Source organism: Streptomyces sp. NPDC002853, from assembly GCF_053591915.1.
The window spans coordinates 552,960-610,357 of record NZ_JBSFUS010000004.1 but is presented as its reverse complement, the minus strand read 5'-3'; the positions used below and the strand labels follow the sequence as shown (position 1 = coordinate 610,357).

49 protein-coding genes (1 of these 49 only partly in view) are annotated in these 57,398 nt (G+C 70.3%); 34 read left to right on the top strand and 15 right to left on the bottom strand.

Annotation, left to right across the window (positions count from 1 at the left end):
- Positions 1-24: 24 nt before the first annotated feature.
- Positions 25-1,041, bottom strand: a complete 1,017-nt coding sequence (locus ACWD02_RS14045; RefSeq protein ID WP_451208988.1) for a LacI family DNA-binding transcriptional regulator — start codon at positions 1,039-1,041, stop codon at positions 25-27.
- A gap of 250 nt (positions 1,042-1,291) precedes the next feature.
- On the opposite strand from ACWD02_RS14045, the gene ACWD02_RS14040 reads away from it, so the two are divergent.
- The 6 genes from ACWD02_RS14040 to ACWD02_RS14015 all read left to right on the top strand — a co-directional run bounded on the left by ACWD02_RS14040 (position 1,292) and on the right by ACWD02_RS14015 (position 9,610).
- A complete protein-coding gene (locus ACWD02_RS14040; RefSeq protein WP_451208985.1) occupies positions 1,292-2,608 on the top strand; it encodes an extracellular solute-binding protein in 1,317 nt (438 codons plus the stop codon).
- A 22-nt stretch (positions 2,609-2,630) separates the two neighbouring features.
- Entirely contained in the window at positions 2,631-3,584 is a 954-nt protein-coding gene (locus ACWD02_RS14035; RefSeq protein ID WP_451208982.1) for a carbohydrate ABC transporter permease, read from the top strand.
- A gap of 113 nt (positions 3,585-3,697) precedes the next feature.
- Entirely contained in the window at positions 3,698-4,519 is an 822-nt protein-coding gene (locus tag ACWD02_RS14030) for a carbohydrate ABC transporter permease (RefSeq protein WP_451209240.1), read from the top strand.
- Between the two features lie 43 nt (positions 4,520-4,562).
- The gene (locus ACWD02_RS14025) at positions 4,563-5,840 is read left to right on the top strand and encodes a glycoside hydrolase 5 family protein (protein ID WP_451208979.1); all 1,278 of its coding nucleotides are present in this window, start codon (positions 4,563-4,565) and stop codon (positions 5,838-5,840) included.
- Between the two features lie 255 nt (positions 5,841-6,095).
- Positions 6,096-9,125 carry an alpha-mannosidase gene (locus ACWD02_RS14020; protein ID WP_451208976.1) on the top strand — a complete coding sequence of 1,010 codons (3,030 nt, stop codon included), beginning with the start codon at positions 6,096-6,098 and terminating at the stop codon, positions 9,123-9,125.
- A gap of 113 nt (positions 9,126-9,238) precedes the next feature.
- Positions 9,239-9,610, top strand: a complete 372-nt coding sequence (locus ACWD02_RS14015) for a VOC family protein (RefSeq protein ID WP_451208974.1) — start codon at positions 9,239-9,241, stop codon at positions 9,608-9,610.
- 15 nt (positions 9,611-9,625) lie between these two features.
- On the opposite strand, the gene ACWD02_RS14010 is transcribed toward ACWD02_RS14015, so the two are convergent.
- On the bottom strand, positions 9,626-10,327 hold the full coding sequence (locus ACWD02_RS14010; RefSeq protein WP_451208971.1) for a FadR/GntR family transcriptional regulator: 702 nt from the start codon (positions 10,325-10,327) through the stop codon (positions 9,626-9,628).
- 178 nt (positions 10,328-10,505) lie between these two features.
- Between ACWD02_RS14010 and ACWD02_RS14005 the strand changes: the two genes are divergently transcribed.
- The 8 genes from ACWD02_RS14005 to ACWD02_RS13970 are packed head-to-tail and all read left to right on the top strand — an operon-like array spanning position 10,506 to position 18,570.
- A complete protein-coding gene (locus ACWD02_RS14005; RefSeq protein ID WP_451208968.1) occupies positions 10,506-11,591 on the top strand; it encodes a sugar ABC transporter substrate-binding protein in 1,086 nt (361 codons plus the stop codon).
- An 8-nt stretch (positions 11,592-11,599) separates the two neighbouring features.
- Positions 11,600-13,210, top strand: a complete 1,611-nt coding sequence (locus tag ACWD02_RS14000; protein WP_451208965.1) for a sugar ABC transporter ATP-binding protein — start codon at positions 11,600-11,602, stop codon at positions 13,208-13,210.
- Positions 13,203-14,243 (top strand): ABC transporter permease, encoded by a 1,041-nt coding sequence (locus tag ACWD02_RS13995; RefSeq protein WP_451208962.1) that lies wholly within the window; start codon positions 13,203-13,205, stop codon positions 14,241-14,243. The genes ACWD02_RS14000 and ACWD02_RS13995 overlap by 8 nt, the downstream gene beginning before the upstream one ends.
- Before the next feature lie 50 nt (positions 14,244-14,293).
- On the top strand, positions 14,294-15,634 hold the full coding sequence (locus ACWD02_RS13990) for an L-fuconate dehydratase (RefSeq protein ID WP_451208959.1): 1,341 nt from the start codon (positions 14,294-14,296) through the stop codon (positions 15,632-15,634).
- Entirely contained in the window at positions 15,631-16,395 is a 765-nt protein-coding gene (locus tag ACWD02_RS13985; protein WP_451208956.1) for an SDR family NAD(P)-dependent oxidoreductase, read from the top strand. Before ACWD02_RS13990 ends, ACWD02_RS13985 begins: the two co-directional genes overlap by 4 nt.
- On the top strand, positions 16,392-17,396 hold the full coding sequence (locus tag ACWD02_RS13980) for an aldo/keto reductase (protein ID WP_451208952.1): 1,005 nt from the start codon (positions 16,392-16,394) through the stop codon (positions 17,394-17,396). Before ACWD02_RS13985 ends, ACWD02_RS13980 begins: the two co-directional genes overlap by 4 nt.
- Positions 17,393-17,707, top strand: coding sequence for an L-rhamnose mutarotase (locus ACWD02_RS13975; RefSeq protein ID WP_451208949.1), 315 nt, complete (start codon positions 17,393-17,395; stop codon positions 17,705-17,707). Before ACWD02_RS13980 ends, ACWD02_RS13975 begins: the two co-directional genes overlap by 4 nt.
- A complete protein-coding gene (locus tag ACWD02_RS13970; RefSeq protein ID WP_451208946.1) occupies positions 17,704-18,570 on the top strand; it encodes an amidohydrolase family protein in 867 nt (288 codons plus the stop codon). The genes ACWD02_RS13975 and ACWD02_RS13970 overlap by 4 nt, the downstream gene beginning before the upstream one ends.
- Positions 18,571-18,593: 23 nt before the next feature.
- On the opposite strand, the gene ACWD02_RS13965 is transcribed toward ACWD02_RS13970, so the two are convergent.
- A complete protein-coding gene (locus ACWD02_RS13965) occupies positions 18,594-20,012 on the bottom strand; it encodes a lipase maturation factor family protein (RefSeq protein WP_451208943.1) in 1,419 nt (472 codons plus the stop codon).
- A 115-nt stretch (positions 20,013-20,127) separates the two neighbouring features.
- Between ACWD02_RS13965 and ACWD02_RS13960 the strand changes: the two genes are divergently transcribed.
- The 3 genes from ACWD02_RS13960 to ACWD02_RS13950 are packed head-to-tail and all read left to right on the top strand — an operon-like array spanning position 20,128 to position 24,287.
- On the top strand, positions 20,128-21,270 hold the full coding sequence (locus ACWD02_RS13960; RefSeq protein WP_451208940.1) for a DUF6777 domain-containing protein: 1,143 nt from the start codon (positions 20,128-20,130) through the stop codon (positions 21,268-21,270).
- Between the two features lie 42 nt (positions 21,271-21,312).
- A complete protein-coding gene (locus ACWD02_RS13955) occupies positions 21,313-23,382 on the top strand; it encodes a SpoIIE family protein phosphatase (protein ID WP_451208937.1) in 2,070 nt (689 codons plus the stop codon).
- A 44-nt stretch (positions 23,383-23,426) separates the two neighbouring features.
- Positions 23,427-24,287 carry an Fpg/Nei family DNA glycosylase gene (locus ACWD02_RS13950; RefSeq protein ID WP_451208935.1) on the top strand — a complete coding sequence of 287 codons (861 nt, stop codon included), beginning with the start codon at positions 23,427-23,429 and terminating at the stop codon, positions 24,285-24,287.
- Between the two features lie 18 nt (positions 24,288-24,305).
- Here the strand turns inward: ACWD02_RS13950 and ACWD02_RS13945 are convergent, their stop codons facing one another.
- Both ACWD02_RS13945 and ACWD02_RS13940 read right to left on the bottom strand, forming a co-directional pair.
- Positions 24,306-24,959 carry a zf-HC2 domain-containing protein gene (locus ACWD02_RS13945; protein WP_451208932.1) on the bottom strand — a complete coding sequence of 218 codons (654 nt, stop codon included), beginning with the start codon at positions 24,957-24,959 and terminating at the stop codon, positions 24,306-24,308.
- A 151-nt stretch (positions 24,960-25,110) separates the two neighbouring features.
- Complete coding sequence (locus tag ACWD02_RS13940; protein ID WP_451208930.1) at positions 25,111-25,626, bottom strand: hypothetical protein; 516 nt, start codon at positions 25,624-25,626, stop codon at positions 25,111-25,113.
- A gap of 289 nt (positions 25,627-25,915) precedes the next feature.
- Between ACWD02_RS13940 and ACWD02_RS13935 the strand changes: the two genes are divergently transcribed.
- Entirely contained in the window at positions 25,916-27,160 is a 1,245-nt protein-coding gene (locus tag ACWD02_RS13935; protein ID WP_451208928.1) for a CapA family protein, read from the top strand.
- A gap of 79 nt (positions 27,161-27,239) precedes the next feature.
- On the opposite strand, the gene ACWD02_RS13930 is transcribed toward ACWD02_RS13935, so the two are convergent.
- Positions 27,240-30,161 carry a glycoside hydrolase domain-containing protein gene (locus ACWD02_RS13930; protein WP_451208925.1) on the bottom strand — a complete coding sequence of 974 codons (2,922 nt, stop codon included), beginning with the start codon at positions 30,159-30,161 and terminating at the stop codon, positions 27,240-27,242.
- Between the two features lie 95 nt (positions 30,162-30,256).
- Here ACWD02_RS13930 and ACWD02_RS13925 point away from each other — a divergent pair, with 95 nt between their 5' ends.
- From ACWD02_RS13925 to ACWD02_RS13910, 4 genes are all read left to right on the top strand, one after another.
- The gene (locus ACWD02_RS13925; protein ID WP_451208922.1) at positions 30,257-31,399 is read left to right on the top strand and encodes an ROK family protein; all 1,143 of its coding nucleotides are present in this window, start codon (positions 30,257-30,259) and stop codon (positions 31,397-31,399) included.
- A 152-nt stretch (positions 31,400-31,551) separates the two neighbouring features.
- On the top strand, positions 31,552-32,565 hold the full coding sequence (locus ACWD02_RS13920) for an ABC transporter permease (RefSeq protein WP_451208920.1): 1,014 nt from the start codon (positions 31,552-31,554) through the stop codon (positions 32,563-32,565).
- Positions 32,562-33,485 (top strand): carbohydrate ABC transporter permease, encoded by a 924-nt coding sequence (locus ACWD02_RS13915; RefSeq protein ID WP_451208917.1) that lies wholly within the window; start codon positions 32,562-32,564, stop codon positions 33,483-33,485. The genes ACWD02_RS13920 and ACWD02_RS13915 overlap by 4 nt, the downstream gene beginning before the upstream one ends.
- Before the next feature lie 45 nt (positions 33,486-33,530).
- The gene (locus ACWD02_RS13910) at positions 33,531-35,159 is read left to right on the top strand and encodes an extracellular solute-binding protein (protein ID WP_451208915.1); all 1,629 of its coding nucleotides are present in this window, start codon (positions 33,531-33,533) and stop codon (positions 35,157-35,159) included.
- A 9-nt stretch (positions 35,160-35,168) separates the two neighbouring features.
- Here ACWD02_RS13910 and ACWD02_RS13905 read toward each other — a convergent pair whose 3' ends face one another.
- The gene (locus ACWD02_RS13905) at positions 35,169-36,593 is read right to left on the bottom strand and encodes an amino acid permease (protein ID WP_451208912.1); all 1,425 of its coding nucleotides are present in this window, start codon (positions 36,591-36,593) and stop codon (positions 35,169-35,171) included.
- A gap of 123 nt (positions 36,594-36,716) precedes the next feature.
- Complete coding sequence (locus ACWD02_RS13900; protein ID WP_365815199.1) at positions 36,717-37,178, bottom strand: universal stress protein; 462 nt, start codon at positions 37,176-37,178, stop codon at positions 36,717-36,719.
- A 174-nt stretch (positions 37,179-37,352) separates the two neighbouring features.
- Between ACWD02_RS13900 and ACWD02_RS13895 the strand changes: the two genes are divergently transcribed.
- Positions 37,353-38,198: a polysaccharide deacetylase family protein gene (locus ACWD02_RS13895; protein WP_451208909.1), complete on the top strand. Its 846-nt coding sequence runs from the start codon at positions 37,353-37,355 to the stop codon at positions 38,196-38,198.
- A gap of 67 nt (positions 38,199-38,265) precedes the next feature.
- On the opposite strand, the gene ACWD02_RS13890 is transcribed toward ACWD02_RS13895, so the two are convergent.
- Positions 38,266-38,922 (bottom strand): class F sortase, encoded by a 657-nt coding sequence (locus ACWD02_RS13890; RefSeq protein WP_451208906.1) that lies wholly within the window; start codon positions 38,920-38,922, stop codon positions 38,266-38,268.
- A gap of 351 nt (positions 38,923-39,273) precedes the next feature.
- Between ACWD02_RS13890 and ACWD02_RS13885 the strand changes: the two genes are divergently transcribed.
- Positions 39,274-39,774, top strand: a complete 501-nt coding sequence (locus ACWD02_RS13885; RefSeq protein WP_451208903.1) for a hypothetical protein — start codon at positions 39,274-39,276, stop codon at positions 39,772-39,774.
- A 120-nt stretch (positions 39,775-39,894) separates the two neighbouring features.
- Here the strand turns inward: ACWD02_RS13885 and ACWD02_RS13880 are convergent, their stop codons facing one another.
- Both ACWD02_RS13880 and ACWD02_RS13875 read right to left on the bottom strand, forming a co-directional pair.
- Positions 39,895-40,443, bottom strand: coding sequence for a hypothetical protein (locus ACWD02_RS13880; RefSeq protein WP_451208901.1), 549 nt, complete (start codon positions 40,441-40,443; stop codon positions 39,895-39,897).
- A gap of 736 nt (positions 40,444-41,179) precedes the next feature.
- A complete protein-coding gene (locus ACWD02_RS13875) occupies positions 41,180-41,398 on the bottom strand; it encodes a hypothetical protein (protein WP_451208898.1) in 219 nt (72 codons plus the stop codon).
- Positions 41,399-42,164: 766 nt separating this feature from the next.
- Between ACWD02_RS13875 and ACWD02_RS13870 the strand changes: the two genes are divergently transcribed.
- The gene (locus tag ACWD02_RS13870) at positions 42,165-42,806 is read left to right on the top strand and encodes an HAD family hydrolase (protein WP_451208895.1); all 642 of its coding nucleotides are present in this window, start codon (positions 42,165-42,167) and stop codon (positions 42,804-42,806) included.
- 55 nt (positions 42,807-42,861) lie between these two features.
- On the opposite strand, the gene ACWD02_RS13865 is transcribed toward ACWD02_RS13870, so the two are convergent.
- On the bottom strand, positions 42,862-43,626 hold the full coding sequence (locus tag ACWD02_RS13865) for a bestrophin-like domain (protein ID WP_451208893.1): 765 nt from the start codon (positions 43,624-43,626) through the stop codon (positions 42,862-42,864).
- Positions 43,627-43,641: 15 nt separating this feature from the next.
- The gene (locus ACWD02_RS13860) at positions 43,642-44,208 is read right to left on the bottom strand and encodes a hypothetical protein (RefSeq protein WP_451208890.1); all 567 of its coding nucleotides are present in this window, start codon (positions 44,206-44,208) and stop codon (positions 43,642-43,644) included.
- Positions 44,209-44,479: 271 nt separating this feature from the next.
- On the opposite strand from ACWD02_RS13860, the gene ACWD02_RS13855 reads away from it, so the two are divergent.
- The 4 genes from ACWD02_RS13855 (at position 44,480) to ACWD02_RS13840 (ending at position 49,501) form a co-directional block, all read left to right on the top strand.
- The gene (locus ACWD02_RS13855) at positions 44,480-45,451 is read left to right on the top strand and encodes an SCO0930 family lipoprotein (protein ID WP_451208887.1); all 972 of its coding nucleotides are present in this window, start codon (positions 44,480-44,482) and stop codon (positions 45,449-45,451) included.
- Between the two features lie 335 nt (positions 45,452-45,786).
- Positions 45,787-46,599: an SAM-dependent methyltransferase gene (locus ACWD02_RS13850; protein ID WP_451208884.1), complete on the top strand. Its 813-nt coding sequence runs from the start codon at positions 45,787-45,789 to the stop codon at positions 46,597-46,599.
- Entirely contained in the window at positions 46,596-48,731 is a 2,136-nt protein-coding gene (locus tag ACWD02_RS13845; RefSeq protein ID WP_451208882.1) for a putative bifunctional diguanylate cyclase/phosphodiesterase, read from the top strand. The genes ACWD02_RS13850 and ACWD02_RS13845 overlap by 4 nt, the downstream gene beginning before the upstream one ends.
- Before the next feature lie 11 nt (positions 48,732-48,742).
- A complete protein-coding gene (locus tag ACWD02_RS13840; protein WP_451208879.1) occupies positions 48,743-49,501 on the top strand; it encodes a VOC family protein in 759 nt (252 codons plus the stop codon).
- A 73-nt stretch (positions 49,502-49,574) separates the two neighbouring features.
- Here the strand turns inward: ACWD02_RS13840 and ACWD02_RS13835 are convergent, their stop codons facing one another.
- Entirely contained in the window at positions 49,575-50,453 is an 879-nt protein-coding gene (locus ACWD02_RS13835; RefSeq protein WP_451208877.1) for a LysR family transcriptional regulator, read from the bottom strand.
- 135 nt (positions 50,454-50,588) lie between these two features.
- On the opposite strand from ACWD02_RS13835, the gene ACWD02_RS13830 reads away from it, so the two are divergent.
- The 4 genes from ACWD02_RS13830 (at position 50,589) to ACWD02_RS13815 (ending at position 55,612) form a co-directional block, all read left to right on the top strand.
- Positions 50,589-51,260 (top strand): succinate dehydrogenase, encoded by a 672-nt coding sequence (locus tag ACWD02_RS13830; RefSeq protein WP_451209237.1) that lies wholly within the window; start codon positions 50,589-50,591, stop codon positions 51,258-51,260.
- A gap of 3 nt (positions 51,261-51,263) precedes the next feature.
- Entirely contained in the window at positions 51,264-53,237 is a 1,974-nt protein-coding gene (locus tag ACWD02_RS13825) for a fumarate reductase/succinate dehydrogenase flavoprotein subunit (protein ID WP_451208874.1), read from the top strand.
- Entirely contained in the window at positions 53,234-53,980 is a 747-nt protein-coding gene (locus ACWD02_RS13820; protein ID WP_363207235.1) for a succinate dehydrogenase/fumarate reductase iron-sulfur subunit, read from the top strand. Before ACWD02_RS13825 ends, ACWD02_RS13820 begins: the two co-directional genes overlap by 4 nt.
- 120 nt (positions 53,981-54,100) lie before the next feature.
- Positions 54,101-55,612, top strand: a complete 1,512-nt coding sequence (locus ACWD02_RS13815; protein ID WP_451208872.1) for an acyl-CoA synthetase — start codon at positions 54,101-54,103, stop codon at positions 55,610-55,612.
- A 23-nt stretch (positions 55,613-55,635) separates the two neighbouring features.
- Here the strand turns inward: ACWD02_RS13815 and ACWD02_RS13810 are convergent, their stop codons facing one another.
- Complete coding sequence (locus tag ACWD02_RS13810; RefSeq protein ID WP_451208869.1) at positions 55,636-56,535, bottom strand: LysR substrate-binding domain-containing protein; 900 nt, start codon at positions 56,533-56,535, stop codon at positions 55,636-55,638.
- 153 nt (positions 56,536-56,688) lie between these two features.
- On the opposite strand from ACWD02_RS13810, the gene ACWD02_RS13805 reads away from it, so the two are divergent.
- On the top strand, positions 56,689-57,398 hold the 5' portion of the coding sequence (locus tag ACWD02_RS13805) for an aldo/keto reductase (RefSeq protein ID WP_451208866.1). 301 nt of this gene lie beyond the right edge of the window; the window shows 710 of its 1,011 coding nt (coding positions 1-710); its start codon is at positions 56,689-56,691; its stop codon lies beyond the right edge, outside the window.

The window sequence follows — 57,398 nt, the reverse complement described above, 5'->3', positions numbered from 1 at the left end:
GCGGGCACAGGGGCAGCGGGCGGCTCAGGCCCCGGCCACCCGCCCCGTGCTCTCCCGCTCGATGAGCGTGGGCAGCGGCACCTGGACCGTGGCCGCGGGGCCGTCGTCCAGGAGGGAGAGGAGTTCGCGCGCTGCCGTACGCCCGAAGGAGACCGTGTCGCGTGACAGGGCCGTGAGCCACGGGTGCACCATCCGGCACAGTGCCGAGTCCTCCCACGCGATCACCGACACGTCCCCCGGCACGGAGAAGCCCAGCGAGGCCGCCGCGGCGACCCCCGCGACGGCCATCACGTCGTTGTCGTACACCAGGGCCGTCGGCGGTGACGCGGCGGACAGCACCCGCCGGGTCACGGCGGCACCCTCGGCGTCCGAGTAGTCCGTGGTCACCGAGCGGACCTCCGACAGGTCGCGCCGCTCGGCCTCGGCCCGCAGCGTGCGGATCCGCCGCTCGGTGTGGGCGAGGCCGGGCAGTCCCGCGATGTGCACGATGCGGCGGTGGCCGAGGGCGTGCAGATGGTCCACGACCGAGGCCATCGCGCCCGCGTCGTCGGCCCAGACGGTGGAGAGGCCCGGGTGCTGTGCCTCCGGGTCCGGCACGCCGCCCGTCACCACCGCGGGCAGCCCGAGGCCGTCGAGGAGCGCCGGGCGCGGGTCCCGCGTGCGCGGGTCCACGACGAGGACGCCGTCCACCCGGTGCTCGGCCCACCAGCGCTGGTAGACCGCGCACTCGGCGGCCACGTCCTCCACCACCTGGAAGAGCAGCCCCAGTTGACGCTCCGCCAGGACCTCCTGGATGCCCGAGATCAGCTGCAGGAAGAACGAGTCGACGCCCAGTGTCCCGGCGGGCCTGGCCACCACGAGCCCCACCGTCGCCGACCCCTCGCCGGACAGCGCACGCGCCGCCGTGCTCGGGTGCCAGCCCAACTGCTCGGCGACCCTGCGGACCCGGTCGCGGGTGACCTCGGAGACTCCGGGCCGGTCGTTGAGCGCGAAGGACACGGCGCTCTCGGAGACGCCGGCGCGGCGCGCGATGTCCTTCATGGTCGGCCGGCGTGCCGGGGACCGCTTGCCTTGCACCGGTGTTGCCCCTTTCCTGTGGCGCGCATACTAATGCGCTTGAGCCAGCACACTCTAAAGCGCTTTAGTCGACGCTCGCAAGAAGTTCAACGCACCGCTCTGACCTGCCTTGTTGAAGTGGTTGGCGGGCTTTCTCAACGAATCCATTGACTTTTTGCCGGAGTTCCATGCAAGGTCTGCCTCACGCTGGGCCGAGCAAAGGAGCCGTTTCACCGTGCGCATCTCCCACCACCCCCGCAGCATCCCCGGAAGGGCAGCCGCCGCTGCCGCCGTCCTCGCCGTGCTCCTGCCGTTGAGCGCCTGTGGCGACGGCGACGGCGGCGACGGCGGCGGTTCGACCGACGCGTCCGGCAAGATCGAGGGCGAGATCACCTTCCAGACCTGGAACCTGAAGGCGAACTTCAAGTCGTACTTCGAGGGCGTCGTCGACGGCTTCGAGAAGAAGTACCCCGGCACGAAGGTGAACTGGGTCGACCAGCCCGGCGAGGGCTACGCCGACAAGATCAGCGCCGACGCCGCGGCCGGCACCCTGCCCGACGTCGTCAACGTCTCGCCCGACCTGGTGGCCCCGCTCGCCAAGGCCGGTCTCGCGCTCGACCTCGACAAGGCCGCGGGCAAGTACGAGAAGGAGTACCTGCCGGGTGCGTGGAAGAGCCACCAGATACCGGGCACGCAAGGGACGTACGCCTTCCCGTGGTACCTGAACACCGGGCCGCTCTTCTACAACAAGCGCATCTTCAAGGAGGCGGGGCTCGACGCCGACAAGCCCCCGAAGACCTACGACGAGCTCTTCGCCGACGCGCTGAAGCTGTCGAAGGAGACCAAGGGCAAGACCGCCACGCTCGCCAACGTCCCCACCATCGAGGACTTCGGACGCTACGGCGTACCGCTGATGGACAAGGAAGGGACCAGGTTCACCTTCAACGGCCCCAAGGGCGTGGAACTCCTCAGCAAGTACAAGGAGTTGTACGACGCGAAGGCCCTGGACGGCCAGGCGCTCACCGCGACACCCGAGTCGACGGGCAAGAAGTTCCTCACCGAGGCCGTCGCCATGAACCCCGGAAGCGCCCTGGACCTCGGCAAGTTCAAGAAGGACGCGCCCGGCCTCTACAAGAACATCGGGATCACGCCGCAGATCACCGACACCGGCAAGGACAACATGTACGTGATGGGTGTCATGGTGAACACCCGCACCAAGCAGACGCCCGCCGCCGTGGCCTTCGCGCACTACGTGACGGACGCACAGCGCCAGATGTCCTTCGCCAAGAAGGTGGCGATCTTCCCCAGCACGAAGGGTTCGCTCGACGACCCGTACTTCACCAAGCAGGACGGCACCGACGACACGCGTGTGCGGGTCGCCGCGGCCAAGTCCATCAAGACCGCGGTGAATTACACGCCCGTGCTGTTCAGCGAGCAGATGAAGATCGAGCTGCGCAACGGTGTCGCCCGGGCGCTGCAGGGGAAGCAGAGCCCCAAGGAAGCGCTTGACAACGCTGTCAAGAACTGTGACCGGCTGCTGAAGCAGAGCTGAGAAGACGACACGGACCACCACCATGAAAAGCTCCAGCACCGCGACCGTTCCCCGTGCCGCCGACACCGCCCCCCGTGCCGCGGCCGACCAGGCCCCGCGTCGCCGCATCAGGCGTCAACTGCCGTCCAGCCCCTGGCTGTTCGCTGCCCCGGGCCTGCTGATCGTCGGCATCTTCATCCTCTATCCGTTCGTCAGCACGCTCATCAACTCCTTCACCGACAAACGCACCCTGATCCCGGGGGAGTACGTCGGCCTGGACAACTTCCGCGAGCTGCTGCACGACGACATGTTCTGGATCGGGCTCCGCAACTCGACGCTCTACATCGTGGGGGTCGTCCCCGCGCTCGTCCTGCTGCCGCTGCTGCTCGCGATGCTCGTCCAGAAACACATCCCCGGCATCACCTTCTTCCGGTCCGCCTTCTACACGCCGGTGGTCGCCTCCATCGTCGTGGTGGGCCTGATCTGGGTGTGGATGCTGGATGAACGGGGCCTGGTCAACGCGGTGCTGGAGGCCATCGGCGTCGGCTCGGTCGGCTTCCTCAGCGACCAGTGGCTGCTCCTGCTGAGCGCCATGGCCGTCACGGTCTGGAAGGGCCTCGGCTACTACATGATCATTTACCTGGCGGCGCTCGCCAACGTGCCACGTGAACTCCACGAGGCCGCCTCGGTGGACGGCGCGGGCTCCGTCCGCCGCTTCTTCACCGTCACCGTGCCCGCCGTGCGCTCCACCATGGTGCTGGTGGCCGCGCTGTCCTCGGTCGCCGCCTTCAAGGTGTTCTCCGAGGTCTATCTGATGGCCGGGCCCAACGGCGGCCCGGCGGGCGAGGACACCACGCTGGTCATGCTGGTGCAGCGCGTCGGCACCGGCCTCACCGGCCGTGTCGGGTACGCGTCGGCCATCTCGGTCGTCGTCTTCGTCGTCACCGTCGCGCTGATGCTGCTCGTGCTGCGCGCCGACCGGAAGGAGGACGCGTGAGCATCGCGACGGACACGCGCAAGACCGAGCAGGCGGCGCGCAGGACGCAGGGCAGGGCCGGGAAGGGCGGGGCCCGCAGGCGCGGGCGGATCACCGACGAGAACGGCCGCCGGATGCCCGTGTGGGAGCTCATCCTGCGCTACGGCCTGCTGCTCGCCGTACTGGCCCTGATGATCGGCCCCTTCCTCTGGCAGCTGTCCACCTCCCTGAAGGGCCCGCACGAGAACATCTTCAGCTCCCCGCCCAAGTTCCTGCCGAGCAGCCCGACCTTCCACAACTACGAACGCGTCGCCGACACCATCCCCGTCTGGGACTACGCGCTCAACTCCCTGAAGGTGGCCGCCGCCAACGTGGTGACCAACTGCGTGGGTGCCACACTCGCCGGCTACGCGCTCGCCCGCCTGCGCTACCGGGGCCGCCGCGCGGCCACGGTCGTGTTCGTCCTGGCCATGCTGGTGCCCGTGGAAGGCATCATCATCGCCCAGTTCACGACCATGCGGGAGCTCGGCCTGAACAACACCCTCATCGGTGTGCTGCTGCCCGGCTGCGTCTCCGCGCTCAACGTCCTGCTGATGCGCAACGCCTTTTTGAACCTGCCGTACGAGATCGAGGAAGCCGCGTTCGTCGACGGCGCCAACGTCTGGCAGCGGTTCCTGCGGATCGCCCTGCCCGCGGTCAAGGGCACGCTCGCCGTGGTGGCGATCTTCGCCTTCATGGGCGCCTGGGACGACTTCCTCTGGCCGCTGATCGTGCTGAGCGACCCGGACCGGTTCACGCTCACCATCGGCCTGAACTACTTGCACGGCACCTTCGCCAACGACGAACGGCTCGTCGCCGCGGGCACGGTCATCGCCGTCCTTCCGCTGATCGTGCTCTTCGCCTGCCTCCAGCGGTACTTCTTCCGCGGGGTGGGCGAGGGGGCGGTCAAGGGCTGAGCCGCCCGCATCTCCCCCCGCACCCCCGAGAACCAGGACTCGCATGCCTAGTACGACCCGTGAGCCTTCCGCCGCGCCACCTGCCCGTCGGACACCGCGCTTCGGCGCGAACTACACCCCCAGTCAGGGGTGGTTCCACCACTGGCTCGACTTCGACATCGACGCCGTGCGCGCCGACCTCGACGCGATAGCGGCGCTCGGCCTCGACCACATCCGGGTCTTCCCGATCTGGCCGTACTTCCAGCCCAACCGCACCCTGATCCGGCCGCGTGCCGTGGAACAGCTCGTCGCCCTCGCGGACGCCGCGGCCGAGCGCGGGCTCGACGTCAACGTCGACGGCCTGCAGGGGCACCTGTCCAGCTTCGACTTCCTGCCCGCGTGGACGCAGACGTGGCACCGGCGGAACATCTTCACCGACCCCGATGTGGTGGAGGGTGAGGCCGTCTACCTGCGTACGCTCGCCTCCGCGCTCGCCGACCGTCCGAACTTCATCGGCATGACCATCGGCAACGAGGTCAACCAGTTCTCGGCGGGCCCGCACCCCGACCCGGACCGCATCACGCAGGACCAGGCGGGGGAGTGGCTGCGGCGGGTCCTCGCCGCGTGCGAGGAGGGTGCGCCCGGCAAGCTGCATCTGCACGCCGAGTACGACGCCGCCTGGTACCAGGACGACCAGCCCTTCACCCCGGCCCAGGCCGCGCGCCTCGGTGGCGCGACCGCCGTGCACTCCTGGGTGTTCAACGGCACGGCCCAACGGCACGGACGCGAGGGCGTCGCCACCGGGCAGCACGCCGCGTACATGATCGAACTGTCCAAGGCATGGGCGGACGATCCGCACCGTCCGGTCTGGCTCCAGGAGGTGGGCGCGCCTGCTCCCCTCATCCCCGCGGAGCACGCGGCCGCCTTCACCGAGGTGACGGTGGAGGCGGCGCTCGACTGTGCTGACGTGTGGGGGGTGACGTGGTGGTGCTCGCACGATGTGTCGCGCGGGCTCGCCGATTTCCCCGAACTCGAGTACAGCCTCGGTCTGCTGACCAACGACGGCCAGGTCAAGCCAGGGGGCGAGGTACTGGCTCGGCTGGCGAAGGAGTGGCGGGGGCGGGAGTACGCGCCTGCGGTCCGCTCGACCGCGGTCGTCGTCGACGACTCCACCTCGCGGCGGTCCGCGTGTGCTCCTGGGGGAGCGGTGTTCGAGACGTTCGCCCGTCTCGTCGCGGACGGGGTCCGGCCCACCACCGTTCTGGCCGGCAGGGCCGGTGACCCTGCGCACTTGGCTGCGCGGGGCATCACGGAGGTGGTGCGGCCGGAGGAGGTCGGCTAGCCCCAAGACCTGTCCCCAACCCCGCCCCTTCCCGAAACCCGCTCCGGCGCGGGGGCCTTGGTTGCCGTCATCACCGGCTTCGCCGAGCTCGTCCTCAAACGCCGGACGGGCTGAACCGTCAGGCCCATCTGGTACGGGGTCTGGGGCAGAGCCCCAGGTAGGCCCCCGCGCCGAGCGGGTTTTCGGGAAGGGGCGGGGTCGGGGAGAGAGAATCCCGCCACCCCACCCGCACCGACCACACAAACGGAGAGCACCATGCACGACGACCGCACCCTCATAGAAGCCCGCCTCAAGCGCGTCCTCGACGAACGCATCCGCCCCGCCGTCCACCCCGAGTCCGTACCCCTGGACGTGGCCGTCTGGAACGCTCCGGGAGAGCCCGTGCCCGTCGCGGAGGGACTCGCGGCGCACCCCGAGCCGACGAAGGTCGGAGCCGCCTGGGGCGCCCCCTGGGCCACCAGCTGGTTCCAGGTGACCGGCACCGTTCCCGAGGAATGGGCGGGGAAGACCGTCGAGGCCATCCTCGACCTCGGCTTCGACGAGAACATGCCCGGCTTCCAGTGCGAGGGCCTGGTCTACCGCCCCGACGGCACCCCGGTGAAGGGCCTCAACCCCCGTAACCAGTGGGTGCGGATCGCCGCCCCGGCGGCCGGAGGCGAAGACGTCCACCTGCACATCGAGGCCGCGTCCAACCCCGTCATCCTCGACTACCACCCCTTCCTGCCCACCCAGCTCGGCGACAAGGAGACGGCCGGCAGCGAGCCCCAGTACAAGCTCGCCCGCATGGACCTCGCCGTCTTCGACGAGACCGTGTGGCAGCTCGTCATCGACCTCGAAGTGCTCGGTGAGCTGATGCAGGAGCTTCCCGAGGATTCCGGGCGGCGGTACGCGATCGTGCGCGCCATCGGCCGCGCCCTGGACGCCGTCGACCTCCAGGACGTGAACGGCTCCGCGCCCGCGGCCCGCGCCGAACTCGAAGGCGTCCTCACCACCCCCGCCGAGCCCTCGGCCCACCGCATCAGCGCCGTCGGCCACGCGCACATCGACTCCGCGTGGCTGTGGCCGCTGCGCGAGACGGTGCGCAAGGTCGCGCGTACGACGTCGAACATGACCGCGCTCCTCGAGGACGAGCCGGACTTCGTCTTCGCGATGTCGCAGGCGCAGCAGTGGGCGTGGGTCAAGGAGCACCGGCCCGAGGTGTGGGCGAAGGTCAAGAAGGCGGTCGCCGACGGGCGGTTCGTGCCGGCCGGTGGCATGTGGGTCGAGTCGGACACGAACATGCCGGGGTCGGAGGCGATGGCCCGTCAGTTCGTGCACGGCAAGCGGTTCTTCCTCGACGAGTTCGGCGTCGAGAACGACGAGGCGTGGCTGCCGGACACCTTCGGCTTCGCCGCAGGTCTTCCGCAGATCATCAAGGCGGCGGGCTCCAAGTGGCTGCTGACCCAGAAGATCTCCTGGTCGCAGACCAACCGCTTCCCGCACCACACGTTCAACTGGGAGGGCATCGACGGGACCCGCATCTTCACGCACTTCCCGCCCGTCGACACCTACAACTGCTCGATGAAGGGCAGCGAGATCGCCCACGCGGCGAAGAACTTCAAGGACAAGGGTGTCGCCCGGCACTCCCTCGCCCCGACGGGCTGGGGCGACGGAGGCGGTGGCACCACCCGGGAGATGATCGCGAAGGCGGGCCGCCTCCGCGACCTGGAGGGCTCCGCCACCGTCAAGTGGGAGACCCCGGCTGCCTTCTTCGAGAAGGCCGAGGCGGAGTACCCGAACGCCCCCGTCTGGGTGGGCGAGCTGTACCTGGAGCTCCACCGCGCCACGCTCACCAGCCAGGCGGGCACCAAGCAGGGCAACCGCCGCAGCGAGCACCTGCTGCGGGAGGCGGAACTGTGGGCGGCGACGGCGGCGGTCCGCGCACCCGAATTCGCCTACCCCTACGAGGAGTTGGACCGCATCTGGAAAACGGTGCTGCTCCACCAGTTCCACGACATCCTGCCCGGCTCGTCCATCGCCTGGGTGCACCGGGAGGCGCGCGCGACGTACGCGAAGGTCGCCGATGAGCTGAACGGCATCATCGACGCGGCTCAGCGGGCGCTCGCCGGGGAGGGCGGCGGCACGGACACCACCCTCGTCTTCAACTCCACCCCGCACACCCGCGACGGCGTCCCGGCGGGCGGCGCGCGGCCCGCCGCGATCGACGGCCAGTCGGCGATCGCCTCCCGTGCCGACGGCGGCTACGTCCTCGACAACGGTCTGCTGCGGGTCGAGATCGACGCGCGCGGCCTGATCGTCTCGGCGTACGACATCGTGGCCGACCGGGAGACCGTCGCGCCCGGCCAGGCGGCGAACCTGCCGCAGATACACGCCGACTTCCCGAACATGTGGGACGCGTGGGACGTCGACGAGTTCTACCGGAACACCGTCACGGACCTGACGGATGCGGACACGGTCGAGCCCGTCGAGAACGACGCGTCGGTCCGTGTCGTACGCAGCTTCGGCGCTTCGCGGATCACACAGACGCTGACCCTGTCGCCCGGTTCCATGCGCCTGGACATCGACACGGAGGTCGACTGGCACGAGACGGAGAAGTTCCTGAAGCTGGCGTTCCCGCTGGACATCCACGCGGAGCGGTACGCCTCGGAGACGCAGTTCGGCCACTTCTACCGGGCCACGCACACCAACACGAGCTGGGAGGCCGCCAAGTTCGAGGCGTGCAACCACCGCTTCGTGCACGTGGAGGAGCCGGGCTGGGGCGTGGCGCTGGTCACCGACTCGACGTACGGCCATGACGTGACCCGCACGGTGCGCGCCTCGGACTCCGGCACGACCACGACGGTCCGCGCCTCGCTCCTGCGCGCCCCGCGCTTCCCCGACCCCGAGACGGACCAGGGCGTCCACCGCTTCCGGCACGCGCTGGTCCCGGGCGCCGCGATCGGCGACGCGGTGCGTGAGGGCTACCGGATCAACCTGCCCGAGCGGCAGGTCCAGGGCGGCGCCGAGGTGGCCCCGCTGGTGACCCTCGACAACGACGCCGTCGTCGTCACCGCGGTCAAGCTGGCCGACGACGGCAGCGGTGACGTGGTCGTCCGCTTCCACGAGTCGCGGGGCGGCCGGGCCAAGGCGACGCTGAGGGCGGGTTTCCGGGTCGGCTCGGTCGAGGTGACGGACCTCCTGGAGCGCCCCCTCGCGGACGCGCCGGCTCCGGAGCGCTCGGACGACGGTGTCGCCCTCACCCTGCGCCCGTTCGAGCTGGTGACGCTGCGGCTGACGCGGGCGTGATGTCTGACTGAGCGGCAGAGCGCAGCTGCTCAGGAGCCGGGCGGGCTGGTCGACCAGCCCGCCCGGTGCTTATGCCGTCGCGGACCGGTGTGCCACGGCGCACACTGACCCACATGCCTGTAGCCCTGCATCACATCGTCATCGACGCCCACGATCTGCCCGCCCTGGCCCGCTTCTGGGCGGAGGCGCTGCACTGGCGGATTCTGTCCGAGCGCGAGCGGGAGGTGGTGATCGGGCCCGACGAGACCGCGCCGGTCGGCATCTGCTTCATGCCGACGACGGACCGCAAGGCCGTCAAGAACCGTCTGCATCTGGACCTGACGTCCGACGCCGAGGACCGCGACGCCGAGATCGACCGCCTGCTCGCACTCGGGGCGCGGCGGGCGGAGGTCGGACAGACCGGCGAGGAGACATGGACGGTCCTGGCCGACCCGGAGGGGAACGAGTTCTGCGTGGTCCGTCCGAAGCACACCCTCATCGGTTAGAGCGGGGGCTGCGCGTCAGCCGTCCACCTGCGTCCGCATCCACTCCTCCACCTCTCCCACATGTGCCGCCGCCGCGGCCCTGGCTGCCTCTGGGTCGCGGGCCACCAATGCCCGGTGGATTCGGGCGTGTTCGCGGCGGGTACGTTCGAAGGCGCCCTCTTCCTGGTAGCCGCGCCAGACCCGTGCGCGGAACGTGCGGGACGACAGGCCCTCCAGGATGGCCGCCATCGTGTCGTTGCCTGCCGCGAGGGCGATCGTGCGGTGGAACGCCAGGTCGTGGGAGAGGATCTCCTCCGGGTCCTCCGTGGCGTTCATCGCCTCCAGGTGTTTCTCCACGTCCGCCAGTTGGTCGGCGGAGATCCGCGCCGCCGCCAGCGCCGTCGCCGTGGATTCGAGGACCCGGCGTACCTCCAGAAGTTCCACGAGGCGCGGTCCCCGTGACAGGTCGGCCACGACGCCGAAGGTCTCCAGGAGATCCCCGGCCTCCAACTGGGTGACGTAGATGCCCGAGCCGTGCCGGGCCTCCAGGACCCCCATCACCGTGAGCGCACGGATGGCCTCCCGCATGGAGCTCCGTGAGATGCCCAGCTGTGTGGCCAAGTCCCGTTCCGTCGGCAGACGTTGGCCCGGTTCGAGCCGGCCCTCGCCGATCATCGCCTTGATCTGTTCGATGGCCCGTTGCGTCACGGTGCCCTTCTGCGGGGCGGTCTGGTCCACGTAACGCTCCTCCACTAGCCGAGTGCGCCGCAGTCTAATCAGGGATGTGGTCGGACCACTACGGCCTGAAAGCAGGAAAACTTGGCGTCGAGGGGTGTTGTGAGCGCCAAGTGGTCTGATAAATATTCGCCCATCAGTCGCTAGGACGCCCGATCCACGCTCGATGAGGAGCCGTCAGATGGCCGGCAGAACAGTGCGCAACTGGACCAGCAAGGCGGGGACTTCGCGCGCGGCGCGGATCGCCGCCGCCGCGGCCTGCGCGTCCCTCGTGCTCACGGCATGCGGCAGCACGAAGGACAGCGCGGCGCCCGCGGGCGGCGGAGGCGGCGGAGAGGGCAAGGTCGGAGTGATCCTGCCCCTGCTGACCTCGCCGTTCTGGCAGTCGTACAACGACTACGTGCCCAAGATGGCGAAGTCCGAGGACGTCGACGCGATGAAGACCGTCAACTCCAACAGTGACCCCTCGCAGCAGATCACCGACATCAACAACCAGCTCAACCAGGGGGTCAAGGGGCTCGTCGTCGCACCCCTGGACAGCGCGGCCATCTCCGCGGGACTCGACCAGGCCGAACGCAAGGGTGTGCCCGTGGTCGCCGTCGACGTCGCCCCCGAGAAGGGCAAGGTCGCGATGGTGGTGCGGGCCAACAACGTCGCGTACGGCGAGAAGGCCTGCGACTACCTCGGCGAGAAGGTCAAGAGCGGCAAGGTCGTCCAGATCATGGGAGACCTCGCCTCCGTCAACGGCCGCGAGCGCTCCGAGGCGTTCCGCACCTGCGTGAAGAAGAAGTACCCCAAGCTCAAGGTCCTGGAGATCCCCGCCAAGTGGGAGTCCGACACCGCTGCCTCCAAGCTGGACACCCTGCTCAACTCCAACCCCGACATCAAGGGCATCTACATGCAGGCGGGCGGCGTCTATCTCGCGCCCACCCTGCAGACCCTGAAGTCCAAGAAGATGCTGAAGAAGACGGGCGAGAAGGGACACATCACCGTCATCTCGAACGACGGCATCCCGCAGGAGTTCGACGCCATCCGCAAGGGCCAGATCGACGCCACGGTCTCGCAGCCGGCCGACGCGTACGCCAAGTACGGCATGTACTACATCAAGGCCGCGATGGACGGGAAGAAGTTCAAGCCAGGCCCCACCGACCACGACTCCACCATCGTGAAGCTGCCCAGCGGCATCCTGGAGGACCAGCTGCCCGCGCCCCTTGTCACCAAGGAGAACGTGGACGACTCCGAGCTGTGGGGCAACACGGTCAAATGAGTACGCCGATGACCGAGCCCCCCACCGGCCCGGCGACGACCCCGCTCGTCGAAGCGGCCGGCATCACCAAGCGGTACGGACCCACCGTCGCCCTTCAGGACGGACAGCTGACCGTCCTGCCCGGTGAGTCCCACGCCCTCGTCGGCCGCAACGGCGCGGGCAAGTCCACCCTCGTCACCATCCTCACCGGACTCCAGGCCCCGGACGCGGGCACCGTCCTCTTCGACGGGGAGCCCGCGCCCGCGCTCACCGACCGAGACGCCTGGCGCCGCAAGGTGGCCTGCGTCTACCAGAAGCCGACGGTCGTGCCCGATCTGACCGTCGCCGAGAACCTCTTCATCAACCGGCAGCCCGAAGGCCGCGGCGGCTTCATCAGCTGGCGCAAGCTGCGCGCACAGGCCGCGGACGTGCTCGACACCTGGGACGTGCGCGTCGACCCGGACGCGCGCACCGCCGACCTCAAGGTCGAGGACCGGCAGATGGTCGAGATCGCGCGGGCACTCAGCTTCGGGGCGCGGTTCATCGTCCTGGACGAGCCCACCGCGCAGCTCGACAACCGTGAGATCGAGCGGCTCTTCACGCGCATGCGGGCGCTCCAGGAGTCCGGGGTCACTTTCCTCTTCATCTCGCACCACCTCCAGGAGGTGTACGAGGTGTGCCAGACCGTCACGGTCCTGCGCGACGCCCGCTGGATCACCACCGAGCCCGTGGCCGACCTGCCCCGCGCCGCCCTGGTCGAGGCGATGGCGGGCGAGGCGCTGCGGGAGAAGGAGGCCGCCGAGGAGTCCGTGGCCCGGACGGAGGTCCCCGCCGACGCCCCGGTGATGCTCGACGTCAGGGGCCTCACCGGCGACTCGTACGCGGGCGTCGACCTGACCGTCCGCACCGGTGAGGTCGTGGGCCTCGCCGGGTCCAGCGGCAGCGGCAAGATCAACCTCGCGGAGACCGTCGCGGGTCTGCGTACGCCGACCGCCGGAAGTGCACAACTCGACGGTGAGAAGCTGCCGTTCGGGGATGTTGCCGCCTCTCTGCGGGCCGGCGTCGGCTGCGTGCCGCGCGACCGGCACGACCAGGGCCTGGTCTTCGGGATGACGATCGGCGACAACGCCACGATGACCGTGCTCGACCGGCTCGGGAAGTACGGCTTCGTCCGCACGGAACGCAAGCGCGGCTTCGCCGAGGAGCTCATCGACCGCCTCGACATCCACGCCGAGGGACCCCATCAGCCCGTGTCGGACCTCTCCGGCGGCAACGCCCAGAAGGTCGTCATGGCGCGCGCACTCGCCTCCGACCCGCGACTCCTGGTCCTGATCAACCCCACCGCGGGCGTGGACGTGAAGTCCAAGGAGTCACTGCTCGCCCGGATGGACAACGCCCGCGACGACGGCACCGCCGTCCTCGTCGTCTCCGACGAACTGGACGACCTGCGGCGCTGCGACCGCGTCCTGGTCCTCTTCCACGGCCGGGTCGTCGCCGAGCATGCGGCGGGCTTCAACGACCACGACCTGATCGCTTCGATCGAAGGGGTGGGCGAGACGCGCCCCGACAGGGGCGCGGGGAACGGCGCGACCAGCCACAACGGGCCGGCGGCCGCATCACAAGGAGACCACCATGGCTGACCTCAAGGCCCCGGCAGCGACGGGCGCCCCCGTCACGCAGGGGCGCCCCGCCGAATCGCGCTCGGCGAAGGACATCGTCCTGCGCAGGGCGCGTGAACTCGCCCTGGTTCCAGCCCTGCTGCTGCTCATGCTGCTCGGCGCCCTGGTGAACGACTCGTTCCTCACGGAGCGCAACCTCATCTCGATCCTGGGGGCCTCCGCCGCCCTCGCGATGGTCGTGCTCGCCGAGTCCCTCGTCCTCATCACCGGCAAGTTCGACCTCTCCCTCGAATCGGTCGTCGGCATCGCGCCCGCCGTCGGCGCGCTGCTCGTACTGCCCGCCGCGCAGGCCGGATTCGGCACCGAGATGCCCGCAGCGGTGGCGCTCCTCGCGATCCTCGCCGTCGGCGCGGTCATCGGCGCCTTCAACGGCATCCTCGTGGTGAAGCTCAAGCTCAACGCCTTCATCGTCACGCTCGCCATGCTGATCGTGCTGCGCGGACTGCTCGTCGGCGCGACCGAGGGCAAGACGCTCTTCGGCATGCCCGACGCCTTCTACACCCTCGCCACCTCGACGTTCCTGACCATCCCGCTCTCGGTGTGGCTGGCCGCGATCTCCTTCGGCGTCGCCGGCTTCGTCCTCAAGTACCACCGGGTGGGGCGCGCCCTGTACGCGATCGGCGGCAACGCGGACGCGGCACGCGCCGCGGGCATCCGCGTCGAGCGCGTGATGCTCGGCGTGTTCGTCGTCGCCGGTGTTCTCGCCGCCGTCGGCGGACTCATGCAGACCGGCTACGTCGGCGCGATCAACGCCAACCAGGGCCAGAACATGATCTTCACCGTGTTCGCGGCCGCGGTCATCGGCGGCATCAGCCTCGACGGCGGCAAGGGCACCATGTTCGGCGCCCTCACCGGCGTCCTGCTGCTCGGCGTCGTACAGAACCTGCTCACTCTCGCCCAGGTGCCTTCCTTCTGGATCCAGGCCATCTACGGCGGAATCATCCTGGTCGCCCTGATGATCGCGCGCATCACCACCGGCCGCGCACAGGACTGACCCCGCTCCGGGTTCCCCCGTCTTCCTGCCCCTTTCCGGAAAGGCCTCCTGTGTCCCCGACCTCCGCCCGCATCACCGCGGTCGACACCTACGACGTACGGTTCCCGACCTCCCGGGAGCTGGACGGATCCGACGCGATGAACCCGGACCCCGACTACTCCGCCGCCTATGTCGTGCTGCGCACCGACGCGGACGACGGCCTTCAGGGGCACGGCTTCACCTTCACCATCGGGCGCGGCAACGACGTCCAGGTCGCCGCGATCGAGTCGCTGCGTCATCACGTGCTCGGCCGGTCGGTCGAGGAACTGTGCGCCGATCCGGGGACGTTGAACCGCGACCTGGTCGGGGACAGCCAACTCCGCTGGCTCGGGCCCGAGAAGGGCGTGATGCACATGGCCATCGGTGCCGTGGTCAACGCGCTGTGGGATCTGGCGGCCAAGCGGGCGCGCAAACCGCTGTGGCGGTTCCTTGCGGACGCCGAGCCCCAGTGGCTCGTCTCCCAGATCGACTTCCGCTACATCGCCGACGCCCTCACCCCGCAAGAGGCCCTGGACATGCTCCGGTCGGGCCGCCACGGCGCCGCCGAGCGTGCGGCCCTGCTGCGGGAGCGCGGTTTCCCCGGATACACGACGTCACCCGGCTGGCTCGGCTACAGCGACGAGAAGCTGACCCGCCTCGCCCGGCAGGCCGTCGCCGACGGTTTCACGCAGATCAAGCTGAAGGTCGGCGCGGACCTGGCGGACGACGTACGCCGCTGCCGTACCGCCCGCGAGGCGATCGGGCCCGACATCCGCATGGCGATCGACGCCAATCAGCGCTGGAACGTGGGCGAGGCCGTCGAATGGACGCGCGCCCTCGCGGAGTTCGACCCGTACTGGGTGGAGGAGCCGACGAGCCCCGACGACGTCCTCGGCCACGCCGCGATCCGCAAGGCGGTCGCCCCGGTCAAGGTCGCCACCGGCGAGCACGTGCAGAACCGCATCATCTTCAAACAGCTCCTCCAGGCGGGCGCCATCGACGTGCTGCAGATCGACGCGGCACGCGTCGGCGGAGTCAACGAGAACCTCGCGATCCTGCTCCTTGCCGCCAAGTTCGATGTTCCCGTCTGCCCGCACGCCGGTGGGGTCGGCCTGTGCGAACTCGTCCAGCACCTCTCGATGTTCGACTATGTGGCGCTCGCGGGGACCACCGAGAACCGTGTCATCGAGTACGTCGACCACCTCCACGACCACTTCGTCGACCCGGTCGTGGTGCGCGAGGGCCACTACAGGGCGCCCACCGCGCCGGGCTTCTCGGCCACCATGCGCGCGGAGTCCCTCGCCGAATTCACCTACCCGGACGGCGCCTTCTGGGCCGCCGACCTCGCTCAGGGCAAAGGAGCCGCCGCATGACCGACGCCCAGGACTTCGAAGGGCTGAAGGCCCTGGTCACCGGGGGAGCCTCCGGGATCGGACGGGCCACCGCCGAACTGCTCGCCGCGAGAGGCGCCCGGGTCGCCGTGCTCGACCTGGATCCCGGCAGCGTGGAGAAGCCGCTCACCGGCCACCGCGCCGACGTCTCCGACGACGCCTCGGTGCGCGAAGCCGTCGCCGCCGCCGTGGAGGATCTCGGCGGACTCGACGTACTGATCAACAACGCGGGCATCGGCGCGCAGGGCACCGTCGAGGACAACGACGACGACCAGTGGCACAAGGTGATCGACGTGAACGTTCTGGGGATCGTGCGCACCACCCGCGCCGCCCTGCCGCACCTGCGCGTCTCCACCCAAGCGGCGATCGTCAACACCTGCTCCATCGCAGCGACGGCGGGCCTCCCGCAGCGCGCCCTGTACTCGGCTTCCAAGGGCGCGGTGCTCTCCCTGACGCTCGCGATGGCCGCCGATCATGTGCGCGAAGGGGTGCGCGTCAACTGCGTCAACCCCGGCACCGTGGACACCCCGTGGGTCGGCCGCCTCCTGGACGCCGCCCCCGACCCGGCGGCCGAGCGTGCCGCGCTCGCGGCCCGCCAGCCCACCGGGCGCCTCGTCTCGGCGGACGAAGTCGCGGGCGCCATCGCCTACTTGGCGAGCCCTCTGTCCGGCGCGACCACCGGCACCGCGCTCGCCGTCGACGGCGGCATGCAGGGCCTGCGGCTGCGCCCGGCGGGCAAGTGAGCGGCCTGACGCGGCGCACCCTTGGACCCGGCGGCGTCGAGGTGACCGAGCTGTCCTTCGGCGCCGCCGGCCTCGGCAACCTCTACACGCCGATCACCAGCGAGGAGGCCGCCGCGGCGGTCGACGCCGCCTGGGAGACCGGCATCCGCTACTTCGACACCGCCCCGCACTACGGCATCGGGCTGTCCGAACGCAGGCTCGGCCAGGCACTGCGGGCACACCCACGGGACACGTACACGCTCTCGACCAAGGCGGGCCGCCTCCTCGAAGCGGTGGAGAGGCCCGCGGGCGACGACCTCGCCCATGGCTTCGCCGTCCCGGCCACGCACCGCCGGGTCTGGGACTTCAGCGCGGACGGCATCCGCCGCTCCCTGGAGGCGAGCCTCACCCGTCTCGGCCTCGACCGTGTCGACATCGTCTACCTCCACGACCCGGACGACCACGCCGAGCAGGCCTTCCGCGTGGGATATCCGGCCCTGGAGCGGCTGCGCTCCGAAGGCGTCGTGGGCGCGATCGGCGCGGGCATGAACCAGACGGCGATGCTCACCCGCTTCGTCCGCGACACGGACGTCGACGCCGTGCTGTGCGCGGGCCGCTACACGCTCCTCGATCAGAGCGCCCTGACCGAGCTGCTCCCGGCCGCGCACGAAAACGGCACAGCTGTCGTGATCGGCGGCGTGTTCAACTCGGGTCTGCTCGCCGACCCCAGACCCGGCGCGAGGTACGACTACACGACCGCGCCGCAAGATCTGGTGGACCGCGCCCGCCTTCTGCGGACGATCGCGGAGCGGCACGGCACCACTCTGCGCGCGGCGGCCCTGGCCTTCCCCCTGGCCCACCCGGCGGTGACCACCGTCCTGGTCGGCGCCCGCTCGCCGCACGAAGTCCGCGACGCGGCCCGGCAGTTCGCGGCCACCGTGCCCGGCGACTTCTGGAAGGAAGCCCGCACCGAAGGGCTGCTGCCCGCCCACGTACCCGTCCCCGGAGAGGCCCCCGCGTGAGAGTCGCCCTGCACACCAAGGTCCGCGCCGACCGCGTCGCCGAGTACGACGCCGCACACCGCGAGGTACCCGCCGAACTGGTCGCCGCCATCCGTGCGGCGGGCGCCACCTCCTGGACGATCTGGCGCAGCGGCACCGACCTCTTCCACGTCCTGGAGTGCCAGGACTACGCCCGCCTGCTCGCCGAGCTGGACAAGCTGCCGGTCAACGTCGCCTGGCAGGCGCGCATGGCCGACCTGCTCGACGTCGTCCACGACTACTCGGCCGAGGGCGCCGACGCGGGACTGCCCGTCGTGTGGGAACTGCCGTGACGGCGGAACCTGCCGTGAGCCCCGGGATCGTCGACTCCCACCACCACGTGTGGGACCTCTCCGTACGCGACCAGGAGTGGATCACCGGGGACGCGCTCGCCCCGATCCGCCGGAACTTCTCCCTCACCGACCTGCTGCCCGAGGCCCGCGCCGCGGGCGTCACCGCGACCGTGCTCGTGCAGACGGTCACCGTGGCCGAGGAGACCCCCGAGTTCCTCGCCCTGGCGGCGGACAGCGACCTGGTCGCGGGCGTCGTCGGGTGGACCGACCTCACCCGCCCGGACGTCGGTGACACCCTCAGCCGGCTGCGTGAACTTCCCGGCGGGCAGCATTTGGTGGGGATCCGGCACCAGGTGCAGGGGGAGCCCGACCCCCGGTGGCTGCTGCGGCCCGACGTGCGCCGGGGCCTTGCCGCGGTCGGCGCGGCGGGCCTGAGCCACGACCTCGTGGTCCTGCCCCACCAACTTCCGGCCTGTGTCGAGGCGGCGCGGGAGCACCCAGGGCTCACCTTCGTCCTGGACCACCTGGGCAAGCCGCCCGTCGCCTCCGGTGCGCTCGAACCCTGGGCGGCGGCCGTCCGTTCGCTCGCCGAGCTCCCCAACACCGTCTGCAAGCTCTCCGGCCTGGTGACCGAAGCCGACCCGAGGACGTGGACGGTGGACGACCTGCGCCCGTACGCGGACACCGTCCTGGACGCCTTCGGCCCCGACCGCCTGATGTTCGGCTCGGACTGGCCGGTCTGCACCCTGGCCGCCACCTACCCGGAAGTCGTGGACGCGGCACGGCAGTTGACCGAGACACTCACCGCAGGTGAACGCGCCGCCCTCTTCGCGGGGACCGCCACCCGCGTCTACGGCCTCTGACCGGCCGCTGACCGGCCTCTGACTCACCGGGGCGACGACACCCGCGTCGGCGGCAGGAACTCCCGCACGTACGTCCGCTCCCAGTGGGCACCGGTCTCCCGCAGCTCGCGCCAGGTCGTGCAGCGGTAGCGGTAGAGGCGGGCACGGATGTACGCGGGAGGCGCCTCCTGCGGGAAGGGCACGTGGCGCAGCAGCCGCAGCGTGTCCCGGTCGCCGTCCAGGAGCCGCTCCACCAGGGGGCCGAACCACGAGCGTGCGTAGGCGGGGGAGAGCGCGGCGAACCACATCATCCAGTCGAGCCGCAGATGGTAGGGCGCGAACTGCCGCGGCCGGCGGCGCACATCACCCGGCTTGCCCTTGAACTCGTACTCCCGCCACTCCGAGTCCTGGCGGGGCGTGGTGTCCGCCGTGCCCTCGATGACCACCTCCTGGCGGACGCGGCTGACGCTGCCGAACGCGCCGTAGGTGTTGACGAGATGCAGCGGGTCGAAGGAGAAGTTCATGATCTGCCGGCGCGAGAACAGGTTGCGCGCCGGGCGGTAGCTCAGGCCCAGGATCAGGGCCGTCACCGCGATGACGACCACCTCGTACCAGAGCGGGGACGCGGGCGACGCCGACGGAGCTCCCGCGCCGCCGAAGTCCACGACGGACACGGCGAGGACGATCGTCAGCCAGTTCAGCCAGGCGAAGTTGCCCGAGAGGACCAGCCACAGCTGGGTGGCGATCATCAGGCAGGCCGCGGCCGTCGCGACCGGCTGCGGCGTGAACAGCAGGACGGGCACGACGAGTTGCGTGAAGTGGTTCGCCGCGACCTCCATCCGGTGGACCGGCTTCGGCAGGTGGTGGAAGAAGCGGCTCAGCGGTCCCGGCATAGGCTGCGTCTCGTGGTGGAAGTACAGGCAGGTGAGGTTGCGCCAGCACGCGTCGCCGCGCATCTTGATCAGCCCGGCCCCGAACTCGACGCGGAACAGCACCCAGCGCAGCAGGAAGAGGATCAGCACCGGTGGCGCCGTCTCGTCGTTGCCGAGGAACACGGCGAGGAAGCCCACCTCCAGGAGCAGCGACTCCCAGCCGAAGCCGTACCAGGTCTGCCCCACGTTCACGATCGAGAGATACAGGACCCACGGCACGAGCCAGAGCAGCATGCCGCCCCACAGGGGGAGCAGCCCGTCGGCGCCCGCGAGCAGCGCGAGGGCGAAGCCGCAGCCCGACCACGCGACGAGGGCGAAGAAGCGGTCCGAATAGTGCAGCTGGAAGAGGCTCGGCGCCTTGCGGAAGGGCACGCGCTCGACGTGACGCGGTACCGGCAGCATGCCGCGCTCACCGATCAGCGCACGGAACTGCAGGGCCGCGCCCAAAAACGCGACGAGGTAGAGCGCCGCCAGAGCCCGCTGGAAGACGAGGCGGCCGAGCCAGTACTGATCCGCTGTGAACCACTCCACAAGGCCATCTTGCGCCCTGACCGGCCCGGCGCCCCTCCTCGGCTTGCGCACCCGCTCCGACTGCCCCGGAGAATGGGGCAAAGTGCCCGACAGCAGGCGGGAGAGCAGGGTGCGTATGCCCACCAGGCCCACCAGGCCCACCAGGATCTACGCGACGGCCTTCGCGCTGTCCGCGGCCCTCGCCGTCGCGGGATGCTCGGGCGGCGGCGAGAAGAACTCCGCCGCCGGCGACGCCGAGCTGTTCATGCAGCCGGTCGCCGCCCAGGGCCCCGATCCCTTCACCGACTCCACCGCGACGTCCACGGCGACCCCCTCGCCCGTCACCCGTTCGCCGCAGCCGTCACCGACGGGTACGTCCTCGCCGACGGCCCAGGGCGTGCGCTCGCTCTCGGGTGGCACGCCCGGCCTGTACGGCGGCACGCACTCCCTGGGCAGCTGTGACGTCGGCGCCCAGGTCCGCTTCCTCACCGCCGACCAGGGCAAGAGCCGCGCCTTCGCCCAGGCGTCGGGCATTTCCCGGGCGGACATCCCGGGCTTCCTGCGTGGTCTGACGCCGGTCGTGCTGCGGGCCGACACCCGCGTGACCAACCACGGCTACCGCGACGGCGGTGCCACCAGCTTCCAGTCCGTGCTGCAGACGGGCACCGCCGTCCTCGTCGACAACCGGGGGCTGCCCCGCGTGCGGTGCGCCTGCGGGAACCCGCTGAAGCCGCCGGTCGCGCTCAAGGGCACCCCGAGTCACCAGGGCGAGCAGTGGTCCGGCTACCGCCCGGCGCAGGTCGTGGTGGTGACCCCGGCACCGAAGATCATCGTGAACATCACCATCGTCAACATCGTCGACAACACCTGGATCGAGCGGAAGACCGGCGACGAGGACGGCGGCGACGACCACACCGTGCCGCCGCCGCACCCCACCCCGAAGCCCACCCCCACCTCGCCGACCCCGACCGACCCGGACGACAGCGACTCGCCCAGCGACAGTGACACCCCGAGCGACAGCGGCACGCCCAGTGACAGCGACTCGCCCGATGACAGCGATACGCCCGGCGACAGCGACACCCCGAGCGACGGTGACACGCCCGGTGACAGCGACTCGCCCAGCGACAGTGACACCCCCAGTGACAGCGACTCGCCCGGCGACCGGGACGCCACCTCCACGGACTGCCCCACGCCCTCTCCCGCCACGGGCACGGAGCCGCCCACCGGCACCCCGTCCGAGATCCCGCCGGGCTGCCCGACGCCCGCGCCCGGCGGCTGAGCGTGCGCACTCGGGCCTGACAGCGAAGAATCATGAAGTGTCATGACGCCCACGCCACTGCCGGACGACTGGCCAGCGGATCCCCGGTCGATCCTGGCGGCCAACCGCACAGGCTGCTTCGACTGGGACCTCGACAGCGGCCTGATGCATCTCGATGCCGCGGGCCACGAGGTCTTCGACGTGCGGGCCGACGAGTACGACGGGCACCCGACGAGCCTCGGCGTACGTGTTCCGCCGGTCGAGGCGCACCGACTGGACGCCTACGTCTCGCAGGCCCTCAAGGACGGCAGCCGCACCTACGGCATCTACTTCCGCATCCGGCTGCGCGAAGGCGGGCTGCGCTGGACCCATACCCAGGGGTTCATCCACCGCGACGGGACGGGCCGTCCGCACCGCATCGTCGGCATCGTCCGTGACGCCACGCAGGAGCTGGGCGACAGCACCGCCCGGCATCAGCGCGCCGACGAGGAGGAGGACCGCCGCCGCCGCACGAGCATCGTGCAGGGCACCACGGCGGCCCTCGCACACGCCCGTACCGTCCGGGACGTCATCGACGTGCTCAAGGACACCCACGGCCTCGCACACCTGGGCGCCTCGAACCTGGTCATGGGCCTGGTCGAGGCCGGGCGCATCCGGCTGGTCGCGGAGGGGCCCGTGGGCAGCTTCGTGCCGGGCACCAAGTTCACGCGGATCGACGAGCGGTATCCGATGAGCGACGCCGTGCGCACGCTCTCGCCGCGCTTCATCGAGACAGCGGCGGAGTTCGCCGCCTCGTACCCGGATCTGTGGCCGCACATAGACGAGCTGGGCATCACATCGGCCGCGTATCTGCCGCTCATCGCGCAGGCCAAGCCGATCGGCGTGCTCGGCCTGCTCTACCAGGACAAGACCGGCTTCACCGAGGAGGAGCGCAACGTCCTGGTCGCCCTCGGCAGCGGCATCGCCCAGAGCCTCCAGCGCGCCATGTTCTACGAGCAGGAGAAGGATCTCGCCCAGGGCCTCCAGCAGGCGATGCTGCCGCGCACCATCCCCGGCGTGCCCGGCGCCGACATCGCCGTCCGCTACCGCTCGGCGGCGCTCGGCCGGGACATCGGCGGCGACTGGTACGACGTGATCCCGCTGCCCGGCGGACGCGTCGGGGCGGTCATCGGCGACGTACAGGGCCACGACACCCACGCGGCGGCCGTCATGGGCCAGCTGCGCATCGTGCTGCGCGCCTACGCCGCCGAGGGGCACCCGCCCGCCACCGTCATGGCCCGCGCCTCCGGCTTCCTGCACGAGCTGGACACCGAACGCTTCGCCACCTGCCTCTACGCGGAGGCCGACCTGTCGACGGGCGTGGTCCAGCTGGTGCGGGCAGGACACATCGACCCGCTCCTCCAGCGGGCCGACGGCACCTGTCGCAGGGTGCCGGTCGAGGGTGGTCTGCCGCTGGGGCTCTCGGCCGAGTTCGGCCGTCTCGAATATCCGGTCACCACCTTCGAACTCGACGCGGACCAGGCCCTGTTGCTCTTCACCGACGGCCTCATCGAGGAGCCGGGCGCCGATCTCGACGACGGTCTGCGGGCCCTTGGCGAGCTCGCCTGCTCGGGGCCGCGCGACCTCCAGCATCTCGCGGACCGGCTCTGCGGGATCGTGGACGAGCGGGGCGGCGAGGACGACGCGGCGCTGCTTCTCCTGCGCCGCCGCACGGTCGACGCCCCCCGGTCCGGCGGCCGCCTCCAGCAGCACGTGGGCCCCGGCGACCCGGAGGCGCTGGCCGAGGCCCGGCACATGATCCGGGCCGCGGTGCGCGCCTGGGGCGCCCGGGACGGCGCCGACGAGATCGAGCTGGTGGCGGACGAGCTGATCACCAACGCGCTGATGCACACCGACGGCGCGGCGATCGTGACCCTGCGGGTGGTCAGCGGCAGCGACCGGCGCCTGCGCATCGAGGTCGAGGACTCCTCCAGTGCTCTGCCGCGCCGCCGGGAGGCGGGGGAGTCGGGGGTGTCGGGGCGGGGGTTGCTGCTCGTGGACATGCTCGCGGACGTGTGGGGTGTCGAGTCGCGTGGCACCGGCAAGTGCGTGTGGTGCGAGTTCATCGTGCCCGCCCCGGAGAACGAGGGTTAGGGGCGAGCGGATGGCACTGTCGGAACTGGGACAGGAGTGAGCGAATGCCGGAGCTTCCCGAGGTCGAGGCGCTGCGCGCCTTCCTCACCGACCACCTCGTCGGCCACGAGATCGTGCGGGTCCTGCCCGTGGCGATCAGTGTCCTCAAGACGTACGACCCGCCGCTCACCGCCCTCGAAGGGCGCACCGTCACGGCCGTCGCGCGCCACGGCAAGTTCCTCGACCTGGACGCGGACGGCCTGCATCTGGTCACCCACCTCGCCCGCGCGGGCTGGCTGCAGTGGAAGGACCGCCTCCCCGACGGCACACCACGCCCCGGCAAGGGCCCTCTCGCGCTGCGGGTCGCCCTGGACACGGGGGAGGGCTTCGACCTCACCGAGGCGGGCACGCAAAAGCGCCTCGCGGTGTACGTGACCGAGGACCCGGCAGCGATCCCCGGCATCGCCCGCCTGGGCCCCGACCCGCTGGCCCCGGACTTCGACGAGGACCGCTTCGCCGGGCTCCTGGCGGGCGAACGCCGGCAGATCAAGGGCGCGCTGCGGGACCAGACCCTGCTCGCGGGCGTCGGGAACGCGTACAGCGACGAGATCCTGCACGCGGCCCGCATGTCCCCCTTCAAGCTCACGTCGAGCCTCACCAAGGACGAGATCCACGGGCTGTACATGGCGTTGCGGAGCACGCTGACCGAAGCGGTGGAGCGCTCGCACGGCGTCGCGGCGGGCCGCCTGAAGGCGGAGAAGAAGAGCGGCCTGCGCGTGCACGGCCGCGCCGGTGAGACGTGCCCCGTGTGCGGTGACACCATCCGCGAGGTCTCCTTCAGCGACTCCTCGCTGCAGTACTGCCCCACCTGTCAGACGGGCGGGAAACCGCTGGCGGACCGGAGGATGTCCCGGCTGCTGAAGTAGCCGTGTGCGCACGCGAGTTCAGGGGCTGCGCAAGGTCAGCAGGCGCTGTCCGCCGGTGGTGCGCACCTCGTAGCGGGCGATGTCCTTCCGGGGCAGGGCCGCGCCGCCCTGTGTGGCCAGCTCCTCCGACGGCTCGCCCGCGGGTGCTTTCCACGTCGTCACCGTCTGCTCGGAGCCGTCGGTGCCGACGGCGATGAGCTCGCAGACGTGGGGGCCGTCGGGGTCGCGGACCCGGAGCCCGATGTCCGTGCCCCACTCGCGGCCCCGCGCGGTCAGCGTCGCCGAGACCCCGGTGCGGCCGTCGCGGGCGGTGATCTGTTCCGGGCCGGGCCCGTCGGCCCGCAGCACCGCGGCCACGGGAGCCGCGAGCGCCAGCACGACGCCGGCCGCGACCGCGCACAGCCACCGCCGGCGCCCGGCCCTGCGCAGCCGCACGGCCTCGGCGAGCAACCGCTCGCCGAGCCCGGGGCCGGGCACGGCCAGCGGCTCGACGTGCGGCGGCGTGAGACGTTCGTAGGCGGCCAACTGCTGTGCTGTCGGGCCGAGTTCCGCCAACAGGGCCCGGCACTCGGGGCAGTCCATGAGGTGGTCGTCAAAGCGGAAGGTGTCGGCCGCGTCGAGGACGCCGAGCGCGTAGGCGCCGGCGTCGCGGTGCCGCTCCAGGGGCCTCATGGCGTTCCTTGCGTGACGAGTCGGGCAGGGGGGTGCTTCCTGCCCTCCCGTACGCAGCGGACCGCCGAATCACTCAAGACACGGGACGCGAACACTCGCACGGGGTGTCAGGGCGACTCCGTGGCGGTGTCGGAACACTTCTGCCGGAGCGTCAGAACAGATGGATCGCCAGGTGTCCGAGCGGCAGCCCCAGGCGCCAGGCCGCCGTCCACACCTTGGGTCCGTCGTCCTCACCGGACGGCGATCCGCCGCCCGGCACCGCGTCCAGATCGGGCGCGAGCAACTCCGTCTCCTCGAGCCAGCGCCATGCCAGGTCGGCCAGCTGCAGGTCGGGTGCGGGCTCGCCGGAGGCGACCGCGTCCGCCGTGAGCAAGGCCATCCGCTCACCGACCCAGTCGAGCCACGGCTGGTCGTACGCCGTCAGGGACAGCCAGGTCTCCAGCTGGGAGACCACACGGATGCCCGAAAGCTCGCCATTTGTGTCGGAGAGGAAAATAGTCAGGGCCAGAGCATCACGCCCCGCGCGGTATTCGAAAGATGTCGGCGGCATCAAATCGCCGGTACGCAGCAATTCGTCCGCGATGTACTCGGCGTACAACCACGCCATCGGCACGGCCAGTTCGCCATCACTCGGGCCCTCCGTGTTTCCTCGGCTCTCGTGCAGCATCCCGTCTCGCCTTCCTCCGATCCGTGCGCGTCGCCGGCCTCTGGCCCCCAATCCGGAACACGGATGAGGACAGCCGATTACCCGAAGGGGCCTCCGAGCAAGGCGCTTTACGGAGGCTTGACCCAGCCCTCGGTTTCGTCGCAGGTCGGGGCCCCTCTGTTCTTCGTGTCACATGGCCGGATGATTTAAGTCCGTTTCGGGGACTATGACGGCATTGCTGCTTGACTCGGCATTGTGTCCGAATGTGGATTCGTTTCGCCGAATATCCCCCATTCACGGAGCATGGTCGATGACGCAGCGCACACCCCAGGGAACAGCCCTTCTGGCCGCGGCAATGATCGGAGCCACTCTCGCCGGGACCGCCGCCTGCACGGCGAATACCGAGCCCGCACAGGAGCGGAATACGGAGCAGCGCGGCGAAAGACAGCGGGAAGACACCCAAGGCGGTAATCGGGATGCTCCGCCCCCCGCCCCGTCGGCGGCCGGTGGCGGCCAGGACGCCCCGCGCGCCTTCACGCTCGTCGCCTCCGGGGACGTGCTCCCGCACTCCTCGATCATCAACAGGGCCAATGCCGACGCGGGCGGCAGCGGCTACGACTTCGTGCCGATGCTCAAGGGCGTCAAACCCGTCGTCGCCAAGGCGGACCTGGCGATCTGTCACATGGAGACGATCTACGGCGAGAACGGCGACTACACCGGCTACCCCAGCTTCAAGTCCCCGCCCCAGATCGCCCGTGCCCTCGCGGCCACCGGCTACGACGCCTGCTCCACCGCCTCCAACCACACGCTCGACGACGGCGCGGCGGGGGTGAGCCGGACTCTCGGCGCGCTCGACAAGGCAGGCGTCAAGCACGCGGGTTCGGGCCGTACGGCCGCCGAGGGCAGGTCGCCCGCCTGGCTGCGGGCGGGCGGCGCGAAGGTGGCGCAGCTCGCGTACACGTACGGCACGAACGGCGCCCCGATGCCCCAGGGCAAGCCCTGGACGGTCAACCTCATGGAGCGCGAGCGCATCATCGCCGACGCACGGGACGCGCGGAAGGCCGGCGCGGATGTGGTCGTCGTCTCGGTGCACTGGGGCACGGAGTGGCAGGACGCCCCCGACGCCCGCCAGCTGAGCCTCGGCAGACAGCTCACGGCGTCAAGCTCGGGCGGCCGCCCGGACATCGACCTGATCCTGGGCACCCACGCACACGTCCCGCAGGCCTACGAGAAGGTCAACGGGACCTGGGTCCTCTACGGCATGGGCGACCAGATCGCGGGCGACATGATCAACCACGAGGGCGCGAACGACCCGCGGGGCAACCAAGGCACCCTCGGCCGCTTCACGTTCGCCCCGCCCGCTGCCCCCGGCGGCCGCTGGGAGGTCAAGAAGGCCGAGTTCATTCCCCAGTGGTTCAACACGGCCACGGGTCGTGTGACCAACCTGAACGAGGCGCTGGAGCGCGGCGAGGGCGTCGCGGACATCCGCGACCGGATCCGCGGCATCGTCCTGAGCCGGGGGGCGGGGAAGGACGGCCTGCTGATGGGCAAGTAGCCGGGCTTCCCCACCTGGCAGCCCCTGCCGTGTGTGGCCGGACCGATGGCCGGTCGCGGCCACACCCCCGGCAGGCGTCTCACCCGAGCCGCACGAGCCACCCCCGCCCCGGCTCCACGCGTATCGTCTCACTCGCGGCGAATTTTCGCTCCTGCTGGAAACCCTCGATCGCGGGAGCGTAGGCGGCGACGGGCCCCGAAGCCGTTTCGAGGACGACGTCCACGGGCTCACCGGCCCACGAGGCGAGTGCCGTCACGGTCCCTCCGGGCCCTTCCCACGTGGTGGCGAGTACATCGTCCCGCCCGGTCCGCACGGGAGGCGCGTCGGTGGCCCACCACCCCGTCATCTCCGCCTCCGGGAGCCGAAGTTGGTCGAAGGCGTGCCACAGCGGCCGTGCGTCCGTCATGGGCGCCCGCGCGGTCATCCCGAAGACCAGCCCGCGCCAGGGATTGCCGCCGCCCTCCAGCATCTCGCCCATGAGGCCGAAGGGGATGCCCGAGATCTCGACGAGCCAGTACGCGGGATCGGCTCCGGCGCCTCCGTCCGCGCCCTCGTAGTCGAAGAGCTCACCCAGCCAGAGCCGGTCGACGTAGGGCAGCAGCTCCGCGTAGAGATTGGCGCTGGAGGCGAACCCGTCCGGCTCGCGGTACTGGTTGCAGGAGTGCAGGTCGACCAGGGGTGGCCGCTCGCCGGAAGCGGACAGCGCCTTGCGGACCCGCTTCATGGTCGTGCGGTCGTACGCCACGTCGTCGAGGTAGAGCCCGTCGACGCCGACCACCCTCCGCAGCCGCTCGACGCCGCTCACATAGGAGTTGTGCCACCGCGAGTCGCCGGAGGTGACGACCGCGACGTCCCCCACGTCGGGCGCCACCCACCCGGGCACGTAGTCCCCGCCCAGATGCTCCCGCAGCCAGGCGTGCCCGCCCCCGGGACCCGGTGCGAAGATCTCGTCGCCCAGTGAGGCGAGCACCGCCAACTCCGGCGTGTGACGCGTCAGTTCACGCACGGTGTCGTACACCTTGACCTGGATTCCGAGCCGGTGCGCCTCCTCGGTGTAGGAGCGCAGGGCGTCCGCGCCCAGGAGCGGGTCGTTGATGTACGGGTTGGGCGGTGTGGCGTGGTGCAGATTGGCGACGTTCGCGCCGTACCCGGCGATCTCCGTGGGAGACGCGTACGCGTGGAAGTAGCGCTCGGAGAGCTGCCGCGCCGGGTCGAGCGGCTTGAACGGGGTCAGGAGGAGCCGGAACTCGAAGCAACGGCTCTCGCCCGCGTGCAGCGTGAGCGGGCCGCTGAACGCGCTGAGGCCGCGCACACCGTCGCTCGTGCGCAGCCGTACCCCGCCCGCCCCGTCGCCGGCCCAGGAGCGCGGGGTGCGCAACGGCTTCTCGCGGTAGTAGTTGGTGTTGAGCGGCCGCGCGTAGTGCTCGTCGCGCAGGCTCAGCTGGAGCCCCGCTGCCGGATCGCCGAGCCAGAAGGCGTCCTGGTTGCGGGTGGGCGTGTCCCACCCCCAGTCGTATGTCGCCGGGCACGCACGGCCCGTCAGACCGAGCCCCATCGCGTACCGCGCGATCTCTTCGCGCACCGGCACGTCCAGCGTCACGTCGAGTTCGGTGTCGGCCGTGGCCTCGACGGTGGCGCGCACAACGAGGAAACCGTCGGCCTCCAACTCGCCCTCGGTGCGCAGGAGTACGTCCTGTCCCGCGGCCCGTGAGGACCAGCGGACCCGCGCGGGGCCCGGCCGGTCCAGGCTGAGCGGCCCGTGTTCCAGGGGGCGGCCGAGGTCCAGGGTGACGGGAGCGGCGAGCAGGTCGCGCGGCGGTCCGTCGACGCGTGTGACGCTCGGCGTGAAGGTGGACACCAGCCGCCGGGGGAGTCCCTCCGGGCCGAGCTCGACCGTGCGGCCGAGCAGCGTCAGCCGCTGTCCGCCGTCCGTGGCGGCCACCTCGACCGGGGTGAACGGCGCCACCGGCTCGTCGTCCTGCGCGAGCGTCGAGTCCAGCCAGGCCAGCCGGGCGAGCCGCCATGGTTCACCGGCGCCGCCGTCGGGGACGGCGTCCCGGCCGACGGTGATGCGCAGCGGCAGCACGCGCTCCGGCACACCGGACGCGCGGACGGCGATCTCCCCTTCGTACAGGCCGGGTTGAGCCTCCTCGGGCACCTCCACGCCGAACCACAGCGCTCCCGCGCGCGACTTGCCGACCGCGACGCGCCGCTCGAAGGACCGGCCGCGCGCGTCGATGCCGCCGGTGCTGAGGCACCGTACGGAGAAGGGGAGCCCGCGGATCTCGCCGCGTAGGTCCGTCAGCTCCTGGAGCGCGTACACGCCGACCTGCACCGCGTGGAACTCCCCGCGGTCCGCCGTGACGTCGAGCGGGGAGAAGGGGGCGGCCAGTGCCCAGCGTGCGGGCAGTCGTTCGTAGCGGCCGAGCGGGTGGGTACGGTCCTCGCCGAACAGGAGCAACTGAGCATCGCTATGGGCCTGTTCGAGACGGGCGCATTCGTCGTCCGTGGCCGCGAAGCCGAGCGGCGCGAAGGAGTCGACCGCGCTCGCCGCTTCGTAGCCGAACGCGTGGGCGCGGGGCAGCTTCTCCCACCCGTCGGCGCCGTGCAGGCCGCACCGGTGCACCCAGCCGGGGTCCGCCGTCCGCGTCGGGGGCCGGTAGGCGGCCTGCGGATAGTAGGGCTTGCCGCCGTGTGCGTACGGGAGATAGTGCACGGCGTAGCTGCCGGGGCCGTCCACCGGCTCGAAGGCGATGCGCCCCCGCTCGGCCGTGGCGTCGACCGTGACGGTGTTGCGCACGCGCTCCCCGGACGGCCCGATCACGATCACGTCCACCGCGCCGGGGTCAGGGTCCTGGCGCCGCCACGGGAGTTCGGCCGCGACGGCGGGCGCCGCGGTGTCGGAGGTGTCCGCGCGCACGAGAAGCCGGTGGTTACCGTAGACATCGCTGTCCCAGGAGCCGATTCCGCACGCAAGCTCCGGATGACCAGTCTCACCCATCTGTGCTCCCCCAAGGGCGCTATTTAGCAGGTAAGTTTCTCAATCGCTCCGGGTCACACTGGAGATCAACCGATCGCGCTGTCAAGGGGGATGCCTTGAATAGGCAGGACATGAGCGGGGACCCGTCGCTGCTGCGCCGCCTCAACGCGGCCGCCGCTCTGCGCGTGCTGCGCGAGCGCGACGAGATCACCGTGCCCGAACTGGCGGGGCTCATCGGTGTGTCGCGGCCCACGGCCCAGGACCTCACCGCCCAGCTCCTGCGCGAGGGCCGCTTGGTGGAGCTGACGCCGGGCAGCGGCAGCGTGGGCCGGCCGGCCCGCAGATTCCGCTTCCGGGCGGAGGCCGCCCACGTCCTGGGCGTGGACATCGGCGCGCACAAGATCCTGGTGCACGCCGCCGACCTGCTCGGCCGCACGGTGGCCACCCAGCGCGTCGCCGTCACGCCCGAACTCCCGGCACGGCAGCGCCTCGACGCCGTTCGCGAGGCGATCGCGGGCTGCCTGGCCCAACCCGCCGCGGCGAACGTGCGCCCGCTGGCGACCGGCGTCGGCACCAGCGGCATGGTGGACGCCGCGGGCCGGGTGGTGGAGAGCGATTCGCTGCCCCAGTGGACGGGCCTCGACCTCACCCGCGAACTCGCCGACCCGGCCCACGGACCCGTCGTCGTGGGCAACGACATCCAGCTCGCCACCCTCGCCGAGTGCACCGGGGGAGTGTCGGTGGGCGCGGGCGACTGCGTGTACCTGTACGTCGGCAACCGGCTCGGCATCGGCCTGTGGCTCCGCGGCGAGCTGCACCGCGGGCACCGCGGCGCGGCGGGGGAGATGGTCGCGGGAGACGGCTGGGAGCGGTGCTACCAGCGGCTCCTCGACTGGTTCGCGGGGCACCAGGGCGCGGACAGGCCCACCCGCGAGAACGCCGCCCGCGCGGTGGTGACCGCGGCGGCCGCGGGTGACGGCGGAGCCAGGTACACCCTGCGCGCCTTCGCCGAGGCACTGGCCGACAGCCTGGCCCGCCACGTCGCCGTACTCGACCCGCAGTCCGTCGTGCTCGGCGGCGGCATCTCCCGGGCGGGCGCCCTGCTCAGCGAACCGTTCGCGGCGCGGCTCGGCGCTCTGTGCCCCTACCGGCCGACGGTCCAAACCTCCGTACTCGGCGAGGAATCCACCGCAATCGGGGCAGCTCGCCTCGCACTGGAACACATCGAGCACGCCGAGCAGAAAAGTCCAACTCTCTAGGACCGGAAGGTGGTTGACGGGCGGGAGTCACGCTTCGATGATGTGGCTCTCTTTCGGCAAGTTGGCTTCTTAATTGGCCGGCTCTCGACGGCCGTCCCGGCTGTCGGCTGCCACTTTTCTGTTCCGTCGTGCCGCCAGGCCAGGGAGTACGTGTGACATCCCCAGCAACGCGACGCAGGCCACGAGCCGCGTCGCCGCCACCGTCCGGGTCAGCTCCGAAGCCGGGTCCGCAGTCTCCCGGGCCGCCGCACCACCGCCGCGTCCCGCTCCGCGTCCGCCTGCGGAACAACTGGGTGATGCTCGCCCTCATGGCCCCCGGCCTGCTCTTCTTCCTGCTCTTCTTCTACGTGCCGATGCTCGGCAACGTCATCGCCTTCCAGGACTACCAGCCCTTCATCGGCTTCAAGGAAAGCCCCATGGTGGGCCTGGCCAACTTCCAGGAGCTCTTCGCCGACCCGGCGTTCTGGGAGGCGGTCCGCAACACCCTCGCCTTCGCCGCACTCCAGCTGATTTTCTTCTTCCCGGCACCGCTGGCCCTCGCCCTGCTCATCAACAGCCTGGTCAGCCCGCGCATCAAGAAGTTCGTGCAGAGCGTCGTCTATCTGCCGCACTTCATCTCCTGGGTCCTGGTCGTCGCGCTCTTCCAGCAAGTGCTGGGCGGAGCGGGCCTGTTCAGCAACTACCTGCGCGACCACGGCATGTCCGCCCTGGACGTGATGACCGACCCCAGCACCTTCTCCCTCCTCATCACCGGCCAGGTGATCTGGAAGGACATCGGCTGGGGCATGATCATTTACCTCGCGGCCCTCGCGAGCGTCGACCAGAGCCTGTACGAGTCGGCGGCCGTCGACGGCGCCGGACGATGGCGCCGCATGTGGCACGTCACCCTGCCCGCCGTACGCGGCGTCACGATCATGCTGCTCGTGCTGCGCCTCGGTGACGTCCTGTCCGTGGGCTTCGAGCAGTTCCTGCTCCAGCGCGATGCGGTCGGGGCCCGCGCCTCGGAAGTCCTGGACACCTACATCTACTACCACGGCGTCGTCTACGGCGACTGGGGCGTCGGCGCCGCCGCGGGCCTGGTCAAGGGCGTCGTCGGGGCCCTGATGATCTACGGCGCCAACAAGGTCGCCCACGCCTTCGGAGAGCACGGGGTGTACAGCAAATGAGCAGCTTCGGATTTCCCCTGCGCTCGCCGCGCACCCGCGAGGAGCGGCCCGCCTGGGAAGAGCCGCCCACGAGGATCGGCTCGACCGCCAAGGCCGTCGTCATCACCGTCATCTGCGCCGTGATGATCCTGCCCTTCCTCACGGTCCTCTCCACCAGCCTCGCCTCCCGCGAGGAGATCACCGAGGCGGGCGGCTTCGTCCTCTTCCCCACGGACCCGACCCTGGAGGCGTACCGCACCATCCTCTCCGGCGGCATCGTCTCGCGGGCCGTCGTCGTCAGCGTCCTGATCACCCTCGTCGGCACGGCACTCTCGCTCCTGACGACGATCGCGCTCGCCTACGGCCTCAGCAAGCGCGGCGTCCCCGGCAGCAAGCCGATCCTCCTGATGGTGCTCTTCACGCTGCTCTTCGTGCCGGGCATGGTGCCGATGTACGTGGTGGTCAAGGAGCTCGGACTCCTCGACTCCTACTGGTCGTTGATCCTCCCCGTCATGATCAACGCCTTCAATCTCGTCGTCCTGCGGGCGTTCTTCATGAACATCCCCGAGGAGCTCTACCAGGCAGCCCGGATCGACGGCGCGGGCGACTGGCGGATCCTGACCCGCATCGTGCTTCCGCTCTCCAAGGGCGTCGTGGCCGTCGTCGGCCTCTTCTACGCGGTGACGTACTGGAACGCGTTCTTCAACGCCATGCTCTACCTCAACGACTCGGGCAAGTGGCCCATCCAGCTGGTCCTGCGCACCTACGTCGTCCAGGGCAAGTCCATCTCGGGCGACCAGCTCGGCGTCAGCCACATGCCGCCCCAGCAGTCGATCTCCATGGCCGTGGTCATGATCGCGCTCATCCCGATCCTGCTGCTCTTCCCGTTCCTGCAGAAGTACTTCACCAAGGGCGTGCTCACCGGCGCCATCAAGGGCTGACCTTCCCGTTCCCTGAACCCCTTTGCGGAGATTCCCATGACAGGCATGTCCCGACGCACTTTCCTCAGTCTCTCCACGGCCGTCGCGGCGGGCGCCGCCGCCACCTCGCTGACGGGCTGCGGCTCGGGCGCGAAGAAGACGGGTGAGGCGGCATCGGCGAAGGTCAAGCTGCCTTCGTACGTCCCCTTCACCAAGATCAAGCCCGATCTCCCGCCGGACGCGAAGGGCCTGTCGGCGGGTTTCCTCTCGTACCCCAAGGACCTGGTGCGCAGCGTCCCGAAGACCCCCGGCGACGGTTCGAAGATCACGGTGCTCACCGAGATCTGGACCCAGCCGCCTGCCCCGGCGGGCTCCAACGCCCACTGGAAGAAGGTGAACAAGGAACTCGGCGTCGACCTGGAAGCGATCCTGGGCACCGACCCCGGATACGAGGAGAAGTTCTCCGCCGTCATCGCGGGCGGCGATCTGCCGGACCTGCTGTGGATACCCCCGAACCAGGGCATCCAGCACATCGCCGAACTGCTCGAGGCCAAGTGCGCGGACATCACGGAGTACGTCTCCGGGGACGCGGTGAAGGACTACCCGAACCTCGCCGCGATGACCCCCGCGCACTGGAAGACAGCCGTCGTCAACGGCAAGATCTGGGGCGCCCCCAGCCCGTACCCCGCCTTTGGACAGGTCTACGGCGGCAACCCGAGGATCTGGGAGAAGGCGGACGGCTTCTCGGCGAGCAGCCCCGAGGAGTTCCTCGCCAAATGCAAGGAGGTCACCGGCGGCAAGGTCTGGGCCCTCGAACCGATCTACGTCAACGCCGCCAGCGTGATGAGCCAGTGCTTCGGCGCCCCCAACAAGTGGCGGCAGAACAAGGACGGTTCGCTCACCTGGTTCCAGGAGACCGACGAGTACACCGAAGCCCTCGGCTTCGTCCTGAAGCTGAAGAAGGCAGGGGTCTTCTACCCCGGAAACCCCAAGATGGCGGACGCGAACACCAAGCTGGCACAGGGCTCGATCGGCGCCACCGTCCACGCCAACCCCTTCAACGCGCGTCGTGACATCCGCGTCCAGGACCCCGCCCTGGCCACCGAGATCCTGATCCCGTTCGGCGTGGGCGGCAAGAAGCCCAAGCACCACTACCACCTGGGCACGATCGGCTACACCGCCATCAAGAAGGGCGACGAGAAGCGCGTACGCATGCTGCTCCGGGTGCTCGACTACCTGGCCGCGCCCTTCGGCAGCACCGAGCGCGAGTTCCTCGAGTTCGGCACGGAGGGCGAGGACTTCACGTACGACAAGAACGGTTTCCCGGAGCGGTCCAAGCAGGGCAAGCAGCAGGTCGAGGGCCTGTTCAGCGGACTGACCACGGCGACCACCTCACCCTTCGCGCTGGTCGCCTCAGCGTTCCCGGGCGCCGCCCGTGCGCAGGACGTCAAGGACGTGTACGCCGCCGAGCAGAAGCTCATCGAGACCGCCGTCCAGAACCCCGTCGTCGGCCACTACTCCGACGCGTACACCCAGCACTACGGCCGCATGTCGACGGAGGCGACCGACCTGGTCAACGACATCGTCAGCGGCCGCAAGAAGCTGAGCGAGTGGAAGCCCTTCTGGGCGGAGTGGAAGAACAAGGGTCTGGAGCAGATGGCCCGGGAATTCCAGAAGTCCATCGAGAGCGCCTGAGCAACGCCGTCAGGGAGCGCGGTCGAGCTTCGCCAGCTCCGACTTCCGGTACGAGTACCCGAAGTACACGATGAGGCCGACCGCGAACCACACCGCGAACCGCGCCCACGTCTGCCACTGGAGGAACGTGATCAGCCAGATGGAGAAGACGACCCCGATGGCGGGCACCACCGGCATTCCGGGGCAGCGGAACGTACGCGGCAGATCGGGCTGCTTGTAGCGCAGCACGATCACCGCGATGCACACCACGACGAAGGCCAACAGGATGCCGATGTTGGTCAGTTCGGCCGCCTCGCCGATCGGCAGGAACCCGGCGATGGCGGCCGAGGCGAACCCGACGATCCACGTCACCCGCGTCGGCACGTGGCGGGTCTTGTGCGTCTTGGCGAACCACTTCGGCAGCAGTCCGTCACGCGACATGCTGAACCAGACGCGGGTGACGCCGAGCATGAAGGTGAACATCACGGTGAGGATGCCGATGATCGCGCCGACCGCGATGACGTCGGCGAGACCGCCGAGGCCCACCGACTTGAAGGCGGTGGAGAACCCGCTCTCCGGGTCGATGTCCTTGTAGCTCTGCATGCCCGTCAGGACGAGGCAGGCCAGGACGTACAGCACCATCGAGATCGCAAGCGAGTAGAGGATCGCCTTCGGCATGTGGCGCTGGGCGTCCTTGGACTCCTCGGCGGCGGTGCTCATCGCGTCGTACCCGAACACGGCGAAGAAGACCGTGGCCGCTCCCGTGAAAGCCCCGCTGACGCCGAAGGGGAAGAACGGCTTGTAGTTGCCCGTGTTGATGTGGAAGAACCCGACCGCGATCACCACGAGAACGACGATGACCTTGAGGACGACCACGACCATCTCGAAGCGCGCCGCGTTCTTGATGCCGAGCGTCAGCAGATAGGCGATGAGCAGACACAGCACCGCGGCGAACAGGTCCACCTTGTGGCCGTCGCCCGTGCCGGGTGCGCCCAGCATCCAGTCGGGGAGCTGCGCGCCCATGTCGTTGAGCAGGAAGTTGAAGTAGCCGGAGATGCCGATCGCGACCACCGCCACGATCGCCGTGTACTCCAGGAGCAGGTCCCAGCCGATGAACCAGCCGGTGAGCTCGCCGAGCACCACATAGCCGTAGGTGTACGCCGATCCCGCCTTCGGGATCAGGCCCGCGAACTCGGCGTACGAGAAGGCTGCCGCCGCGCTCGCGATCCCGGCGATGAGGAAGGAGACGAGGACGGCAGGACCGGCCGTGCCGTTGGCGACCGTCCCGGCGAGGGTGAAGATGCCGGCGCCGATGATGCCGCCGACGCCGATCGCGGTGAGCTGCCAGAGACCGAGCGAGCGGGAGAGCCCGCCACCTGCTCCCTCTTCGGTCTCGTCGATGTGTTCGATGGGCTTACGGCGCAGAACGCCGTGCCCCATCCGGAGTCCCGCCATGAGCTCCACCTTTTCGCTGACGGCAGTCGGCTGATGGCGGATCATGATGGCGCAGGCGCGTGCGTGACGGAAGACGCCACACCCTTCATATGTCTGAGGGTTCAGCAGTCCGGGGGCCGGGGGCTACGGCACCACGGTGACGGGCCAGCGGCCCGCCTTGACGAGACGTACCGCGACCGAGCCGACGATCCGGTGGCCCGCCTGCTCGGAGGCGCCGACGATCACGGCGTCGGCCTTGAGGTCGTCCGCCGCGGTGACCAGGCCGCTGTAGGGATCGCCGCGGAAGGTGTGGAACTCCCAGCGCACGTCGAATATGTCCTTCACCCGCTCGGCCGACTCACGGATCTCGGCGATCAGTCCCTCGGCGATCTCGTCGGTCGTCTCGGCCACCGGAGCGCCGAGGGCGGCGCCCGCGGCCATCACCGGCTGGATGTAGACGACGGCGAGCAGGGCGCGCTGCCGTCGCGCGAGGCCCCCGGCATAGGCGGCGGCCCGGAGCGAGGAGTCCGATCCGTCGACACCGACGACGATCACCTTCGGGCCGTCGGTGCCGCGTTCGAACTGGTGGGAGTGGTCTTCAGTCACAGCCGAGAGGTTAACGGAGAGCCCGATTCCTGATGACGGCGCCCACGGCCGGGAAAAGGGCTCCGCTGATCCTCTCTTGTCCCCTCGTGTCCTCGCTGGTCCCATCGGGTGCTTTCGTGGCCCGCAGTGGTGTTGCTGTCCGGCGTCCGCCTTCCGCCATGCGACGGATTAGTAATGAAAAAGGATCAAATGACGCCAGGGCGCCGCGCACTTCTGCGCGGCGCCGCTGTCTTCGGTCTGGTCGCGACCGCCGGGTGCGCGGGCACGGAGCGCAAGCCCACACCAGGGCCCACGGCCTCCGGTGGCTCGGCGGCCGGCGGCCCGCCCGCCGCGCGCGCCCTCAAGCCCTCCGCGTACCGCCTCCAGCCCATGGCGGGCAACGGTCCGCCGCGCGCCGCGCGCGCCCTGCCCCGCGTCCGCAAGGCACCGATCCTGCGCATGGACGGGCAGGGCCGCAGCATGTTCCTGACGTTCGACGACGGCCCCGACCCGCGCTACACGCCGGGCATCCTGAGCACCCTGCGCAAGTACGACGTCCGCGCGACGTTCTTCGTCTGCGGTGAGATGGCAGTCGACAACAAGGACCTGCTGCGCCAGATGGCCGACGACGGACACCTGATCGGCAACCACACCTGGACGCACCCGCTCCTTCCGAAGATGAGCCGGAGCGCGATGCGCGAGGAGATCGAGCGCACCTGCGAGGTCGTGGAGGAAGCGGTGGGCGAACCCCCCGCCTGGTTCCGCGCCCCCTACGGCGCCTGGAACCGCAACGCCTTCCAACTGGGCGCCGACCTCGGCATGGAGCCGCTCGCCTGGACCGTGGACACCCTGGACTGGACCGAGCCGGGCACGGGCACGATCATCCGGCGGGTACGGGCCGGTGCGGGGCCCGGAGTCGTGGTCCTCTCGCACGACGCGGGCGGCGACCGTTCACAGAGCGTCGCGGCCCTGCGGACGTACCTGCCGGAGCTGATCGACGGGGGCTACCGGATCACGGTGCCGAGCCGCCACGAAACGTAGAAAAAATATTCCGCCCGCCAGCCCGCCAGCCCGCCCGGTTCCGTGTTCCGCCGGCGCATTCTCGCCGTCAGCGCACATCCACCAGGCGGGCGAAAGCGACGACGTTTCCGTCGTAGCCGTTCCGCTTGGAGAATCCGCCGCCACAGGTGATGACGCGTAGTTCCGGAGCGCCCTTGTCGCTGTAGACGCGGCTGCCCGGGAAATTGTCCTTCTCGAACACTTCGATTCCATAGATCTCGAAAACCGCCGTCTTGCGGTCCCTGCGCAGGACCTCGACGCGATTTCCCTTCTTCAGCGAACCCAGGCCGTAGAAGACCGCGGGACCCTGCTGATTGTCGACATGGCCGACGATCACGGACGTGCCCTTCTCGCCCGGTGACACCGCTCCGGTGAACCAGCCCGCGAGGTTCGGGTCCTCCGCCGGAGGCGCGTCCACCCAGCCGTCCTCGTCGAGCCCGACCGGCATGACCGGCGCCTCCACCTGGATGCCCTTGATCCCCACGCGTTCGGCGGGGGAGAACGTCAGCGGCGCGACCGTCTGCCCCGCACCGTCGGGTGCCTGGTCCGCCGCGGCGGCCGAGGCGGGCTGGGGCGGGCCCACGTCGAATTCCCCTGAACCATTCCGGATCAGCGCGAGGCCGGTCAGCAGAACGAGTGCCATCACGCCCCACGGCGCGCGCTTCCGCTGCGATTCCTCTTCATCGGCCGGCTGGGACGAAGGCATTCTCTGATCCCCTCTCAACGCGGCATTCGAACCGCGTCCGTTGCGCGTACGAGAACGCTAAGCGCGGCGCGAGGGACGGGCGACAGAGCGGGAGCGAACGGGTGGCGCCCATACCGGGCATGAGCCATCCGAGTCGCGGTCGGCAGGAAATTTCTGACGGTCCGTGACCTGCGGCAATATCGGCTTGTACGTTCGCGCTTCGGCGTGTCGCCTCACCAGGACGGCCGATCGCCGAAATGCGGGCCTGAGCAGGGCAACTGAGGGTCTGTCTGGGAGGCGCTCTCGCCGATCGACCGGGGAACGGTTACCCCGGGGCGCTTTCCGCGGAGGATTCACATGCGTACTTCTCGTATGCGCACCACTCGTGCCCTCGCGGTCGCCGTCACCGCGGGCGCCGTCGTCGGCCTCGCCGCCCCGACGGCTTCGGCATGGGCCGACCCGTCCAACATCGTCGCCATGCCGAGCGTGATCCCCCGCGGGGGTCAGCTGACGGTCACGGTCGACGGCTCTTCCTGCTCGTCTCCGGGCAGCAAGGTCACGTCGAATGCCTTTCCCAACACGCCCCTGCACACCATGAACGGCGGCACCGCCAGCGCGAACCCCAGGGTCTACCACCACGCGAGCCCCGGCGCCCACAGCATCACCGTGCACTGCGGCGGCAAGACCCTCACCAAGCCCGACGCGTTCACCGTCATCCACGGCGGCGTGCGCGGTGGTCTCGGCGGCAGCAGCAGCTCCGGGGCGACCGGCACCGACATGGCGATCGGCGGGGCGCTCGTGACGGTCGCTCTGGTCGGCGGCGGAGTGTTCTGGATGCGCCGCCGCTCGGAGAACGCGGGGCGCGGCATCTGACCACGGGCCCGGCACCGGGGTGCCCGCCCCTCGCACGTCGGGCGCTCGCGTGCCGGGCGTGCACCGTTCCGCCTCCCCGACCGGCGCGTCCCCCTTCCGCGCCGGTCGGGCGGCGGGCGGTCAGGAGTTGTTGCCGTCGCCGGTGCGGCGGCGCGTCCAGTGGTACGCGGTGGCGAGGGTGCCGACGATCAGGGCGCCGCCGAGGGCGATCTCGTGCAGGTCGAGCCCGCCGAAGCTGCCGCCGGCTCCGGCCTTGACCCCGTGGTGGACCGGGCCGGTGGGGTGCGAGGTGGGGTGGTGGGTGGGGCGGCCAGTGGCGATGGTGAGGTCGGTGGTGCCGGTCTCGCCCTTGCAGTCGAAGGTCACCTCGTACATCGCGCCGGGCTTGGCGTCGGGGAAGACCATCGCGGCGACGGAATTCTGCCCCTTGGGGATGTGCGCGTCGTCGAAGACGCCGGAGGTGACCTTCGTGTCGCCCTGGCAGCCGTCCACGCTGAGCTGGACCTGGCCGCCGGCGGCGATCGTGGACGGGGTGACGCGGAAGCCGAACGAGGTGATGTTGTTGTTCGTGTCGGTCTCGTCCGCGACTGCCGTCGACGCGGTGGTGGCGGTGAGGGTCAGGGTCGTGGCGGCGAGAAGAGCGGCCGAGGCGACGCGTATCGCGCGCATGATGATTCCTCCGGGTCCCCGAGGAGCAGCCGCGGACCTTCTTCCGCTTTCACCTGATATGCACCTCGATGCGGCAAACGCTAAACAGGGACTCACACGCCCGCGATCCACGTCGCGCGAACGGGGCAACGGTGTGGGCCGGACAGGGGAACGGGGCGGGGTGTCGCGGTCGTGGTGGCGGGGTTTCGGGGGGCGGGGCTGTAGAGGGGTAGGCGGGGGCTGTTGCCGGGGGCGTGAGCCGGGCTCCGCTGGGTCGCGGGCCGGGTGATCTTCGGTGCTCCTCGTACGTGGTGGGGTGTCGCGGTCGTGGTGACGGGGTTTGGGGGGTTGGGGCTGTACAGGGGTAGGCGGGGGCTGTTTCCGGGGGCGTGAGCTGGGTCCCGCTGAGTCCTGGCTCGGGTGATCCTCGGTGCTCCGTCGTACGTGGTGGGCGATCCTGCGCACGATCCGCCGGGCCTGGTACGGCGCCGGGCCTGCACGAGCCCGGCCTGGTGCGGCGCCCCGCCCAGGACGGCGCCCGGTCAGGCGTGGCCGGGCGGCGGTTCGTGGGCTCGGTGTCCTTCTGCGGTCGGCCGGGCCAACTCGTGCCTCGCGGCGCGGGGTCCGCACCGGCCGCCGCTGTGCCGGCGCGTGGCCGGTGCGGGCGAGTGATCGTGCCCGTGCCCGTGCCCGTGCCTGGTCCGGTCGAGTCCAGGGTGCCCACGGTCCAGGCGAGCGGCTTCACGCCCCGGGTGCGTCAGGAGCCAGGCCCCCACATATGCGCCTCGCCGCCTCGCCATTCCACGAGGTGGGGGTCGTCCAGGGCCATGTCCGCGTCGCCGAGGCCCGCGCGGCGCAGAAACTCCACCAGGTCGTGATCGTCGCGCGCGACACCGACGGCCTGCCCGCGCACGGTGACCCGCCGTCCGCCGTCGGAAGCGGGCGGGTGGACGATGATGGGTGTCTGCCAGGTCATGCCACCAGAGTGCGCTGTACGGGGCCGCCGTGCAGCATGGTTTACGGACCCGTGTGCGAAGCCGGTCCCGGGAGGCCGGGGTAGCACCGCGCCGGTACCCCTCCCGAAGGCGCCCGCCGCACGGTGCGAGCACCTCGTCCACCAGCGCGACAAGGTCCGAGGCTTCGCCCCCAAGGCATCCTGGACCACATTCGCGAGCTCGGCGCAGAAGCCGGGCCGCACCTCGCCCACGCGCCCCGCCCACGCGCCCCGCCCACGCGCCTCGCCCACGCGCCGCCCCGGCCACTTCCCGCCGCCCCGCCACGACCTTGTGTGCGAGAGGACGAACCGGCCGGCCCGGCGGGCGATCTCGGTGACGATGCACAGGCGCTGGCACAGGGTGCACGCAGCCGGCGAGGTCGTCGAGGAGATCGGTGAGCGCGTAGCGCTGGTCCTCCAGTTCCCTCCTCCGCCGCTTCCGGCGACCCGCCGGGCGGCAGCCCCCTCGCCGCGTCCAGGAGTCCGGCGCCGGTCCCGTCCCGGTCCACGATCGCGACTCCGTCGGCGCACAGCGAGAGCAGCGAGGGCCATGCCCGCGGAATCTCCTTCCGCACGTCACCGCGCTGCCGCCGAGCATCGCCGCCACCGCGCCGGGGTGCCGTGCCCGGGCCAACTGCCGCGCGATCCGTGTGGGTTCGATGGGTTCCGTGGCAAAGGGTGCGCCACCTCCTTTCGGGGTGCGGGTCAGACGGCCGGTCGGACGTGGTCTCGCCATAGGCTGGCCCCGATGATTGAGACCGTCGTGTTCGACGTGGGGGAGACCCTCACCAAAGATGACCGCTACTGGGCGTCCTGGGCCGACTGGCTCGGCGTGCCCCGTCACACCGTCTCCGCGCTCGTGGGAGGTGTCGTCACGCGGGGCCGCGACAACACCGAGGCGCTGCGGCTGCTCAGCCCGGACATAGATGTCGCCGCCGCCCATCAGGCCCGCGAGGCAGCGGGGCGCGGTGAGCACCTGGCCGAGACCGACCTCTACCCCGATGTACGCCCCGCCCTCGGCAAGCTGCGCGACCAGGGGCTGCGCGTCGTCATCGCGGGGAACCGCACCGAGCGCGTGGGCGAGTTGCTGCGGGGCCTCGACCTGCCCGCCGATCTCGTCGCCACCTCGGGGGAGTGGGGCGTGGCGAAGCCTGACCCGGCCTTCTTCGCCAAGGTGATCGAGGTGGCCCAGGCCGCCCCGGAGCAGACGCTGTACGTCGGAGACCACCCCGCGAACGACATCTACCCCGCGAAGGCCGCCGGCCTGCGGGTCGCGCACATCCGGCGTGGGCCCTGGGGGCACTGGTGGGCCGACGACCAGGCAGTCGTCGAAGCCGCTGACTGGCGGATCGACTCCCTCACCCAGGTCGCGTCGGTCATCGCGGAGTGAGTGGGCGTCAGAATCGCGGCCCCGCGCGTGAATTGCGGGCGGGGCCGCGCATTCCTCATCCCCCGAGGTTGTCGAAGAGTGCGCGGAACGGATCCGGGGTGGCCGCGACGCCGCGGCTGTAGGGGGCGTCGAAGTCCCAGATGAGGAAGAGCAGGAAGGCGATCAAGGCCGAGAACAGCCCCGCGAGGATGAGTTCGCGCGGAGTGCGGCGGATCTGCAGGGCGAAGATCATGCCGACGGTGACGAGACCGCCCGTGATGAGCCCGAACCAGACCACGCCGGGCATGGTGGCCCCGGCACTGTCCCCGCGGGAGTTGCGCGCGTCGTCGGCGATCGCGACCTGGTCGACCAGCGGCTGGTAGGCCTGGGCCTCGAAGTCGGACTTGGGCTGGTAGTCGGTGACGTCGTGGCGCACCCGGTCCAGGAGTTCGGTGCCGCGATCGGTGAGTTCACCGCGGTCGGTCATCGCGTCCCACTCGGTGTTCACGACATGGCTGACATACGCGTGTACATCCGTACGGATGCGCTCGCGGACGTCGTCCGGATAGACCCGGGCACGCTCGGACACCTCGTGCAACGCCTGGGCCTCGGTGTGCACATGATCCTCGGCGACGCTGCGGGCCTCCCAGACACCGGCGATGGCCAGGCCGAGGACGATGGCGTACACCACGCCGATCATCATCGTCATGTACTCGATGACGTCCGGGGTCTCCGAAGCGTCGTAATCCGGGCTCGTCCTGCGGTGCCGCAGGAAGGTGACGACCAGGACGACGCCGCACGCCGCCGCCATCGCGAGGGTGAGAACAAGCCATTCCGACATGGGACCTCCGACGGGTCAGCGCGGCCGTAGCGCAGCGACGGCGAGCACCGCGGGCGCGGTGACGAGCAGGGTGAGCGAGACGAGGGACGGGCCGCTGCGGGGCGGCGCCTTGCGTGGGGTGACGCGGTACGAGGGGTAACTCACCGGCTTCGGCGTGACCTTGGCCGGGGCGGACGGGGTCGGCTTCGGCTTCGGGCTCGGCCGCGGGGGTGGCGGCGGAGTGGGCTCGGGAGGGGTCGGCCGGGCGGGCGGTGGCGGCGGTGGCGGCGGAGGCGGTGGCTCCGGCGCGGGCGGCTCCGGGCGCGGCGGCGGGGCCGGAGCGGGGGGTGGCGGCGGTGGCGGCGGGGGTGGAGGCGGCGGCTTCGGACGGCGCGTGGGGCCCGCCCGGCAGACCACGCCGTCGCCCGCGACGGCCACGGCGTCACCGCCGGGTCCGTCGCCGATCGAGGCGTAGGCGCAGTTGTCGGCGGGCGCGATGGCCGGTGCCGCGGCAGCAGCCGGCGCGCCGAGCAGCCAGGCCAGCAACAGAAGCGCCAGTAAGCGTGTGACCAGGCCGGACGAGGCCCTAGTGGATCCATGCACGTCAGGGATCATGGGCAGCGCGTCGCCCTGCCACGCCGATGCGGGCCTCCTATGACCCGAAGGGAGGAGACGCCGTGCGCGGCCTTGACGAACAGGCGGGCGCGGGCTTGCCGAAGGGGCGGGCGTGAGCCCGCGGAACGGGCGGGCACGAGCCTGCCGGAGAAAAGAATCTTGAACGCCGGTTGAACGCATCAGCCGTCTCCGCCCGTACCTAGGGCCATGCGTGACGCACTCAGCGGCACGACACCCAAGCGGACAGCGGGAGTTACCGATGAAGACCTGGCGAAGCGCCTCACTCGTAGCGACAGCTGCGGCCATGCTGGCGCTGACGACGGCGTGTGGTCAGGAGAAGGGGGACCAGTCGCCGAACGGGCAGAACGTCGGCAACCAGGCCCCGGCCAAGCAGGACGGGTACGGGGCCGGGGACGGGTACGGCGCCGACACGGGCGACGCGAAGGAAGGCGCGGGCAAGGCGAAGGCGGCCGGTCAACTCGCCGTCTGGGACAGCAAGAAGCTCGGCAAGGTCGTCACCGACAGCGAGGGCTTCACGCTCTACCGCTTCGACAAGGACACGGCCCAGCCCCCCAAGTCGAACTGTGACGGCGCCTGCGCGACCACCTGGCCGGTCGCGACCCCCGAGGGCGCGGCAGCCCCGGCCGGCGTCGACAAGTCCCTGCTCGGCGAGGTGACCCGCTCCGACGGCAGCAAGCAGCTGACCATCGACGGCTGGCCGATGTACCGGTACGCCAAGGACACCAAGGCCGGCGACGCCAAGGGCCAGGGTGTGGGCGGCACTTGGTACGCGGCCGCCCCCGACGGCAAGAAGGCCGCGCCCGCGGCCGACGAGGCCGAACCCCCCGCCGAGACGGCTCCCGTCGACCCGGCAGGGCTCTCCACCCGCAAGGACCCGAAGCTCGGGGAGATCGTCGTCGACAAGAACGGCATGACCGTCTACCGCTTCACCAAGGACTCCGCCTGGCCGATGAAGTCCGCGTGCACCGGCGCCTGCCTGGAGAAGTGGCCGGTGGTGCCGCCCGTGGCCAAGAACGACACCAAGGGGATCCTGAAGAAGGGGTTCGTCGTCTTCGACCGCCCCGACGGAGTGCGCCAGCAGACGATCGACTGCTGGCCGATGTACACCTTCGCCGGTGACAAGAAGCCCGGCGACACCAATGGGCAGGGCGTGGGCGGCACTTGGTACGCCGCCGGCCCTGACGGAAAGCCTGTCGGCGCCCCGAAGTAGGCGTACAGGAAGCAGGAGTACGGGAAGCAGCCGTACAGGAAATAGACGTACAGGAAATAGAGGTACAGAAGCAGTCGGCGTCGAAGGGCAAGTCCGAAGACGAAGTCAGCCAAGAAGGGGGGTCGGTCAGAAGTACCTCGCGTACGGTCTACCGGTCCGTTCCTTTCCCCCTCCCGGGGAGGAACGGACCGGTTCTTTGGGTTGATATTCGGCACTTGCCACAGGCAGTGACCGAGAACGGACGACCAATTTCCGTTTTGACTCGCTCCCTTGGCGGACGATCAGTAGCCTCACCTTCGAACACCGGCTCGTCTCGCCTACGTCTTGGAGTCCTGATGGAGCGTCCCGCCTGGGCCCCGCAGGGCATCGACATCACGATGCCCAGCGTGTCCCGCATCTATGACTATTACCTGGGCGGTTCGCACAACTTCGAGGTCGACCGGGACGCGGCCCGCCGGGCGATGGAGTTCATGCCGGGGCTGCCCAAGATCATGCAGGCGAATCGTGCCTTCATGCGCCGAGCGGTTCGTTTCGCCGTCGACGAGGGCATCACCCAGTTCCTCGACATCGGTTCGGGCATCCCCACCTTCGGAAATGTGCACGAGGTCGCGCGGCGGGCCGACCCCGAATCCCGCGTGGTGTACGTCGACCACGACGCGGTCGCCGTGGCGCACAGCCGTGCCGTGCTCGACGGTGACGAGAAGGCGGCCGTGGTCGCCGCGGATCTGCGCAAACCGCAGGACATTCTGGGCAGTTCGGAGGTCGAGGGGCTACTCGACCTGGGCCGGCCGGTCGCCCTTCTCCTCGTCGCCGTCCTGCATTTCGTGGAGGACGCGTACGATCCCTACACAGCGGTCGCCGAACTGCGGGACGCACTCGCGCCCGGCAGCGTGATCGCCCTCACGCACGCCTCGTACGAAGGGATGCCGATCCCCGCCGAGCAGGCCGGTCAGGCCGTCGGCGTCTACAAGGACATCCGCAATCCACTGATCATGCGCTCGCGCGAAGAGATCGCGCGGTTCTTCGAGGGATACGACATGGTGGAACCCGGCCTCGTGCCGATGCCGCGCTGGCGGCCCGACACCGCGCCCGAGGAGGAGGATCCCTATGCCTTCTCCGGGTTCGCCGGCGTGGGGCGCAGGGCATGAGCGGGGAACCGGACGGCCCCGAGGGCAGAGTGCGCAGGTTCGCCACCATCTGGAGCCGCGCCATCTTCCCGGTGACGGCGACGTCGCTGACCCGTCCCGAGTTCGAGCTGCAACTGGTGCCGCTGGCGCGGAGGTTGCGTGGCGCGCTGCACGAGCGGATCTTCGACGCGGCCGAGGGCCAGGCGATCGGCGCGGCGCTCGTCGGCACGCACTGCACCGACCCCGAGGCACTGAGCCGCACGCTCGACTGCGTGGACGCCTACCTCGTCCTGTACTGCGGCGAAGACGGACCCCAGGAAGAGCTGCGGGCGCGGTCCGCGCGCCTGCAGCACGCCGTGGCCGCGGGTTTCGCGGCAGCTCTGCGCGAGCGGACCCTCGCCGAGCAGGAGGCGATATCCCGGGCAGCCCTGAACGCACGCAGCGCGGTCGCCGAAGCCCTGCACGCGAGCGAGGCACGCTTTCGTGCCGTCTTCCACGGCGCGGCGATCGGCATCGGCATCGCCGACCTCACGGGCACGGTCCTGGAGGCGAACGACGCGCTGATCCGCATGTTCGGCGGACTGGAGAGCCAGCTGCGGGGCCGCAACGTCGCGGAGTGGACACACCCGGAGGACTCCCCCCACGTATGGAAGCTCTACGAGGAGCTGGTGCGCGGGGAGCGCGAACACTACCGCGTGGAGAAGGCCTTCTACCGCCCCGACGGCACCGCCCTGTGGACCAATCTGACCGTCTCGCTGCTGCGTGACGCTGACGGAGTGCCGCAGTACCAACTGGCGTTGATGGAGGACACCACCGAACGCCGGCTGCTCAATCTGCGCCTTCGCTACGAGGCCACGCACGACGCGCTCACGGGCCTGCCCAACCGCACCCTGTTCTTCGAGCGCCTTGAGAAGGCCCTCGCGGCGGGCGACGGCGCACGCTTCGGGCTCTGCTATCTCGACCTCGACGGCTTCAAGACCGTCAACGACAGCCTCGGGCACGCGGCCGGCGACCGGCTCCTCGTCGAGGTCGCCGACCGGCTCCAGTCGTGCGCCACGGCGCCCGGCGAGATGGTCGCGCGGCTCGGCGGCGACGAGTTCGTGGCGCTGACCACGGGCCGCGACACCGAGGCCGAGGTGGACGAGCTCGCCGGGCGCATCATGCACGCGCTCTCCACGCCGATCCGCGTCGAGGGCCGAGAGCTGACCGTGCGCGGCAGCATCGGCATCGTCGAGGGCCCCGCCGGTGAGCGTGGCGCGGCGGAGGTGCTGCGCAGCGCCGACATCACGATGTACCGCGCGAAGTCCGCGGGCGGCAACCGCTTCGAGCTCGCCGACCCCGAGGCCGACGCCCGCGCCATCACCCGGCACGGCCTGACCACCGCGCTGCCCGCCGCGCTGGAGCGTGGCGAGTTCTTCATCGAGTACCAGCCCCTGGTGCACCTGGGCGACGGCAGCGTGCGCGGGGCCGAGGCGCTGGTGCGGTGGCTGCATCCGCAGCACGGCATCATCGGGCCCGACCGGTTCATCCCGCTCGCCGAACACACCGGTCTGATCGTGCCGCTCGGCCGCTGGGTGCTCGAGGAATCCGTCCGCCAGGCCCGCACCTGGGAGGCACGGCACAAGGACGCCGGACCGCTGCGGGTGAACGTCAACCTCTCGCCCATGCAGCTGAACCACCCCGGCCTGGTCTCGGACACCGTGGAGATCCTGGAGCGCGCCGGCCTCGAACCGGGCGCCCTGTGCCTGGAGGTGACCGAGTCGGCGCTGATCGGCGCCGACGACGACCTGCTCAAGCCGCTGCGGCGGCTCGCCGAGATGGGCGTGGACATAGCGCTCGACGACTTCGGCACGGGCTATTCGAACCTCGCCAATCTGCGCCGCCTGCCGGTGAGCGTCCTCAAGCTGGACCGCTCCTTCACCCAGGGCATGCAGCACTTCCCGGCCGACCCCGTCGACCTGAAGATCGTCGAGGGGATCGTCGCGCTCGCCCACAGCCTGGACCTCGCGGTCACGGTGGAGGGCGTGGAGACGGGCGCACAGGCGGATCAGCTGCGAGAGTTGGGCTGCGACACGGCGCAGGGCTGGTACTACGCACGGCCCGGCCCGCCGGACCAGCTGCACGAGCTGGCGCTGGCCGACGCGACGACCTGAGGAGTACGAGGATGGCCTCCGAAGAGATCCAGTGGGTGTACGCCTTCGTGGACCGGCCCAAGGACCGGTTCGCCGAGGCACATGCCTTCTGGGCGGCGGTCACCGGGACACGGCTCTCCGCGTTCCGAGGCGATGACGATCAGTTCGTGACGCTCCTCCCGGACGGGGCCGACGCCCTCCTGAAGGCGCAGGCGGTCGAAGGTCCCGGCGGCGCGCATCTCGACTTCGCCGTGGAGGACGTGCCGGCCAAGGCGCGCGAGGCCCACGCGCTCGGCGCCACCACGGTCTTCGCGGAGGAGGGCCTCGAGGTCCTGCGCTCTCCCGGCGGCCAGCTGTTCTGCGTGGTGAAGTGGGAGGGCGAGCGGGTACGCCCCGAGCCGCTCGCCGCACCGGACGGGACCACGAGCCGTCTCGACCAGGTCTGTCTCGATGTGCCGCCGGTGGTGTGGGAGGCGGAGAAGACGTTCTGGCCCGCGTTCACGGGGTGGTCCGCGCGTCCGGGTTCGCGTCCGGAATTCCACCTCGTCGACCCGGACCCGCGGCTGCCGATCCGGATCCTGCTGCAGCGCCTCGACGACGATGGTCCGGCCGGGGCACACCCGGACTTCTCCTGTTCGGACCTCGAAGCGGACCGCGTCCGGCACGAGGAGCGGGGCGCCGAGACGGTGTGGCGCGGGCCGCACTGGATCGTGATGCGCGACCCGGCGGGCGGCACGTACTGCCTGACGATCAGGAATCCCGAGACCGGCGGTCTGCCCGCCGCCCGTTAGCCGCCTGAGCGCCCCTCAGGGGCGCGGGGAACTGGGCGACCAGCCCCCACCGGCCCGCGGAGACACACGACCCTCACCGCTCCACCAGCATCCGCTGCAGCTCCCGCGCGGCCCGTGGCGGAGCCACATCGCTGCGGTGGGCCAGCGCGATCGTACGGTGCAGGGAAGGCCGGGCCAGGGGAGTCATCCGCAGCCCGCGCCCGGCCCGCTCGGCGACCATGCGCGGCACGACCGCGACCCCGAGTCCGGCCCGCACGAAGCCGAGTACCGCGTCCATCTCGCCGCCCTCGACCGCGAACTCCGGCTCGAACCCCTCGGCCCGGCAGGCGGCGACGGTCAGCTCCCGCAGGTCGTAGCCGTGCCGGAACATCACGAGGCGCTCCCGCTGCAGATCCGCGACCCGGACGCTCTTGCCGCCGAACCCGCGCGCCTCCGGCGACGACACCACGACCAGGTCCTCGCGGAGCAGCTCCACGGTGGTCAGGGCCGGCGAGGGGCTGGGGAGGGGGAGCACGACGATGGCGAGGTCCAGGGCGCCGCGCGCCAGTTCGCGCACGAGGTCGTGGGAGCCGCTCTCTTCGAGCAGGAGCTGGATGCCGGGGTGCCGGTCGTGGAAGGCGCGAAGCACCTCGGGAAGCAGGCCGGTGCAGACGCTGGGCGTAGCCCCCAGGCGGATACGGCCGCGGCGCAGCTGGGCCAGCTCCTGGACCTCGATGCGGGCGGTGTCGGCGTCCGCGAGGATGCGGCGGGCCAGCGGAAGCAGCGCCTCGCCCGCGTCGGTGAGCGCGATGTTGCCGCGGGCCCTGCTGAACAGTTCGGCGCCCAGCTCCTTCTCCAGGGCGCGGACCTGCTGGGAGAGCGAGGGCTGCGATACGTGCACCTGCTCGGCGGCCCGCGTGAAGTGCCTGGTCTCGGCCACCGCGACGAAGTAGAGGAGCTGTTGGAACTGCATACACGCCAGGGTACGGCCGATGATAGCCAGTCGCTATCGAGATGAGCTGATCCATCTCTTGGACCGATCGGGACCTTCGGCCTTAGCGTCGGTCCCATGGCTCTGGCAACGCGGACGGACCGAAAACGGTCGTCGATGGCGCGCACGATCTGGGACTCGTCCGTCGGCAAGAAGACAGTGATGGCAGTGAGCGGCCTGATCATGCTGCTCTACCTGATCGCCCACATGATCGGAAACCTGAAGATCTTCTTCGGGCCCGGGGAGCTCAACCACTACGCCCACTGGCTGCGCACGGTCGGCGAGCCCTTCATGCACTACGAGTGGACGCTCTGGCTGATCCGCGTCGTGCTCGTCGCCGCCGTGGTCGCGCACGCCGTCTCCGCGTACCAGCTGAGCCGCCGCGACATCAGGGCGCGCCCCGCCAAGTACGTCAACAAGAAGGCGGGCAAGAGCTTCGCCACGCGCACGATGCGCTGGGGCGGGATCATCCTCGCCCTGTTCATCGTCTGGCACATCCTGGACCTGACGACCGGCACCGTGCACCCGGGCGGCTACGAGCACCTGCACCCGTACCAGAACATCATCGACACGTTCTCCACGTGGTACGGCAACGTCATCTACATCGTCGCCGTCGTCGCCCTCGGCTTCCACGTGCGCCACGGCCTGTGGAGCGCCGCGCAGACCCTCGGCGCGGGCAAGGCGACCCGCGACCGCGCCCTGAAGATCATCGCCAATGGCGTCGCGTTCGTCCTGACGGCGGGCTTCGTCGTCGTCCCCGTGGCCGTCATGACCGGAGTGGTGAGCTGACCGATGAATTCCTCTCGTGAACACGCCTCTCGTGAGTACGCCGATTACGCGACCGGGGAGCCGGTCGCCGATACCAAGGCCCCGGCAGGGCCCGTCGCCGAGCGCTGGGACACCCGCCGTTTCGAGGCCAAGCTGGTCAACCCCGCCAACCGCCGCAAGCACACGGTGATCGTCGTCGGCACCGGCCTCGCGGGCGGTTCCGCCGGTGCCACGCTCGCCGAACAGGGCTACCACGTCGTCCAGTTCTGCTACCAGGACTCGCCGCGCCGCGCCCACTCGATCGCCGCCCAGGGCGGCATCAACGCCGCGAAGAACTACCGCAACGACGGCGACTCCGTCCACCGCCTCTTCTACGACACCGTCAAGGGCGGCGACTTCCGCGCCCGCGAGTCCAACGTCCACCGCCTCGCGCAGATCTCGGTGGAGATCATCGACCAGTGCGTCGCGCAGGGCGTGCCCTTCGCCCGCGAGTACGGCGGTCTCCTCGACACCCGCTCCTTCGGCGGCGTACAGGTCTCCCGGACGTTCTACGCGCGCGGTCAGACAGGGCAGCAGCTGCTCCTCGGCGCCTACCAGGCACTCAGCAGGCAGATCGCGGCAGGCAACGTCGAGATGCACCCGCGCACCGAGATGCTGGACGTCATCGTGGTCGACGGACGCGCCCGCGGCATCGTCGCCCGCGACCTGATCACGGGCAAGATCGAGACCTATTTCGCCGACGCGGTGGTCCTGGCCTCCGGCGGCTACGGCAACGTCTTCTACCTGTCGACGAACGCCATGAACTCCAACGCCACGGCCGTATGGCGCGCTCACCGGCGCGGCGCCTACTTCGCCAACCCCTGCTTCACGCAGATCCACCCGACCTGCATCCCGCGCACCGGCGACCACCAGTCGAAGCTGACGCTGATGAGTGAGTCGCTGCGCAACGACGGCCGCATCTGGGTCCCCAAGGCCCAGGGCGACGACCGCCCGGCCAACAAGATCCCCGAAGATGAGCGCGACTACTACCTGGAGCGCATCTACCCCTCCTTCGGCAACCTCGTGCCCCGCGACATCGCCTCGCGCGCGGCCAAGAACGTGTGCGACGAGGGCAGGGGAGTGGGGCCGGGCGGCCAGGGCGTCTACCTCGACTTCGCCGACGCCATCGAGCGCATGGGCAAGAAGGCGGTCGAGGCCAAGTACGGCAACCTCTTCGACATGTACGCGCGGATCACCGACGAGGACCCGTACAAGACGCCGATGCGCATCTATCCCGCCGTGCACTACACGATGGGCGGCCTCTGGGTCGACTACGACCTGCAGACCACCGTCCCGGGCCTGTTCGCCGTCGGTGAGGCCAACTTCTCCGACCACGGCGCGAACCGCCTCGGCGCTTCGGCCCTGATGCAGGGACTCGCCGACGGCTACTTCGTGCTGCCGTCCACGATCAACGACTACCTCGCGCGCAACCCGCACCACGGCGAGATCTCCGACGAGCACCCCGTCGTACGTGAGGTGCTCGACGAGACCACCGACCGGATCTCCCGGCTCCTCGCCGTCGACGGGGACCGCACACCCGACTCCTTCCACCGTGAACTCGGCGAGCTCATGTGGGAGTTCTGCGGCATGGCCCGTACGGAGACGGGGCTGCGCAAGGCGCTGGAGCGCATCCCGCAGATCCGCGAGGAGTTCTGGCGCCGGATCAAGGTCCCCGGCACCGGCGAGGAGTTCAACCAGTCCCTGGAGAAGGCCAACCGCATCGTCGACTATCTGGAACTCGCCGAGCTGATGTGCCTCGACGCCCTGCACCGTGCCGAATCCTGCGGCGGTCACTTCCGCGAGGAGTCACAGACACCGGACGGCGAAGCGGCGCGCGTGGACGAGGAGTTCTCGTACGCCGCCGCCTGGGAGTTCACCGCCCCTGGCGCTGCCCCCGTCCTCCACAAGGAAGACCTCGTCTTCGAGTACGTCCATCCCACTCAGCGGAGCTACGCATGAAGCTCACCCTGCGCGTCTGGCGCCAGCAGAACGCCGACGCCGACGGCGCCATGTCCACCTACGAGGTCGACGGCATCTCGTCCGACATGTCCTTCCTGGAGATGCTGGACACCCTCAACGAAGAGCTCATCGTCAAGGGTGACGACCCCGTCGCCTTCGACCACGACTGCCGCGAGGGCATCTGCGGCGCGTGCTCGCTCGTCATCAACGGCGACGCGCACGGGCCCGAGCGCACCACGACCTGTCAGCTGCACATGAGGTCCTTCAAGGACGGCGACACGATCGACGTAGAGCCGTGGCGGGCCGCCGCCTTCCCGGTCGTGAAGGACCTGGTCGTGGACCGCTCGTCCTTCGACCGGATCATCCAGTCCGGCGGGTACATCAGCGCTCCGACCGGGGCTGCCCCCGAGGCGCACGCGGCGCCCGTGCCGAAGCCCGACGCGGACTTCGCCTTCGAGCACGCGGAGTGCATCGGGTGCGGTGCCTGCGTCGCCGCCTGCCCCAACGGATCGGCGATGCTGTTCACTTCGGCGAAGGTCAACCACCTGGGTGTGCTGCCGCAGGGTGCCCCCGAGCGCGAGACGCGTGTCCTGGACATGGTCGCGCAGATGGACGAGGAGGGCTTCGGCGGCTGCACGCTCACCGGCGAGTGCGCCACCGCCTGCCCCAAGGGCATCCCCTTGCCTTCGATCTCCGCGATGAACAAGGAGTGGTTGCGGGCCACGCGGAAGGTGAGCCGCTAGACACTGCGTGGGGCCGTGGGGCCGTGGGGCCGTGGGGCCATGGGGCCGTGGGGGCCTGCGGGTCGATTGTGGCTGGTCGCGCAGTTCCCCGCGCCCCTGCGCGGCGCGTAACTTCGCCGCATGCATCCCGGAGCGTACGACCCCGCCAGGACGGCCGTCGTCACCGCCGACGGCACACGGTCCCTCACCTACGGACAACTCGAAGAACGCTCCCTGCGGCTCGCGGATCATCTGCGGGCCGCAGGCTTGCGCAGGGGCGATCACTTCGCCCTGCTCTGCGACAACGACCCGCGCGCCCTCGAGGTCTACTGGGCGGCGCTGCGCTCGGGCCTCTATCTCACCGCCGTCAACCACCACCTCACGACGGACGAAGCCGCGTACATAGTCCGCGACTGCGGGGCGAAGGTGCTGATCATCTCCGGTTCGCTCGCCGAACTGGGCGCGGCGGTGGTCGAGTTGGCGGGCGGGCCGCCGATCCTGCTGGGCCTCGACGACGGAACGTACGAGAAGGCCCTGGAGGCCGCCTCCGCCGAACCGCCCGCCCACCAGCCGCGCGGCACCGACATGCTCTATTCCTCCGGCACCACGGGGCGCCCCAAGGGCATCAAGCCCGCGCTGCCCGAGGGTGACGTGCGCGACGAGCCGAGCACCTATGTGCTGATCTTCCAGGCCATGTACGGCTTCGGCGAGGACACCGTCTACCTCTCGCCCGCCCCGATCTACCACGCGGCGCCGCTGCGTTTCTGCGGAGTCGTCACGTCGCTCGGCGGCACGGTCGTCCTCATGGACGCCTTCGACGCCGAGGGGGCCCTGGCGGCCATCGAACGCCATCGGGTCACGCACAGCCAGTGGGTGCCGACCATGTTCGTACGAATGCTGAAGCTGCCCGCAGAGGTGCGCGAGCGCCACGACCTGTCGTCGATGAAGATCGCCATCCATGCCGCCGCGCCCTGCGCCGTCGAGGTGAAGCAGCGGATGCTGGAATGGTGGGGGCCCATCCTGTACGAGTACTACTCGTCGACGGAGGGCAACGGCATCACGTTCATCTCGCCCGACGAGTGGCTGCGCAAGCCCGGCTCGGTGGGCAAGGACGGGTTCCTCGGCGAGCTGCGCGTCTGCGACGAGGCGGGCGAGCTCCTTCCGCCCGGCGAGACCGGCATCGTCTACTTCGAGCGCGACGAACTGCCCTTCCGCTACCACGGCGACGAGGACCGCACCCGCCGTGCCCAGCACCCCACGCACCCGAACTGGACCACCACGGGAGACATCGGGCACGTGGACGAGGACGGCTACCTCTTCCTCACCGACCGCAAGGCATTCATGATCATCTCGGGTGGGGTGAACGTCTACCCGCAGGAGGCCGAGGACTGCCTCGTGCTGCATCCGGCGGTCGCGGACGTCGCGGTGATCGGGGTGCCGGACGCGGAGATGGGGGAGGCCGTCAAGGCGGTGGTGTGCCCGGCCGACGGGGTGACCGCGGGGCCCGAACTGGAGCGTGAGCTGGTCGCGTTCGTGCGCGAGCGCATCGCCCACTACAAGGCCCCGCGTTCCGTGGACTTCACGGACTCGCTGCCCCGCACCCCCACCGGAAAGCTGGCCAAGTCCTCGCTGCGCAAGTCCTACTGGGAGTAGGCCGGGCGGGGAGAGCCTCCGCGTCAGTCGGCGGCGCGGCCGGCCAGGACCGTCTCACGGAAGGACGCCACCACCGGCCGCAGATCGACGGCGTGCCAGGCCGCCCACAGGTGAACGGATGCCTTGTGCCAGGGCAGTTCGCGTACGGCGACACCGTCCGTCGTGCCGCGCACCATGCTCCTCTGGATGAGCGCGACACCGAGGCCCGAGGCGACCAGGCCGAGCGCGGTGAGCGGCTCGGCGGCGTCCAGGCGGATGTCCGGCGTGAAGCCGGACGCCACGCACGAGGCGAGGAAGGCGTCACGCCAGGCCGGATCCCGGGAGTTCTCCACCGCGATCCACGCCTGCCCGTCCAGGTCGCCCGGCGCCAACTCGGCCTGCCCGGCCAGTGGATGGGCCGCGGGCAGCGCGAGCAGCAGCGGATCTTCGAGGAGAGGTGCGGCCAGGAGATCCGGGTCGTCCTTCTCCGGCGGCTCCTGGACGAGGGCGATGTCGAGGCTGCGCTGGCGCAGGCCCTCGAACTGCTCCGCCGCGGAGAGGCTGTAGAGGGCGACGTGGATGCCGGGGCGCTCCTCCTGCAGGGTGCGCAGCGCGCCCGGCAGGACGCCGGTGTGCATCGCGTCGCCCACGTAACCGATACACAGGCCGCCCTCCTCGCCGCGGCCGAGCCTGCGGCCGAGGTTCTCCAGGCGGTCCGCGTGCCGGAGCAGGGCGCGGGCCTCGCTCAGGAACACCCGGCCGTCGGCGGTGAGGCGGATGCGCTGCTGGCTGCGTTCGAACAGGACGAGGCCGAGCTGCTTCTCCAGCTGGGCGATCTGGCGGCTGAGCGGTGACTGGGAGATGTGCAGCGCCTCCGCTGCGCGGCCGACGTGTTCCGTCTCGGCCACGGCCACGAAGTAGCGCAGTTGTCGCAGGTCAAGCATGTAAGACCTCGGAGGACTCAACTGTGTCCAAGCGAGTCTTGGACAGTCTCAAGCGTCGATCCTAACCTCGGAGACGCACGGCCGACGGATCACCCGAACCCTCACCTGACCCCACGGAACCGTCGAAATCCACCACCGCGAGGAAACACCCCCATGAGCATCAAGCACCTCCTCCCCGGAGCCCTCGGCTTCGGCACCGCCCCGCTCGGCAACATGTTCCGTGCCATCCCCGACGCGGAGGCCGCGGCCACCGTCGAGGCCGCCTGGGACCACGGCATCCGCTACTTCGACACCGCACCCTTCTACGGAGCGGGCCTCTCCGAGATCCGGCTCGGCGACGTCCTCGCGGGCCACCCGCGCGACGCCTACGTCCTGAGCACGAAGGTCGGCCGCGTCATCCTGGACGAGGCCGAGGACCCCGCCGCCCGCGACCTCGGCGAGAAGGGCGGCCTCTTCGAGCACGGCCGCCCGAACAAGATGGTCAACGACTACACCGCCGACGCCACCCTGCGCTCCATCGAGGACAGCCTGAAGCGGCTGAGGACGGACCGGCTCGACATCGTGTGGGTGCACGATGTCGCACAGGACTTCTACGGCGACGAGTGGCTGGCCGCCTACGAGCAGGCCCGTACGGGAGCTTTCCGCACCCTGGACCGGCTGCGCGACGAGGGTGTCATCAAGGCCTGGGGCCTCGGCGTTAACCGCGTGGAGCCGCTCGAACTCACCCTGGACCTGGACGAGCCGAAGCCCGACGCCTTCCTCCTCGCGGGCCGCTACACCCTCCTCGACCACGACCGCGCCCTCCAGCGGCTGCTGCCGCTCGCCGAGACCCAGGGGGTCGACGTCGTCGTGGGCGGGCCCTA

Coding starts and splice junctions, on each gene's coding strand:
- ACWD02_RS13885 (WP_451208903.1), top strand. CDS start 39,274: ATGCGCACCACTCGTGCCCTCGCGGTCGCCGTCACCGCGGGCGCCGTC.
- ACWD02_RS13890 (WP_451208906.1), bottom strand. CDS start 38,922: ATGCCTTCGTCCCAGCCGGCCGATGAAGAGGAATCGCAGCGGAAGCGC.
- ACWD02_RS13845 (WP_451208882.1), top strand. CDS start 46,596: ATGAGCGGGGAACCGGACGGCCCCGAGGGCAGAGTGCGCAGGTTCGCC.
- ACWD02_RS13910 (WP_451208915.1), top strand. CDS start 33,531: ATGTCCCGACGCACTTTCCTCAGTCTCTCCACGGCCGTCGCGGCGGGC.
- ACWD02_RS13995 (WP_451208962.1), top strand. CDS start 13,203: ATGGCTGACCTCAAGGCCCCGGCAGCGACGGGCGCCCCCGTCACGCAG.
- ACWD02_RS13820 (WP_363207235.1), top strand. CDS start 53,234: ATGAAGCTCACCCTGCGCGTCTGGCGCCAGCAGAACGCCGACGCCGAC.
- ACWD02_RS13905 (WP_451208912.1), bottom strand. CDS start 36,593: ATGGCGGGACTCCGGATGGGGCACGGCGTTCTGCGCCGTAAGCCCATC.
- ACWD02_RS14000 (WP_451208965.1), top strand. CDS start 11,600: ATGACCGAGCCCCCCACCGGCCCGGCGACGACCCCGCTCGTCGAAGCG.
- ACWD02_RS13950 (WP_451208935.1), top strand. CDS start 23,427: ATGCCGGAGCTTCCCGAGGTCGAGGCGCTGCGCGCCTTCCTCACCGAC.
- ACWD02_RS14015 (WP_451208974.1), top strand. CDS start 9,239: ATGCCTGTAGCCCTGCATCACATCGTCATCGACGCCCACGATCTGCCC.
- ACWD02_RS13985 (WP_451208956.1), top strand. CDS start 15,631: ATGACCGACGCCCAGGACTTCGAAGGGCTGAAGGCCCTGGTCACCGGG.
- ACWD02_RS14035 (WP_451208982.1), top strand. CDS start 2,631: ATGAAAAGCTCCAGCACCGCGACCGTTCCCCGTGCCGCCGACACCGCC.
- ACWD02_RS13870 (WP_451208895.1), top strand. CDS start 42,165: ATGATTGAGACCGTCGTGTTCGACGTGGGGGAGACCCTCACCAAAGAT.
- ACWD02_RS14020 (WP_451208976.1), top strand. CDS start 6,096: ATGCACGACGACCGCACCCTCATAGAAGCCCGCCTCAAGCGCGTCCTC.
- ACWD02_RS13825 (WP_451208874.1), top strand. CDS start 51,264: ATGAATTCCTCTCGTGAACACGCCTCTCGTGAGTACGCCGATTACGCG.
- ACWD02_RS13960 (WP_451208940.1), top strand. CDS start 20,128: ATGCCCACCAGGCCCACCAGGCCCACCAGGATCTACGCGACGGCCTTC.
- ACWD02_RS13850 (WP_451208884.1), top strand. CDS start 45,787: ATGGAGCGTCCCGCCTGGGCCCCGCAGGGCATCGACATCACGATGCCC.
- ACWD02_RS13945 (WP_451208932.1), bottom strand. CDS start 24,959: ATGAGGCCCCTGGAGCGGCACCGCGACGCCGGCGCCTACGCGCTCGGC.
- ACWD02_RS14030 (WP_451209240.1), top strand. CDS start 3,698: ATGCCCGTGTGGGAGCTCATCCTGCGCTACGGCCTGCTGCTCGCCGTA.
- ACWD02_RS13915 (WP_451208917.1), top strand. CDS start 32,562: ATGAGCAGCTTCGGATTTCCCCTGCGCTCGCCGCGCACCCGCGAGGAG.
- ACWD02_RS14045 (WP_451208988.1), bottom strand. CDS start 1,041: ATGAAGGACATCGCGCGCCGCGCCGGCGTCTCCGAGAGCGCCGTGTCC.
- ACWD02_RS13835 (WP_451208877.1), bottom strand. CDS start 50,453: ATGCAGTTCCAACAGCTCCTCTACTTCGTCGCGGTGGCCGAGACCAGG.
- ACWD02_RS14025 (WP_451208979.1), top strand. CDS start 4,563: ATGCCTAGTACGACCCGTGAGCCTTCCGCCGCGCCACCTGCCCGTCGG.
- ACWD02_RS13815 (WP_451208872.1), top strand. CDS start 54,101: ATGCATCCCGGAGCGTACGACCCCGCCAGGACGGCCGTCGTCACCGCC.
- ACWD02_RS13865 (WP_451208893.1), bottom strand. CDS start 43,626: ATGTCGGAATGGCTTGTTCTCACCCTCGCGATGGCGGCGGCGTGCGGC.
- ACWD02_RS13940 (WP_451208930.1), bottom strand. CDS start 25,626: ATGCTGCACGAGAGCCGAGGAAACACGGAGGGCCCGAGTGATGGCGAA.
- ACWD02_RS13935 (WP_451208928.1), top strand. CDS start 25,916: ATGACGCAGCGCACACCCCAGGGAACAGCCCTTCTGGCCGCGGCAATG.
- ACWD02_RS13875 (WP_451208898.1), bottom strand. CDS start 41,398: ATGACCTGGCAGACACCCATCATCGTCCACCCGCCCGCTTCCGACGGC.
- ACWD02_RS14005 (WP_451208968.1), top strand. CDS start 10,506: ATGGCCGGCAGAACAGTGCGCAACTGGACCAGCAAGGCGGGGACTTCG.
- ACWD02_RS13830 (WP_451209237.1), top strand. CDS start 50,589: ATGGCGCGCACGATCTGGGACTCGTCCGTCGGCAAGAAGACAGTGATG.
- ACWD02_RS13955 (WP_451208937.1), top strand. CDS start 21,313: ATGACGCCCACGCCACTGCCGGACGACTGGCCAGCGGATCCCCGGTCG.
- ACWD02_RS13895 (WP_451208909.1), top strand. CDS start 37,353: ATGAAAAAGGATCAAATGACGCCAGGGCGCCGCGCACTTCTGCGCGGC.
- ACWD02_RS13930 (WP_451208925.1), bottom strand. CDS start 30,161: ATGGGTGAGACTGGTCATCCGGAGCTTGCGTGCGGAATCGGCTCCTGG.
- ACWD02_RS13855 (WP_451208887.1), top strand. CDS start 44,480: ATGAAGACCTGGCGAAGCGCCTCACTCGTAGCGACAGCTGCGGCCATG.
- ACWD02_RS13840 (WP_451208879.1), top strand. CDS start 48,743: ATGGCCTCCGAAGAGATCCAGTGGGTGTACGCCTTCGTGGACCGGCCC.
- ACWD02_RS13880 (WP_451208901.1), bottom strand. CDS start 40,443: ATGCGCGCGATACGCGTCGCCTCGGCCGCTCTTCTCGCCGCCACGACC.
- ACWD02_RS13810 (WP_451208869.1), bottom strand. CDS start 56,535: ATGCTTGACCTGCGACAACTGCGCTACTTCGTGGCCGTGGCCGAGACG.